A 56,964-nucleotide genomic window follows, 5' to 3' on the forward strand; every position below is an offset into this window, starting at 1 on the left:
GCGGTGTACGGGGTGGTGGGGGTCGGGCTGGTGTCGAAGCGGGCGTTGGGGAGGTACAGCCGGGACCCGAAGGCTGCCACGGTCGCCGGTACGTCGAACCGGCGATCACTCACCCGCCGCACGACGTGGCCGTCGGTCCCCGCCGCGTTCAGCCGCAGGACGGCCACGGCGTTGAGCCGGTTCTGCACCGCGTACAACGTCCGGCCGCGCAGCAACAGGCCGTCGCCTTCCCGCAACGACTCACCGTGCAGGTCCACCCGGCGGGTCGCACCGGACCAGTCGACGCGGAACAGCCCACCGGTGTTCGACTGCACGACCATCAGGCCCCGGCCGTCCGGAGTCGGCGTGATCCCGTTGGCGTTGAAGCCGTCGCCGTACACCAGGTCCCCGGTGAGAGGGATCCGCTGCGCGGCGGTGGGCAGCCGTCCGTCGCGCAGCGGCAGCTTGTAGAGCACCGGGTTGGTGGAGTCGGTGAACCACGCGGCGCCCTTGGTGAGGATGACGTCGTTGACGAACGCCGGGCCGGTGGCCAGCCGGTAGGTGGCCAGCACCCGGCCGGTGCGGGAGTCGACGACGCGCGCGTCGCCGCCCGTGCCGCCCGCCACGAACAGCCGTCCACGCTCGTCGATCTGCATTCCAAGGGATGGTGTGCCGGGGCCGCGACTGATGATCGCGCCGCGTCCGGTACGCAGGTCGGCGCGGTAGATGGAACCGTCGGCCATGGAGCCGATGAAGGCGAACGGGCCGGAGCCGATGGCGATGCCCTCGGGCTGGAAGCCGTCAGGCAATGAGATGGATGTCGGAGATGTCCCGGCCCGTCGGTCCGATGTCGCTCCGGCGGAACCGCCTATGGTGACGGCCAGTGCGAGGGCGGCGAGAAGCGCCCCGAGGCCCCTGATTGATCGCATCATCTGATGCCCTCCTAGCTTGTTCAGGCCCTATCGAGTGCCATGGCTTCTTGGTGGGGTCGCGGCCGACAGCGGCATGAGGAAGCTCGTTGACTCTGGCTCCTGGTCGGCCACCGCCGCACGGGCAGGTCAGTACGCGGCGGCGAATCCGCTCTGATGGTGTCGGGGCCGGTCGCCTCATCCGGCAGGGCCGCCGCGAGTTCCCCGACGGAGATCGCGGAGTGGTCCGCGGCGTCACAAGAACCCCGCGGCTGACCAGCGGGTCGCTTCAGCTGTCCTCGGCCGGGGTGAACGCTGCGGCGTGGTCGCGGACGAAGCCGGCGATGTCGCGCGGGGGGCGGCCGAGAAGGTCGGCGACCGTATCGGTGGTGAAATCTCCCCAGCCGGAGACGTACGCCTGCGCGTACTCCTCGAGCATGTCGACGATCCATGTCGGAACGCCGTAGCCGAGCAGTGTCTTGCGCTTGGCGTCGTCGCCGACCGGCAGGTACGTGATGGGCCTGCCGAGCGTGAGCCCCATTTCGGCGGCGACCTCGTCAACTGTCAGCGAGCGCGGGCCGGTGAGGGTGTAGGTCTGGCCGTGGTGGCGATCCGGGCCGTCGAGGAGCACGCGGGCGGCGCAGTCGGCGATGTCGCGCACGTCGATCATGCCGATCCGCGCCGAGGCCATGTTCAGCGAGAACGTGCCGGTGGCGGCGATGTCGCCCGCCTCGTTCAGCAGGTTCTGCATGAACCAGTGGGGACGCAGGATCGTCCAGCGCATGCCGCACCGTTCGGTCTCCCGGTCCGACAGCGCGTGCAGCCTGCCGCTGCGGTTCGGCGCGTCGTGTGCCGCACCGACGACGGACAGGCGCACGACGCGCTCCACGCCGGCCTGGCGTGCGGCCCACACGGCGTTCATGTTGTGCTCCGGAGCACGCGGGCCGTKTGGGGTGAGCAGCCACACGTCCTGCACACCCTCGAAGGCGGGCGGCAGCGACCGGGGGTCATCGAGGTCGCCGACGAAGACCTCGGCGCCCTGCCCGCGCGGGCCGTCCGCTCTGGACTCGTCGCGGACGAGAGCGCGAAGGTCCACATCGGCCCCTTCCAGCGCATTGATCAGCGCGGTGGACACGGTTCCGGTGGCTCCGGTGATCAGCACGGTACGCGACACGTTCATTCTCCTTTGGTGGGGACGGGGATACGGATCTGGTTGCGGACGACGCCGGCCGTCAACCGCGCACGGGCGAGTGCCTCGGGTGCCACGCGGCTCCCATGTCTCCCGCCGCTCCGAACACGGTGACGTGCATGGTTTCAGCTCCTTGGATCAGTTGGCCGAGGCGGCCGGTGTCGCGTCATGGCCTTGATGAACTGCGGTCTTCGCAGGCTTTCCTGCCGTCCGGCCGGCAGTGATGCGCTCCAGGACCCAGAGCACGACGGTCCCGGCCGAGAAGGTGGCGCCCAAGACGCACACGCCGGTCCAGCCGCCGTGCGCCCAGACCACCGCAGCCAGCGCGGACCCCACCGCGCCGCCGACGAAAAGGCAGGTCATGAAGGCGGAGTTGATCCGGTTGCGGGCCTCGGGCCGCAGCGCGTAGATGACGTTCTGGCTGCTGTTGAGCACCGCCTGATGCGCCAGGTCCAGCACGATCACGCCGACGAGCAGCCAGACCAGCGTGCTCGCCCCCGCCGCGATCGCCGCCCAGGACACCACCAGCAGGACCGTCCCGGCGCCGGTCACGACCTGCACATACCCACGGTCGGCCAGCCGCCCTGCTACCGTGGCGGTCAGCGCACCCACGGCGCCGACCAGCCCGAAGAGTCCGATGGCCGACTCCGACCAGCTGTAGGGCGAGCCCACCAGCAGCAAGGTCAGCGCCGTCCACAGCACGCTGAACGAGGCGAGGCTCAACGCGGCGATGCCCGCCCGCCACCGCAACAAGGGCTCGTACCGGAACATCGCCACCGTCGAACGCAGCAGACCCGGGTAGGACCGGCCTCCGCCGTCCCCGCCGAGCCGGGGCAGGAAGGTACGCAGCAGCACGGCCATCAGCGCCATCAAGATCGCGGCCGCCCAGTAGACCGTCCGCCACCCGCCCAGCTCCGACAACGCCCCGGACGCGGTGCGCGCCAGCAACAGGCCGAGCATCAGCCCGGTCATCACCGTGCCGACCACCCGGCCACGCTCGGCCGGGGCCGCCAGCGTCGCCGCGAACGGCACCACGACCTGGGCTCCCACCGAGGTCAGCGCGGTCAGGGCCGTGCTGACCAAGAGCACCGTACCGTTGGGGGCGGTCGCCGACACCAGCAGAAACACCGCGGACACCGCGTAGAGCGACACGGCAAGCCGCCGCCGCTCCAGCAGGTCGCCGAGCGGCACCAGCAGGATCAGCCCCAATGCGTACCCGGCCTGTGCGGCCGTCACCAACAGCGCCGCCGACGATGGTCCGATCCCCATCTCCCGGCCGATCAGGTCAAGCAACGGCTGCGCGAAGTAGTTGCCCGCGACCGCCAACCCGGTCGCCACCGACATGAGCAGAAGCAGCCCGCGCGACAGGCCGCCGTCCGAATGGGAAATCGTCGTCGTCATGCGCCCAGCTTCGGCGACAGGAGATCAATGAGTCCAACGCATGTTTGTCATCGGATCGATCGTGCATCACGATTAATCCATGGAACTGCAGCAGATGCGCTACGTCGTCGCCGTCGCGGAGACGAGCAACTTCACCCGGGCCGCCGAGCAGTGCCTGGTCGTCCAGTCCGCCCTGAGCCACCAGATCGCCAAGCTGGAACGTGAGCTGGGCGCCAAGTTGTTCAACCGCACCAGCCGCCGCGTCCGTCTGACCCCCGCCGGTGAGGCGTTCCTGCCCGCGGCCCGCCAGGCTCTCGACGCCGCCGAACGGGCCCGCGCCGAGGTGGCGGCCGCCGCCGGTGAGATCCGTGGCCGGCTGGCCGTCGGCGCCATCCCCACCGTCACGGCGGTCGACCTGCCGGCCACGCTGAAACAGTTCCACCTGCGGCATCGGCAGGTGCGGATCAGTCTCCGCTCCGGCGCGAGCGAGGAGCTGATCGAACGGGTGCGGCAGGGTACCCTGGACGCCGCCTTCCTGGGGCTTCCCCCGAACGCGCACCCTCAGGGCGTCCGCGGTCGCGAACTGGCGCGTGGTGACCTTGTCGCCGTGATGGCGCCCGACCATCCGCTGGCGGACCAGGAACGCGTGGATCTGCACCAGCTGTCGGACGAACCGTTCGTCGACTTCCCCCCGGACACCGCCGCCCGGGCCCAGTCGGACGAGGCGTTCGCAGCGGCCGGAGTCCGGCGCGAGGTCGCCTTCGAAGCGACGACCGTGGACTTCATAGCTCGCCTGATCCGGCAGGGCCTGGGCATCGGGATGATGCCCGCCGCCTTCGTGTCCGAACTCCCCGATCTGGCCGTTCTCCAGCTTCGCGACGCTCCTGCGCGCATGGAGTACCTCATCTGGAGCCGCTTCCCCCCGTCCCCCGTCGCCGCGGCGTTCCTGTCCGCCCTCGGCATCTCGGCAGCGGAGTCCTCGGAATCGCCGGGTTCGTGACTTCAGGCGTCCGTCGGCGAGGATGTCCCGGACCGTCAACGTGTTGATGATCCGGGACAGTTCTGCGGAATCTGCAGGCACGGCATCCCGAGCTCCTGCTCCTCGCGCTTGCTGGAGGCCGGCTCGCCGCGTTCGCCGAAGCGGATTCAGTCGTTGACGCCGTTGTAGTCCTCGACCACGTCCAGCCCGGACTCGGTCTCGTGCTGCGGGTCGCGATCACAAGGCGCCGGTAAGAAGCCCGTCAGGAGCCCCAAACGAGGTTGATCTTGCTGTGAGCCTGTGTAAGCGATGCTGAGCGGGCATGGCCCGCTCCCTGCTGCAAATCCTTGGCCCGTGCCGATGGCTCGCCGGTACACGCCTTGCGGCAACCCATAACCCGCCGGGCCGCGCCGGCCTTCAGACGCTGCTTCGGGGACGGTCGGCGACCTTCAGCTCGCAAACGCCGTCCGAGCACGAACGTTGTAGCCGCCCCCTCGAGATCGTCTGCACCAGCCCGATCGCCCAGCAGGTCGGACATCCACGGAAAGCGAACACCCCGACGGCGGCGAGCAGCAAGCTGACCGGCCCGACCACCGGGATGAGCGCGACCGAGCAGATCAGCGCCCCGAAACCGACCGCACCGCGCACCAGGTGCCGGGACAGCGACGAACTCGCGAAGCTCTGTTCATCAGTCATCGGCATCTCCAGGAACCCGGATCCGACAACAACGAGATCTCACGTGAGCGGTCAAACAGCGGCATCGAGATCCCCCGGAGCTGGATCGGACAACGTGCGCTGTACCGCCGTACGGGCGCGATGCAACCGCGACTTCATCGCCGCGGTACTGAGCCCCAGCCGGTCGGCGACCATCCGCCCGCTGAGTCCTTGTACGTCCCGCATGATCAGCACCTGCCGCTGATCGGCGGGCAACGCGGCGATCGCATCCGCCACGCGCGCGGCCTCCAGACGCTCGAACACCTCGTCCTCGGCCGACGGCACCACGGTGGCCTCGGTGAACGGCGGCAGAGGCCGCTTCATGAAATGCGCCCGCCGGATGCACTCATTGCGAATGATCCGGAACATCCACGAAACGAGCGCACCCGTGGCACGCAAGGTTCCGATCTTGCGATAGAGGACGATGAGCGCTTCCTGCGCAGCGTCCTCAGCGTCCTCAGGCGTGGCGCACAACGACCGCGCGAACCGCTGCACGTGCGGGTGAGCATCCGACACCAGCGCTGCGATCGATTGGACGTCGCCGCCGCGTGCGGCGGCGACCAGTCGCTCGTCCGACCATGTCGTCTCAGCCACGTCCACGCCTCCTTCGGCGGAGCACGACGACACTACACGTGCAGATGAGCACGGCACCGACGGCGACGGCGATACCTACGACCACGACAACCTCCATGTCCGTGTCGCCGGCGGGATTGCCGGGACACGTATATGAGGCACTGACATCGTCAAAGGATTCGCCTCACCGGCGAGAAAGCCGAACAGACCTGAGTGACGTCGATCACCGGCACGAGTCGATGTCGTCGCATGCCGCGTCCGAGACGGGCGCAGCGGACCATCCGTGGACGATGAGATCAGCTCGGTCTCGATCGCCCGTACGCTCAAGGACTCGTTCCCGGGACCGTGGACGCGGCGGGTGTAGGCGTGCTCCTCCTCACATGCCGTGTACGTCCGCATGGCGTACACGCTCAGCCCCTGAGCGTCCCGACACCCCGGCTGGGCAGGTCGGGGATCGTGCCGATCTCCGCCATACGGCCTCTACCTCGCCGGCGGCGGCCACTTCCGCGACGACGAAGGCCCGCACGACGAACCGCCTTGATGGCGCCGACCCAGGCACGACGATGGGCCCTGGCGATCGACACCGGGGTGCTGACGGCGGCGATCCCGCCCCTCTGAGATGGCCCGCAAGATCACCGGAGCCCTCGACCCAGCTGACCGGCCCGCGCGCTCGCCGCCGACCATGCGGTGTCGTGTCAGCGGCCGCGTCAGGACGGCAACAGCCCGGTATCAGAGCGGTCGGCGATCGTGGATGCCATGAACGGTTCAGCGATTGCGACCTCAAGGCTGGGTGAGATCCCCTCGGACGACCCGACCTGCGCAATCGAGATACCGGACACCACCAGGACCGCATTTCACCATCCGTCCGTTCAATCGGACTTCGGAACAGATTCAAAGGAGCACACCATCATGTCCGTCACCCTTACCGACCAGGACAAGCTCACCCTACGGACCGCCGCGTGGGGCGCCGTCTCGCTGATGTCCGCCGCCGGCGTCGCCGACTCGGCCCACAAGGTCGCCACCCACGGCTCCATCGCCCTGACCTCCGCGACCGGTCTGGTCGGGCACGTGCTCACCAAGGCGCCCAAGGGCGTGAAATGGGGCAGGTCCACAGCCGACCTGGCCGACCAGGTGCTGCCGGCCCTGACGGCGGCCATGATCCTGCTCAAGGAGCAGGCTCCGGCCGAGGCCGACAACTTCCGCGGCACCGTCGTCGTCGCCATCGAAGCAGCCGCCCGGACCCACCAGGGCGAGCCCAGCCCGACCCTGGCTGCGATGATCCGCAAGATCACCGAAGCCCTCGACGCCGCTTGAGGGCATGCCGACCCGCGCGGCGGCAGCTGGTCACCGGGGTCCTGTCCGGACCCCGTGGCACGGCGGTGTGCCGGGTCGGGGAAGGGGCCGAGCCCGGCCATGGCGGCCAAGCCGGCTCGCTCACCTGGCCCACACCCGCCGGCATGGACGCCCAGGTCCACCCGGGCCACACACTGCGGCTGGTCACCCGGCTCATCGCCGCCGATGAGGATGTCGGGCTACTCATCGTGCCCGGGGCCGAGCACCGATTCATCGACTGTCTGACGTCCGCGAGCGCGCCTGGGACTTCCCGGTGCGCGAGCTGATGGGCACGCGCACCGGGAAGCCCCGTCCCCTGTCAACCCCGAATCGCTCGGCGAGCTGTTCGCCTGAGCGCGACACCAGAGACGAAGGAGCCATGAAACCCCATCCTCACCCGTGATCACGGAGACCAGGGCGCGCACCTACGGCGTGCACCGGCACCCGGTCATCCTCGGCAAAGCCTTCCGGCGAGTGGCGGTCACGGGAATCCCCCGGATTCATCCGTGGGGAGCGCTTCAATCTCCGGCAGGGTCGTGACCGAGTTGTTCTTTGGTTGAACGACAAGCTGAGGGAGCCTCGATGCGGCAATGCACCGCGGCTGCCCGGCGAGTGGAGGGGTGGATCAGGCCGCCTCGTCCTTGGGCTTGGGAGCTGGAGCCAGCCGCACGCGGCCGGGGTGGGCCTCCTCGTCGGGGAAGACCCACTTCCGGAACGCCCAGAAACGGAAGACCATGGCGATCAGTGTGCCAATGACCTGCGCGCTCACGAAGTCGGCGATCTCCTGGGTGACCAGGCTCACGTCCGGGGTCTCCAGCAGGAACACGTACCGGGAGATCCATAGCGGCACGGAGCTGAGCACCAGACCGACGCCACTTACCAGGAAGAACAGCGCCGCCTCGTGATGGCGCTCGCGACCGCCCCTGGTCCGGAACGACCATTCACGGTTCAGCACATAGGACACGATCGTCGCCACGAGCACCGCGATGACCTTCGCAGTCACTGGCTTCGGTTCCAGAACAGTTAGCTTCAGCCCATAAAACACCGTGTTGTCCACCAGGAACGCTGCTCCACCCACCACCGCGAACTTCAGCAGCTCACGGTGCTTCAGGGCAAGGGCGGGCAGCGGTCCTGGCAATCTTGCGAGTACTGCTTTTGCTATGTCGAAGCATCCCGATCTTCTCACCAGCCGGACACCCTGGCCTCAAGACTCACTGACACGGCCTTTCCGGCTCGGGCGGCTGAAGCCGCACTTGTCGACATCTGGTATCAATCCTCACTCACACCACAGTCGGGTACTTCGCGGTGGAGCGCCCGTCAGGGGCCGGACCGTCTCGGTGACCGGATGAGCCATCCAGCAAACTCCAGCCAGGACACGACGTTGGGATATGACTCCCCGCCGAAAGCGGATGCTCAACATCGATCAGGCGGCCACCATACATTCGTTCCATTGCGCCCCACCACTGATGCCGTAGCGGACGCGCGGAGAAGGTCCGTCAGAAAACCCATGGTTCCTTCCCGCGTAACGAGTCCGCCGACCGGCAGCAGTTCAGACGCACAACGGATCGCCGCCTGTCGGTCTCGCCCTCCGCGGAGCCGGGACGCCCGTACTTCGCCAGAGAATATCTGGGCCGCTTCTCAGGACGGCTTCATCACGGCCTTCACTCGGCCGGCACACGCTGCCTCAATCCCCCAGCACCCCTGTACGGCCTCCGAGTGGCAGGCGCTTGGCGACATCCAGCCGTACCTCGCCACAGGGCTGGACGTGCTGCCAGAACAGCGGTGTCAGCCCCGGCGTCCGGCCGGGACGGCCGATCAGCACCGCGCAGCTGACGCGGCGGCTGGACCAGCTCGGGATTCGACACCGGCCAGACCCGCAGCACCGCGCTCTTCCAACTCGCCACCGAGATCCCCGCCGTGATCCTCGCCCGAACCCCGGGTATCCACACCGACGTCGCCCTCGCCCGGCAACGCCTGCCGGCGGGCGACTGGACCAACTACGCCGCCGAAACCAGCCGCCGCACCTCAACATAGGAGGACACCGGATGACCAGCCATGACTCCCTTGCGGACAGCGGAGTCCAGGATCCCTTCGGCACGTTGCACCGCGCATTGTGGATCGGCGGCGGCCAATGGGCCGGAAAGTCGACCGTGGCCCGGCTCTTGGCCGTCCAATACCGCATCACCGTCTATCACTACGACTACCACGACGCCCGCGGTCACAACGATCGCCGGATCGCCCGACGCGTCGACCTCGGCGAGCCCGCCACCGAACCCGACCCGGACAAGCTGTGGGTACACACCACCCCAGAAGAGATGGCCACCGCGACCCTGGCCGGTTTCCCGGACCGGTTCGAGTGGGCCCTGGACGACCTGCGCGCGCTTGTCTCAGGCCATCCGATCATCGCCGAAGGCTGGGGACTCCGCCCCGAACTCGTCGCTCCCATCATCGACTCACCGCGCCGGATGGTCGTCATGGTGCCCACGCCAGAGTTCCGCCGACACCAGCTCCAAGAACTACCGCGCGCCGCCTCGCTCGGGCACCGCGTCAGCGATCCGGCCCGCGCACAGGCCAACCGCCTCACCCGGGATCGCCTCGTCGCGGAGGACGCCGTCCGCACCGCCCACCGGCTCGGCATCCGCGTGATCGAAGTCGACGGTTCCCGCGACGCCGCTGCGATCGCGGGGATCGTCGCCGACCATTTCAGCCCCTACCTCCCAGGGCAAGATCACAAGTCTTGATCAACAGAGGCATTCGGAGGGTTCCGATGCCCGACGTCACCATTAGGCCGCCGCAAACTCGACTCCCACGCCGCCTACCGGATGGCCTTCATCCTCGGCGGCGGCGCCTGAAACTCACCTGCACCGACCCCGCCGGCGAGCAAACGGAGCTGCTCGGCGCGGCCGTACCCGAACCGGACGGAGCCTGACCCCGCTGCCGGCCACCGGCCCGTTTCCCGCGAGCGGGCCACTGCCCCGTTCGCAGGTCCAACCGAGATACGGAGGAAAGCGGCTATGAATCGATCATGACCGCGATCTCGGAAGTGGACCCGGCGGCCTACGCGGTGCCGCCCTGCAGAATCCCGGAACCGGACCCGATCCCAAACTGCAGGGCCGAAGAGCGGGTCCGAATGGGGACAACAGAGAGCACTTTGTGTGCTCGAACAGTTACAGTCGGTAGCGAACGGCCGTGGACACGGCCCACCAGGCACCGGAGAGATGCCCATGCGACGTATCACCCCCAAGATCGCCGCACTCGCAGCGGTCACGATGCTCGCCCTGGCCACACCCGCCCAGGCTCAGCCGACTGACGCCGCCCAGCACGCCGCCGACACGACGGCCTACTTCGAGTTCACCGACATCACCCAGGAGAGGGCCGTCCTCAAGCTCACCGACCCCGCCAAGATCCAGCACGCAAGAGATCTGATCAGCGGCGCCAGCACCGACAAGCCCCATGTCATCGGCAGGATCGTCAAGCGCGCCGCCCCCTACAACCCGCGCTGGAGCTACCACTACAACCCCGACACGATCGACTTCTTCGAGCAGGCCATCGAGGTGTGCGACGCCACGATTCCCTACGTCGAAGACCACCTGGACGAAGCGGGCGGCGCGTTCCTGCCCGGCCTGGTCTGGTGCCCCTGGACCTCACGCCTGGTGCGCGAGATCTCCGCACCGTAGGCTCCCACGCTTGCGGCCTGCCGGCGACCTCCCATCGCAGCGGCCGCAGCGCCGTGGTGAACGACGGAACCCGGGCTGCTGATGTGCAGCCCGGGTTCCTTCGCGCCATTGCCGCCGCATCGCCGACGCGCGGGCGCGTGGATTGTCTCCTCCGCAGTCACCCGCGCCGGATGGGTCTCAGCGCGACGGCAGGCTCGCCGGGGCCTGGGTGCCACACAATGCTGCGAAAGTGCTACATCCCAGAGGGCCGGCGACAACCGGCAGCGGGGTGTGGCCGGTATCGGCGGATCAGTACCCGACGCCCTCCAGCCGCTCCGGGGGACCTGCACTGGAACCGGATCGCGCGTCAAGCCGGCTCGGGGAGGTCAGGAGGGGGGCGGAACGGGTCATCCGAGGGCGTTGACGTGCCTTCCGGCGACAGCGCGGCGAAGCCGAACAACCCGATCAGCAGCGGCAACCGGAACTCCGCGCCGCCCAGGCCGATCATCCTGCCCAGCACGCCTACCACCGCACCGGCCGCGAAGGCCAGCGGCATCGAGCGCACCGCACGAATGCGAGGGTGCCGCAGAACTGGTGCGCCGGTCGGTAGATACGGCGGGCCGGGCCGAGGATTCCGCTGACCTCGTTCGGCTGCTCCACATCGACGCTGGTCAGCGATATCTGTTGGATTTTCCTCGGTTGCCACCGGGCCACGGGACGGTCGATTTCCTGCCCCGCGAGCGGCACCCGGCCAGGGGCGATCCCTGGTTGTCAGCGCCTCGGCCGCGGAGTACGGTGTGACTAATTGACCATATTTCAAACCCAGTCAATAAATCAGTGGGAGTGTACGGTGCCCGGACGACCACGGCAGGACCTCAATCGCGCGGACCGGATTCTCGACGCGGCGGCCGACCTGCTCATACGCCTCGGCTACCGCAAAATCACGATCGAGGACATCGCCCAGCAGGCCGGGATCGGCAAGGGCACCGTCTACCTGCACTGGCGCACCAAGCAGCAGCTCTTCGAAGCCCTGATCCTGCGTGAGGCCATCGCCTACGTCGGCGAACTCATGGACGGGCTGCGCGCGGACCCGTCCATGGTGCTGCCGCACCGCCTGATGGCCGCGTCGTTCCTGATCGTTCACGACCGGCCTGTGCTGCGGAGCATGTTCAGCGGTGACGCGAAACAACTGCAGGCCGGCATGGCCGACAGCGCCATACGCGGTCACGACCTGTTCGCCACGGCCAGGTTCTTCGACCTGCTGACCCGCCACGGGCTGGTCCGCGACGACGTACCGAACCAGGCGTACGCGTGGAGCGCGGTACACAGCGGCTTCCACCTTCTCGGCAACCTGGATCCGGCGACCGCCGAGCCGGACGTGCGGGCGCGGGCCGACTCTCTCGCCCACGTCGTCCGGGCCGCCTTCGAACCGGCCGGCCGGCCGGATCCGCAAGTCCTGGCGCTGGCTGCCTCGGAAATCATCGGCGTCTTCGAAGAGGTGATCCCGCCCTACCGCGAACGGATCTACGGCTACCGGCGCACGTCAGAGCCGACGTGACCTGCCGGTGTACGGCCCACCGCGAACGACACCGAGCTCCGGCGGCCGCCGGGCGTTTTCACCCGTACGGACCCGCCTGGTTCACCCGTACGGACCCGCCTGGCCACGCCTGCCGCCGACACCTGATCCACCGCGCTGTTCAGCCGCTCGCCCGCCGTTCGCCCCGGCATCGCCGCCAAGGAGACGTCGGGGCGGACCGGCTCCCCGTCGCCCGGGACGCGTAACCGGGAAACCTCACATCCACCTCAGAAAGGATCGGACCTATGACGATCACCCTCCCGGAGTTCACCCCGATGGAGGACAGCCTGTGGCTGACGCTGTGCGGCAAGGCACTCGACTACCGCAGGCCGGACCCCATCCTCGGCGACCAGATGGCCGACGAGATCGTCCGGAGACTCGGCTACGACTGCGGCAGGTTCAAGCTCAGCGAGAGTCCCGTCATCAACATCGCGCATCGGAGCAAGAAAATGGACGAGGTGGCGGCGGATTTCATCGCCCGCCACCCGAACGCGGTCGGGCTCGACCTGGGAGCCGGGCTTGACAGCCGGTTATTCCGCCTCAACCCGCCGTCCACCGTCGACTGGTACGACGTCGACTTCCCCGATGTCATCACCGCCCGGCGGAAAGTGATGCCGGAGCGCGCGAACGGCCACGGCATAGGCGCCGACCTGGTCGACCTGAACTGGCTGGAGGCGGTCCCCTCCGACCGGCCAGCCGTGATCATCGCCGACGGACTGCTGGCGTTCCTCACCCAGGAGGACATGATCGCCCTGCTGAAGCGTCTCACCGACCGCTTCCCCAGCGGGGAGATCGCCTTCAACGGCTACTCCAGGTTCGCCATCTGGGCCGCGAAAAAATACCGCGGCACCCAGTCCGTCTCGGACCTGCTCAAGTCTCCCGGCTTCGACGATCCCCGCGAACCCGAACGCTGGAACCCCCGGCTGAAGCTGGTCAGGGAGATCCTGCTCACGCGAGAGCCCGAGGTCGCCCGGTTCCCGACGGCCCTGCGCCTGTTCACCAGGCTGTCGGCACGCAGCGCAGCCTGGTCCCGCAAGGGGACCACCGTCCTGCACTACCGCTTCTAGCGGCCTGTACGGAGATGAGATCATAGGGACTCGCCTGCACATCGGCCCGCAATCCTGGTAGGCCATCGTCAGGGCGGGTGGAGACCTCGCCGACGAGGAACGATCCTTGATCGAGCCTCACCTGCCGCTGGGTGAGCGAGGCCCGATCCCGGACCTGCGGCGGCAGTTCAACGCCGTGATGTGGCGGTTCGTATCGGCAGTCCGTGGCGGGATCCGCCCGCCGAGTACGGCCCCTGGTCCACCGTCTACGACAGATTCCGGTCATGGGCCACGGCCGGCGTCTTCGAGGAGCTGACGCAGGCCATGATCGCCGAGGCCGCGAAGAAACGCGGCTCGCGCGGGGGACCTCCCGCCGGGCGACGAGAACCATCAGACCTGCACGGAACGTTTTTAGAATTTTCTTGCATTTCTGCAATTCTTGTCTAAGACTGTGAGTGAGCGGGACCACATGTGTGCCAGCCACACCGAGCGTCTCCTGGAGCGAAGCCTGCAGCCCACTGCTCCGTGACGGTCGTTCGGTCCCCGCCGCTCGCACCGGCTGGTGCGTCACACCGTCCGTCTGGAGTTGCTGCATGAATAATCTGATGAGCCGACTGATCGTCGGCGCCCTTGTCCTGGGGGTGGGAGCAGGACTGGTCTTGCACTACCAGTTCGCCTCGAGCCGCGAGGAGATCGTCGCGGTCCTGGAGACTGTGACGCACCTCTTCCTCAATCTGATCAAGATGGTGATCGCCCCGCTCATCTTCGCGACGATCGTCAGTGGCATCAGCGGCATGGCGAAGGCCACGGGCCTCGGATCGCTGTTCGCCCGCTCGATGGTGTGGTTCGTCTCTGCGTCGCTCCTCGTCGGCGCCTACGGATTTCTCGCGGCGCACGCCATGGGCGTGGGGAACGGGCTGGACCTGACCCCGGCGGCAGGCGGGTCCGGCATCGAGACCGAGCCGGTCACGCCGGCCACGTTCATCGAGGGACTTGTCCCGCAGAGTTTCATCGAGGCGTTGGCCTCCAACAAGCCGATCCAGATCCTTGTGTTCTCGATGTTCTTCGGGCTCGCGTTGCTCGCCCTCAAGTCCGCCACCGGCGACTCCCGGCTGGCCGACGCGATCGACGAGCTCACTACCGTAATGCTCAAGGTCACCGGGTACGTGATGACGCTCGCACCGATCGGCGTCTTCACCGCCGTCGCCGCAGCACTCACCGCGGAGGGTGTCGGCGCCTTCGCCACATTCGGGGCGCTGATCGTCAGTTTCTACACCGCACTGGCAGGCCTGTGGGCCGCCCTGATCGCCGTGGGGGCCCTGTTCCTCGGCCGCGGAGTGCTCCGGCTGATCGCCGCGGTGCGCGAGCCCATGTTCATCGCGTTCTCGACGTCGAGCACGGAGGCCGCATTCCCCAAGATGATCAGCTCGCTGACTTCCTACGGTATCGACCGGCGGACGACCGGTCTGATCCTTCCGCTGGGCTACGCGTTCAACATCGACGGCTCGATGATGTACATGACGTTCTCGTCAGTGTTCCTGGTCAACGCCTACAACATCGACATGCCCGTCGCCCAGCAGATCCTGATGTGCCTCGTCCTGCTGGTGAGCAGCAAGGGCATGGCCGGCGTGCCGCGCGGCGCGCTCGTGATCATCGCCGCGGTCGTTCCCGGCTTCGGTGTCCCAGCGGCCGGCGTCGCGCTGCTGCTGGTGATCGACCAACTGCTCGACATGGGCCGGACCGCGACGAACATCCTCGGCAATGCCGTGGCCGTCGCCGTCCTCGGCCGCGGCGCGACCCACGAAACAACACAAGCCGGCGATGTTCCCGCGGCGGCCACCGAACTGGTGCGCTGACCCAGCCGTCCATCCCACGCGCCTCGACCACTCATCTGACGTTCCCCTCGCGGGGGAGCCACCTGCCGAAGGGTTTCAACAGCTCCATGAACGACACCACCAGCACCATGACCGATACCCCGTTCCTCTACGACAGGTCCGGCCGGCGTTACGCGGTCACCGACCGGCGCTGGCGCGGTGAGGACGGGACGCCTCTCGCCCTCAGCCCGGTGCCAGGGCTCACGCCCGACCAGATCGACACCGGCGAACGCTCCCTCTGGCGCTACCAGGCCGCGATCCCGGTCTCCCCTCGACACCGGGTGAGTCTCGGAGAAGGCTGCACCCCCATGCTGCCGCTGGACTGGGACGGGCTGCGCGTCCACTTCAAGCTCGAGTGGTTCAACCCCACCTCCAGCTTCAAGGACCGCGGCATCACGGTGATGATCTCCCACCTGCGCGGACAGGGAGAGACGCACGTCCTTGAGGACAGCTCCGGCAACGGCGGCTCCTCGGTCGCGGCCTACGCGGCTGCCGCCGGGATTCACGCCAAGATCATTGTCCCCGCGGCGACGTCGGCCGCCAAGATCCTCCAGGCACGCGCGTACGGTGCCCAGATCGAACTCGTCGAAGGCACTCGGGAGCAGGTGTCCGACGAGGCGATCCGTCAGTCTGAGCGGATCCCCTACGCCAGCCACAATTGGCACCCGTTCTTTCTGCAGGGCACCAAGACGATCGCCTACGAGATGTGGGAGTCGCTCGGGTTCAGGGCGCCTGACAACATCGTGCTCGTAGCGGGTGCGGGCAGCAACATCCTCGGCTGTGACATCGCGTTCAGCGAGCTGCTCGAGGCGCGTCAGATCGGCAGACGCCCCAAACTCCTGGTCGGCCAACCGGAGCACTGGGCCACCATCGCGGACGCGGTGAACGGGATCGATCCGCAGAGCCGAGGACCGCGGGTCCCGACGATCGCGGAAGGAGCCTCCATCGCCAACCCGGTCCGGCTCCCGGAGACCGTCGAGGCGATCCGTCGCTCAGGTGGTGCGGCAGTGGCAGTCACCGAGGACCAGATCCGTACGGCCGTGCGCAAGCTGGCCTCGCGTGGTCTGTACGCCGAGCCGACCAGCAGCGTCGCCGCAGCGGCCCTCGATCATTTCCTGGCCGACGGCACCATCGGCCCTGACGAGACCACCGTCGTTATCCTCACCGGCGCCGGACTCAAGTCCGCAGAGAAGATGGCTACTGTCTTCGACACCGACAGCAATCCAGAAGAGGAGAGCCGAGCGTGAACTCTGACGACCCCGACGAGCACCTTCTACTCGAAGCCGAGAAGATCGCGATCGCGATCGGACGCATGTTCCCAGGCCTGTGTGAAGTGGTCCTCCATGACCTGCGCCAGCCAGAGCACGCGATCCGCGTTATCGAGAACAACCTGTCCGGCCGCAAAGTGGGTGACTCCGCCACCGAGCTGGGGCTCCGCCGGATCGCCGACCCGAACTACCCCAGCGTGATCCAGAACTACCCCAACCAGTTCCCGGACGGTCGTCCGGTCAAGAGCACGTCGATCGGGATCAAGAATGCTGATGGCCGCTACGTCGCTGCACTCTGCCTGAACCTCGACGTGTCGACCCTCTCCCCCATGACGCTCAGCCTGGCCAATCTGGTGGCGACCGAGGTCGAGCACCGAGGCGAGGCATTGGAGACCCTGCGAGACCGCACAGCGCGGGAGTTGCGTGACGTCATCGAGACGTTCGCCGCCGAACGGGCCGCCACCCCACGAGCACTCAGCCGTGCCGCCAAGAAAGACCTTGTCAGGCAGCTGCACCATGACGGCTACTTCGCCTCCAGGAGTTCCACCGAGACCATCGCAGACCTGCTCGGGATCTCCCGGAGCACCGTCTACAACTACGCCAAGCAGTCCTGACCACCGACTCCTGGCGCCGGCCATCACGACGAAGGAACACGATGCCCAACCCCGCAACCCCGAACACCGAGCGCAGCGACATCATGCACCTGCGCGACAGCCCGGACCTGGTCCAGCCGCTGGGCCACTACTCCCATGTCGCCATCCACGGAGGTCTCGTCTACGTGTCCGGCCAGCTTCCGGTGGACCAGCACGGCACTGCCCTGAGCGACCAGGCGTTCGACGTTCAGGCGCGCCAGGTCCTCCACAACCTCGACCAGTGCCTGATCACGGCAGGCACTGACCGGTCCCGCCTCGTCATGGTCACCGTCTACGTCACCGACATCGATCAATGGCCGGCGTTCGACGCCATCTACGCCGACTGGATCGGCCGGCACCGCCCCGCTCGCGCGGTCGCCGGCGCCAGCCGGCTCCACTACGGCGCCGCAGTCGAGGTCCAGGCCATCGCGGCCCTCTCCTGAGAAAGGCCACCCGGAACTGTACGTCACCGGCTCTGGCGCAAACGCGGTGGTGACGGAGTGTGCGGACCGGCAGGGCGATCTCGGTGTGCCTCGAAGATCTCGAAGACGATGCTCCCGCAGTCGGCCGACGTGGTCCTCGGGCAAGGTGATCGCGGAGCAGTAGGTCATGCGTGTGAGCTACCTCGCCGACCTTCACCTACGCGGAGCCATCTTGTGGATCCGGAGCCTGCAACCCATCTGAAGAGCGGTCGTCGACGTCGATCGGGTTACCCGACAGGTTGATCCAGGTGAGGTCGGGGAGGTCGCCGAGCGACTCGGGCAGGGCGGTGAGCCGGTTGTTCCACAGTTCGAGATCGGTGAGGTTGGTGAGGTTGCCCAGTGTCTCGGGCAAGGCGGTGAGCTGGTTGCCGTACAGGCTGAGCATCGTGAGGTCGGTGAGATTCCCCAGCGTCTCGGGCAGGGTGGTGAGCCGGTTACCGCTCAGACCCAGCAGGGTGAGATCGGTGAGGCCCCCCAACCACTCCGGCACCGTGGTGAGCAGGTTGTCGTGTGCGGTGAACGCGGTGAGGTCGGTGAGGTCCTTCAGTGTCTCGGGCAGGGCGGTGAGCCGGTTGCTGCTCAGGTCGAGTTCGGTGAGGTTGGTGAGGTTGCCCAGTGTCTCGGGCAGGGCGGTCAGTTGGTTCTTCCACAGGTGGAGTCCGGTGAGGTTGGTGAGGTTGCCCAGTGTCTCGGGCAAGGCGGTGAGCTGATTGCCGCCCAGGTCGAGTTCGGTGAGGTTGGTGAGATCGCCCAGTGTCTCGGGCAAGGCGGTGAGCTGATTGCCATACAGGCTGAGCTTCGTGAGGCCGGCAAGGCCGCCCAGCGCCTCGGGCAGGGCGGTGAGCCGGTTACCGCTCAGATTCAGCAGGGTGAGGTTGGTGAGGTTGCCCATTACCTCGGGCAGGGCGGTGAGCTGATTGCCGCCCAGGTCGAGTTCGGTGAGGTTGGTGAGGTCGCCCAGCCATTCGGGCAACGTCGTCAATCCGAGCGTGGGGAAGAACTCCGGCGCCAGCATCCCGAGCGAGGACAGGTTGAGTCTGGTGAGGGCAGTGAGGTTTTTCAGCGTGTCGGGCAGGGCACTCAGATAGTTCTCACTCAGGTTGAGCTCGGTGAGGGCGATGAGGTCTCCCAACGAGTCGGGCACCTGGCTCAGGCCGTTTTCACTCAGGTCGAGCACCTTGAGGGTGACGAGGTCTCCCAGCGTGTCGGATACGGTCTCCAGAAAGTTTGCACGCAGGTCGAGCTCGGTGAGAGCAGGGAGATCCCGCAGCGAGTCGGGTATGTCGCTCAGGTTGTTCTCGCTCAGATCGAGCCTGGCCAGGTGGGTGAGATTGCCAAGTGATTCGGGGGTCTCGCTCAGGCCGAGGGAGGACAGGTCGAGCGTGGTCGATCCGTCCCGCAGGCACCTGTCGATGCGCGCGTGGGCGGTCCTGCGGCCGTTCTCGGACTCCATTGAGATCCTTCTCCTCGTCGTCGGGCGTCCGGCTCCGGCCCTGTCGCGCCGTTTCAGGCGCGAGGGGCGATGGCAAGGGTAGAGACCCACGCTGCGGAACGGCTTGCGGATCACTGGGGTGCTCGGCCGCTGATGCCGTGACCGGCGGAACCGCTCCGCCGCAGCTGTCGTAGGGCTTTTGCGGGATTCACCGGCCCGTCGCCGGATCATAATCATGATCATTCTCAGCGCTGACGACTGCCCGCAGGTTCTTCACCCCCGAGATCGGACAGATCGAACACCAGGTGGTCCGGTGGGCGGTGCGGAGGCCCGGCGTCCTCGGGCCACTGCCACACCTCGGGCTCGCCGTGCAGTCCGAGCACGCCCGGCAGCGTCTCGGCGAACTCGCCAGAGCGGAGCGGCGTCTCAGGCAGAGATCACCTCGTGCAGACGCCGCGCCTCGTGGATCAGCAGGCTCGAGCCCTTGCGTGCGGCCAGCTCCGCCAGCCCCGGTATGTCGCCCCGCGCCCCAGCGCGCACCGCCGCCCGCACGGCGACCTTGAGGAGCTCACCCAGCCCCGCCCTGGCCTTCTCGCCGGGCCCGGGCAGCAGCAGCGGCACCGCCTGCGCCAGGGCCGTCCACACCTCGGCGTGCGCCCCGGCCTCCGTAACCTCGTCGAGGATGCCGGTGATCCGGTTGAGCTTGACCTGCTCGCCGCGGACCATGTGGCCCACGGCCCGGCCGAGGTCAGCCGCGGGCAGTTCCCCGTACGCGGCCAGCGTGATGATCGCATCGGCGGCCAAGGCCCGCTGGGCAGGGAGCTGATGCCCCATGCCGACGACGATCGTGCTCACGGTCGCGATGCCCACCGGGCCGTCGTTGTGCGCCAGGGCGGCCACGACCTCCACCTGGCCATCAGTGCTGTCCATGAACCATGGCAGGCACTCGAGTACGTGCGCGGCCACGGCCTCCCGATGGGACGGCATCATGGACGGCCACCACACCATGTTCCGGGAGAAGGCGGGATAGCCGGCCTTGGGGGCCAGCGTCCAGAGCTCGGCGAGCCGCCCGGAAACGCCCTCGGGCGGTGCGAGTCGGGCATGCGCCTCCTGCAGCGACTCGTGGTAGGTCGCCGGGCGGTCGAACACCTCGAGCTCCCAGGTCACGACGGGGTCGGGCAGCCCGCCGTCGCGCAGGCAGGCAGCCAGCCGCCGGCCCGCCTCCGACGGCAGTTTCTCCGCCCGCACGACCAGCTCCGGATCGATCTGGCGCGGCAACCGCAGCAACGCCTGTAGGAAGTCGGACTCGAGCGGCTCGACTCCGTCCAGCCGTTCCATGCGCGCGACCAGGGTGGCGGCGTCGACGTGCCCGGTGGGCGAGGTCGGTGTGGCCAGCAGAACGGGGATCGTCTCACCCCGTTCAAACAGGGACATGACCTCACGGAAACGCCGCTGGACGAATTGCTGCGGGGCGGGCTCGGAGCTCGGCCAGCGGCTGCTGTCGTCGTTCAGCATTGCGGTCAGCTCGCGGCCGTCCGCGGGCGACACGATGGCCAGCGCGCAACGGGACAGCAGGGAAGCGATGTCCTCGTCGAAGCCGGCGACGCCGTACACGAGGGTGCTCGCCTCGAACGGGTGCCGCCAGTTCGTCCGCCACCAGGACTGCAACCCCGCCGCGACGGCGTCGCGGTCCTGGTGGGCCAGCCCGACCATGGCGGCGAGGATGCGCTCGAACCGCGGGGGGTCCGTCGGCCAGAGCGGCATGTCCAGCTCGGCGGCCAGTTCCGTCACCGAGGTGATGGGCAGGGCCAGGGCCGGCAGCGGCGTCGCGCTCAGCGTGGGAGCGGCCACGGGCTCCGGCTGGACTCCGTCCACCGGGCCGAAGGCGGCGGCCAACCGCTCGCGCAGGCCGGTGGGCAACCGGGTGGCCGCCTCGCGGATCGCCTCCCTGGCGGGTTCGGCGGTGTGCGGGGCGAGCTTGACCGCGACCCGTACCGCACGTTCGCGCAGGCTGGGCGTGTCCACGTCGAACACGGCCGCAAGGGCGGCCAGCGCGACGCCGCCCTTGGACGGGGGCGCGTCGGCGATCCACTTGACCGCGGCCGCCATGTTCTTCTTCTCCGGCCGGTACGCCAGCGCCTGGACCGCCTCGGCGAACAGCTCATCGTCGAGCGCTCCCGCGGACTCCGCCCGATGCAGTTCCTCCAGCGCGAGCTGCACGACGGGCGAGGACGCTGACGGCAGCAGCCGTACGAAGTCGACCACCGGGATCTCGGCCGCCTCCGGCTTCAACTCCCGCCACAGCGCGACGAAAGGACCGGCCTCAGCCGCATCGCCTCCGGCCAGGAACCGGCTTGCGCAGCCGTCGAGCAGCGCCTGGCGCGGCACGCGGCCCGTCCCGGCCAGCGCGACCAGCTCGCCGATGATGGTGTGGCCGTCCGCCCAACGGTTCCAGTCCAGCCCGTCCGCCACGCCCTGTGCCTGGAACAGGCGCGGCAGCATGTGATCGAGCAGCCGATCGTCGGCGAGCACCGGGGCTCCTCCGTTCATCCGTTGCCGCTCGGCCGTCCGCAGCACCCACCCGGACACGAACGCGTCGTTCTCCGGCGGCTCGGCGTCCGTCTCGATCACCAGCGCGGCGGCCAGGTCCCAGTTTCCCAGCGCCCGCACGCGCCGCCACGTCGAACCGGTGGTCGGCCGCAGCCGCCGCACCAGGCGGACGGCCAGGTCGCGGCGCCACTCCACCGGCCGGTTCCCGAGCACGGACATGACGCGTGTGGCGTCGGCCTCCGGCTCCACCCAGCGCAGTTCCCGCCGGTTGAGCCAGGACGCCACCTGTTCCGCCCCGCTCAGGCAGGCGGCCCCGGCCAGGCGGTAGAGGGGCGCCAGTTCCCTGACCCGCTGCTCGGCCTCGAACCCGGCGCGCCCGCGCTTGCTCAGATGAGCGGGCAAGTGCCGAGCCACCGCACGCTTGTCATCGTCGCCGAGGCCGTCCAGCAGCGCCACGAGGCTCGCGACGGAGCCGGTCTCGATGCGGTCGAGCACATCCTGCACGGGGTTCATGCGGGTGCCCCGATACGGGCCGGATCTGACCTGTTCTCGATCATGGGCCGCAGCCTATTGATCCTCACCGACAATCGGTGCGGCTCGCCTCTGCACCTGATCCGAAGAAGATGGCATCGGATCGCTGCACTCCAGGCAGCAGCCGGCCGTCGCCCTGGCCCTCCGCGACCGCGCTGCAGGCCGTTCGCTCCGTGCTGGACGTCCCCTCGTGCAAGGACACGAGCTGTGCCGTTCCCCGCCGAAGGAGCCGTATCTGCCCCGTCGGCCCCGCGCCGAGGGCCACGACATCAAGGACGAGGACGTCGCCCGCCTCTCCCCGCTCAAGGACCGGCACATCGACGCTGGACGCCGGGCCGCTGCTCCAGCTGGCGGATCGCGCTTACTACCGGGACCCCGGCCAGTGGCGCCTGGTCCGAATGCTCGTCAAGACGCTGAGAGTGTTGCCGAACCGCCCTCTTATGTCCTCCTGTAGTGATCTTGTCGCGCTCCGATACTGACGCTTGGATCTAGGAGTGATCTTCTTTGGCGCGTCACGAGCGGCGGGTTCCGGACAGCTACCCCACCTCACCCACCTCGCCGCCTGTCCTGCCCGGCCCGCTCCCCTCGTAGGACGCAGGTCATCGGCCCGCGCCGCCCTCCAGGAGAAGGAGTCGTAACCATGACCATGCTGACCTACACCCTCCTCACCGACCCGGCGCCCCTGGAGGCGTCGGCGGCCGGGCGGCCCCCGTCCACCGGGACGGTGTACCTGGTCGTCACCAACACCGGGCAGCAGGCGGCGTTCTGGTCCACGATCACGGTGCGGGTGCCCGTCGGCAACGGCGCCGGCGACCTCACCTCGGACTTCGGCAAGATCAAGCCCAAGGGCGAGTACGGCACCTGGTCGGGCGCCCTGTCGTCGGTGAGCGTCCAGCCGGGGCCGCAGGGCTCCAACGCCTTCCAGGTCACCGCCCCCGGCGGCAGGGCCTCTTTCGCCCCCGGTGACCACATGGTGCTGACGCTGGAGGAGGTCACCGTCGCCCCCGCCGCCGGGCTGGCCGTGCTGAAGGTGACCGAGAACACCGGCAGAACCAGGACCGGACGCCTGAGCAGCAGCGTCGCGGCGGTGCCGCTGGTGAAGACCGCCGCCAAGGAGATTCCGCCGCCGTGCGATTTCCGCCCGGACAAGGTCATGCTGGACGGCACAGACACCCTCACGCTGAGCTGGGAGGGCTCCGACGACTTCAGCTACGAGATCCTGTTCCCGGGCGGGCAGAGGTCCATCACTTCGAACGCGCGCTCCTGGTCACCGGCCGCCGCCGACGCCCCGAAGCGGGCCACCACCTACATCCTTGTCGCCACCTCCCGCAGCACACCCCAGCGCAAGCACTACCTCACCACGACCGTTCAGGTGCGCAATCCCGTCCTGGAGGCCCTCACCGCCACCACCGGCATCGACACCCCCTGGGTCCAGGGAGCGACGGACGCGACCAAGGGGCGCGTCATCTTCACCGGCACGGGGGTGGAGATCTCCAACAACTCCGGTGGGCAAAGCACCGTGACGGCCGACAAGGCCGACCTCACCGGTGTGAACACCGGATGGGTGCAGGGAAGAAGCGCCGACGACGGGTGGATCAGCTTCCCCAAGGACGGACTGAATGTGTACCGGGACGGAACCAGGAGCTGGGGAAATGTGGCGGCGGAGAAGGCCGATCTCAACGGCGTGAGTACCAAGTGGGTGCAAGGCAAAGGCGACCGCGACGGGTGGATCGACTTCTCGTACTACGGGGTGAACGTGTTCCGGCACGACGAGGGCACAAAGAGGTGGGGAGTCCTGGGGGTCAACAGGATCGATCACCACTGACAACGTGTGGAATCACCAGGTCCGTTGCCTCTGGGTGCCGTACATGGGAAAGCCCGGCCCTCCTGCCCCGCCGCCGGGCGTCTTGCCGACACATCCGTCGATGGCCACGTCCTCCGGCAGGAGGCCGACGATCCGGTCGTAGGCTTCCAGGGCGATCCGCTTGAGCTGAGCGAAGATCCCCGGCTCGATCCACTCATCGACGGGTGCGCAGTCTGGCGACCGAGCAGGTCGTGCCGGCGATCGCGTCATACGAGCAGCCGAACCGCAGGACCTGCAGGAGCTTGTCGGACACGATCCGGTCCGGGACTCGGCGCCGGTGACAGCCCAGCGGATGGGCGGGGTCGTAAGTCGGGTGCTCGGGCAGCAGCCACGTCGAACTGGATCGACAGCGGTTCGGCAAGCCATGATGGCAGGACGGGCATGGATGATCCTCGTTGTCGATCACGGAGCGTGGACAACTACGTGATCTTGAGGCTCCGTGTCCGTGTCGCATCCCCGCCCGGCGGACGCCCCCCATCCGCGTGACCTCTTAGGCGTCCTTCGTGGATAGCCGACTGGCGGAATCAGCCCGCGTTGCCGGGTTCTCCGGTTCACGCCGGGTGAGCACCAAGGGGGCGTCCTCGGTGATGGCCACCGTGTGCTCGGAGTGGGCCGTGCGCGAGCCGTCCGCCGACCGAATGGTCCAGCCGTCGGCGTCGTAGACGATCCGGTCGGTCGTGCGGGCGAACCAGGGTTCAAGCGCGAGGGTCAGGCCCGGCCGGAGCGTGAGTCCGCGCCCTGCCCGGCCCCTGTTCGGAACGTGGGGTCCCTCGTGCATGGTGCGGCCGATGCCGTGGCCACCGAATTCGTTGTTGACCGGATAACCGTAGTCGTGGGCTACCGCCCAGATGGCCGCCGAGATGTCACCCAGGCGGTTGCCCGGACGTGCCACCTCGATCGCCGCCTCCAACGCTTCCTCGGTGGCGCGGATGATCCGCAGGTCCTCCTCGGCGGCGGTCCCGACGACAACAGTGCGCGCCGAGTCGGCCACCCAGCCGTCGACGCTGACCGCGAGGTCCGCGCTGAGTACATCGCCGTCACGCAGCGTGTAGTCGTGGGGGAGGCCGTGGAGGACGGCGTCGTTGACCGACAGGCAGATGACGTTGCGGAACGGGCCGCGTCCGAAGGACGGCGCGTAGTCCCAGTAGCACGACTCCGCCCCGCGCCGTTTGATCATGCCGCGCACGTGGTGCTCCAGGTCCAGGAGGTTGACGCCCACGTCGGCGAGCCGGCCGACCTCGGAGAGCACCTCGGCGACGAAACGCCCGGCCACGTGCATGCGTTGGATCTCCGCAGGCGTCTTCAGTTCAATCACGAGTACCTCGCGTCACAGGGGTCGGTATAGTTATACCGGCACCCTAACACTTACCGGTATAGTAATACCAATTCCGCCCTGGGGCATGGTCCGCCGACCGCTCGCACCTGAGCGGACCGGAGCCGGCGGGCGTCTCGGCGCCCCGCCGCGCCACGCGCGAGCGGGACGCGACCCCACGGAAGTCGCGCACGCGGTCGGCATCTCGCCCGAAGCCACGCACCCGATCGGCATCTCGCCGGAAACCCTGCGCAAGATCGGGACCGGACGACCGTCCTCCCCCGCCCTGACCTGCGAGCACTCCGGAGGCCGTCCCGCACGTCGAGAGTTTCCACAGGCCAGAGGCGGATTCGTTGGATTTTCCGCGATCGCTGCTGAGATCCCCGGAATTCGGGGTTTGCCGACCGGCGGCCCTGGGCTACTGTTCTAGAACAGTCGAGAGAGAGAAGACGATCATGGGCGAGATGTCCTGGTCCGGTCGGCAGTACGCCACGGTGCCCGCCGCCACCCGCGCGATGCGCGACCCCGGCGCCACCGGCCGGTTCGGAACCTACGGCGGGCGGTACGTGCCGGAGTCGCTGATCCCTGCCTGCCACGAGATCGAGGCGGCGTTCCGTGAGGCCTGGAGCGACCCCGAGTTCCGCAGCAGGCTCGACACCCTGCTCACGGTCTACGCCGGCCGCCCCACCCCGTTGACCCCCGCCTGGCGGCTCTCCCATGAGCTCGGCATCACCCTGTTCCTCAAACGCGAGGATCTCGCGCACACCGGCTCACACAAGATCAACAATGTGATCGGCCAGGCACTGCTCGCTCACCGGATGGGCAAGGAACGGCTGCTGGCCGAGACCGGCGCGGGCCAGCACGGCGTCGCCACGGCCACCGCCGCGGCGCTCCTGGGCCTCAAGGCGACCGTGTTCATGGGCGAGCGCGACATCGAACGGCAGGAGCTCAACGTTCTTCGGATGAACGTGCTGGGCGCGGAGGTCGTGCCGGTCACGACCGGGAGCCGCACCCTCAAGGACGCCTGCAACGAGGCGATGCGGCACTGGGTGTCGTCGGTGGACGACTCCTACTACTGCATCGGGTCGGTGATGGGCCCGCATCCCTATCCGTGGATGGTGCGCGAGTTCCAGCGGGTGATCGGTGAGGAGGCCCGCGCCCAGTGCGCCGCCGAACTCCCCGTCGGTGTGCCCGACTACGTGGTCGCCTGCGTCGGCGGCGGCTCCAACGCCGCGGGCACTTTCGCCGGCTTCGTCGACACCACTGCCCGGCTCATCGGGGTCGAGGCCGAGGGCGGCGCGGCGGCGACCTTCGGCAGGGCCGGGGTGCTGCACGGCTTCCGCTCGCTGGTCCTCCAGGACGAGGACGGCCAGGTGACGGAGGCCCATTCGGTCGCGGCCGGCCTCGACTACCCGGGGATCGGCCCCGAGCACGCCCATCTACGCGACGGGGGGCGCGCCCGCTACGAGACCGTGAACGACGGAGAGGTCCTCCAGGCGCTGCTGTGCCTGGCCCGCACCGAGGGGATCCTGGCCGCGCTGGAGTCCTCGCACGCCGTGGCCTGGGTGATCCGGGCCGCCAGGTCCGGCGAGATCGCGCCGGGATCGACCGTGATGCTGACTCTCTCCGGCAGGGGAGACAAGGACATCGCCTCCATCAAGGAGCTGCTGTGACCGAATCCCTGGAAGAATTCCTGATCGCACGCCGTGGCACGGGGCGTCCCCTGCTGGTGCCCTATGTCACCGCCGGTGTCACCCCCGGGTGGACGGACGTCGTCCACGCCTACGCCGACGCCGGAGCCGACGCCGTCGAGCTGGGCTTCCCCTTCTCCGATCCCATGCTGGACGGCGTCACGATCCAGGAGGCCTCCGACCGGGCGATCGCGGCCGGGACCACGGTCAGGAAGATCCTCGAGGAGGTCGCGACGCTCGACGTCGACGTGCCGCTCATCGCGATGACCTACAGCAATCTGGTGGTGCAGCAGAGCACCGCGGAGTTCTGTGCGGCGCTCACCGCGAGCGGGCTGCGCGGGCTGATCGTGCCCGACTCGCCCCTGGAGGAGGTCGGGGAGCTGGCGGACGCCGCGGCCGCCGAGGGCCTGGATCTCGTGCTGCTCGCCGCCCCGTCCTCCTCCCGGGCCAGACTGCGCGAGATCACCGAGCGCAGCCGGGGCTTCGTCTACGCCTTGACCCACATGGGCACCACCGGCGAGCGCGGCGAGATTCCTGAACAGGCCGCCCGGCTCGGCCGCGAGCTCAAGGGACTCACCGACCGGCCGGTCCTGTTCGGTTTCGGGGTCTCCCACCCGGCGCAGGCCGCCGAGCTGGCGGGTCATGCCGACGGCGTCGTGGTGGCTTCGGCGCTGATGCGCAAGCTCCTCGACGGCGCCCGGCCACGCGAGCTGGGAGAATATGTGGCGAGCATTCGACGCGCACTCGACCAGGGAGCCAGATGAGCAGTACGCCCCGCTACCGCGCCATCGCCGACGACCTGACCCAAAAGATCAAGTCGGGCCACTACCGCGCGGGCGAGGCGTTGCCCGCGCAGCGTGAGCTCAGCGCCTCCTACGGCGTGACGATGATGACGCTGCGGCAGGCGTTGCAGGTCCTCAGCGGTGAGGGTCTGATCGTCCAGCGGGCCGGCCGCGGCACTTATGTGACGCAGGCCAGTGCGGAGTACCCCCTCGACACGCTGCGCAGTCTCGGCGACGACCTACGCAGGCAGGGTTACCCCCTGCGGACCGAGGTGCTGTCGGCCGCGATCCGGCAGGCCCCGCGCTCGCTCACCCGGCTGCTGGACGACGCGCCCTCCGACCGCCGGGCCTTCAGGCTGGCACGCGTACGGCATCTGCTGGGCCGGCCCGCCGTCCACCAGATCTCCTGGATCGTCGAGCCGTACGCCTCGGCGATCAAGGGGATCGATTTCACCGAGACCCCGCTGTACACCGCGCTCGCCGACGTTGGCGCGCGAGTGCACCGGGCGACTGAACGGGTCAGGCCGGCCCTGCTCACCGCCCTGGTCGCGGTGCGGCTGCAGCACCCTGCGGGCAGCCCGGTCTTCGTCAGCGAACGGGCGACCTATGACGACCAGGGCGCCCTGGTCGTCATGGACCACGCCACGATCCTCGGCGAGTGGATGGAGATCAGGGCCGAACGCAAGGCCACGGACCTGTCTCTGCACTGGGTCTCCCAGCGCTGACCGTTCACGGTCTGAGGAGAAACTCCAGACGGCGACCGGCCAACCGTCCCCGCACCGGCAACACCCGTACATCGTCGGGGTCGGGCTCGACTCGGTACCCGGTGGGCGCACCGGGTCTTCGCCAAGCGCTCATCGCGCAAGACGGCCAGGGCCGGACACCGCGAAGAGCGGCTACGGCGACCGGTGATCAAGGCCAAGATCGCGTTTCAGGAGTTCCTCCCCGGGTGGCACGACCTGCCGTCCACCCGGCGCGGGCGTCGGCGCCTCCGAGCCCGCCGCCGGTCCGGCCAAGGGAGCGGGCTGCGGCGCGCCGGGGCTCGCGGCCGGCTGGGCCCATGGCGTGAGCTCCGGGCGCTTGGCCGTGCGGCCGTCGCCTGAGGAGCGGCCGCGGAGGCGGCGGCCGATCCATGGGCCCGCGAACGTGGCGAACCAGCGCAGCTCGGCCGCCGCCATCCGCCACGCCGCCGCCGGGGGCAACGGTGGGAAGGGCAGCATCCACGTGTCGTCGCTGCCGGGCAGGCCGAGAGAGTGGGCCATGGCGGCGGCGATACGGGCGTGGCCCGCCGGGCTCGCGTGCAGCCGGTCCGTGCCCCACATGCGCGCGTCGGTGACGAACTCCATCGCGAACGTGTCCACCACCGTGACCCCGTGGCGGGCCGCGGCGGCGCGGATGCGGGCGTTGAGGTCGAGCACCTTGGGCTGGAGCGGCCGGGCTATCGGGGCGATCTTCCCGATATCCGGAAAAGTCACGGTAACCACCTGTGCGCCCGACTCGGTCAGGGCGGCGTACATCTCCTCCAGCACCTCCGCCACAGCGGCGGGCTCGCATCCGGGACGGATGAGGTCGTTCATGCCCGCCATGACCGTGGCAAGGTCGGGGCGCAGCGCCAGCGCGGGGGCCAGTTGCTCGGAGCGGATCTGGCCCGCCAGCCGGCCACGGACCGCAAGGTTGGCGTACAGGAGGTCGGGGTTGGCACGGGCCAGGTGCTCGGCGAGGCGGTCGGCCCAGCCGCGGTGGCCGGTGATGTCGTCGCCGTCGCCGAGGCCCTCGGTCTGGCTGTCGCCGAGCGCGACGTAACGCGTGTAGACGGTCATGAGATCTCCCTTCCGGCGCGGGCCATGCGCTCGCCGAGCGTCCGCGCCGTCTCCAGGCACCAGGCGCGGGTCTCGCGCTCCAGCCTGCATCCCGCCAGGCAGGACAGGTAGGGGCCGACGCGCTCGCCCTGGCGCAGGAACGTCTCCTCGTCCAGCTCGCCGCGCAGGCGCAGCAGGAGCTGCTCGAAGACCTCCAGCTTGGCGGCGGCCTCCAGGGCCCGGTCGTGCAGCTGCTCGATCACCGGCGCGTGGTCGAGCAGATCGACGGCGTGCACCTTGACGGCCAGGTCGTCGCGGATGAGCAGCGGCTTGGCCGGAGTGGCGGCGAAGGCGGCCAGCTCGCCGAGCCCGGCCTCGGTCACCTTGAACATGCGCTTGTCGGGGCGGCCCCGCTGGACCACCTCCCGGCCCGTGATCAGGCCGTCGCCCTCCAACTTGGTCAGCTCGGCGTAGAGCTGCTGTGGGGCGGCGTACCAGAAGTTGGAGATGCCGATGTCGAAGATCTTGGTGAGCTGGTATCCGCTGTATTCGCCGTCGAGCAGTGCAGCCAGCACTGCGTGCCTGAGGGCCATCGGCTCAGTACTCATGAATATGAATAGTCATGAAGATGACTATAAGCCGATGGACACCTCGGCGCCAGTGAGGTGTCGAAGACGTACTCGGCCTGACCAGATCCACTGCCGGAGCGGCCCGGCTGACCGCGCTGGGCGTGCAGCCGGTGCCGGCCGACATCACAAACGCCGAGGAGTTGCCGACCGCCCTGGACGGCCGGCAGGCCGACGCGGTGATCCACCAGGCGACCGCCATCACCGGCGTGCCGTTCCTGCACCGTCATCTGTACGCCAACGAGGACCAGGTCCTCGGCACCTCGGGCATCGACGGTATCGCCCTGCGCTATGGCATGTTCTACGGTCCCGAGCCCGCCACCCGACGACTGATCGACCTCGCGCGGCGGCGACGACTGCTCTCCCCGCGTCCCAGTGGCACCGTCTCGCTCATCCACATCCACGGCGCTGCCTCGACCACCGTCGCCGCACTCTACCGAGGGCGGCCCGGCCAGCCGTACAACATCGTGGACGATCAACCGGTCACCTTTGAGGACTACTTCCACGCCATCGCACAAGCGGCAGGGGTGCCTGTTCCCCGGCCGGTGCCCAGCCGCCTCCTGACTGCCCTGCCGCACCTGCGTGCGCTGATGGTCACCACTCACATCCGCCTGTCCAACCGGCGGGCCGTCGACGAGCTGGGCCGGACGCCCCGCTACCACTGCTGCCGCGACGGTCTGGCCGCTCTGGTCGCCAAGCAGCCGGGGTCGAGCTCCCTTCCCGATCCAGCGTGAGCGGCTGGAGGCTCGAAGCCGTCCGACCGGCCGCCATGATCATGAACGGCAGCCGAAAGCGATACCGGGGAGCCGCCGGTGATCAGGCAACCAGGCCGACCTCTGCGAAATCGATCTCCTTCGAAAGGGAATCCAACGAATCGGGTAGACGGCGACAGGATGTCGGCGTCTTGCGCGCCGGTCCCACCCGCGAAATCGGCGATCTCGGACGGCGCGATGCCTTCCAGCCACACGTCGGTGTCGCCCGGGGCGTCCGCCTGATCCGACCAGTTCACCTGACCCCTGAACCGCGACCAGGTAGCCCGCCGGCGGGCTTCTTGCGCCGGTTGAACGTCGATTCCCCGTCGATCAGGCGGTGGTTGACGACCTTGTCGCCCGGTCCGGGGTACGCCATGATCAGCAGCCGCTGGATGCCGTCCTCCTCGCCCTTCCAGGGAAACCAGGCCAGGTGCAGGCGGATGCGGTAGTGCCCCTTGCGGCCGTTGAGCGACAGGTCCGGCAGTTCGGTGCCGCTCAGGCCGTCCATGAAGCTCATCTCACCGCTCTGGTTGGCGTAGCCGACCTCGATGACGTTGTCCCACCCTTTGGTCTCGACCGGCGGGCGGCGCGTGTAGGTCTCCAGAGTGACGCAGACGTGGAAGTCGGAATTCGTGCTCACCATCACGTGGCCGGGCCCGGCGGTGACCGGACCGGAGGTCGTGCTCTTGCCCTCCTCGGGGGATTCGTCGTACAGCTCCAGTCCCGCCTCGGGCCACTGCGGTTCCTTGAGGCGGATCGCCTTGGCGGGCTTGACAAGGGGGCGGTGACGCGGGGTGGCGTCGCATTTTCGCTGTTCCTCGGCCATGAACTCGTTGAATTCACGATCCCTGGCGGCCGCCGCCGCCGCGATCTCCGCTTTCGCAGCCGGGCAGATCCCGGCGAGCACCTCGCTCAGGTTGCGGACACTCAGCCCTTCCACCTCCCGCAGGCGGGCCAGCTCGCGCGGATCGTTGCGGGTGTAGACGGCGCACAGGCGACGACCGTGGTCGAGCAGTACCTGGTCGGGGGCGGTGGCGGCGAAAGGGAGCGTGAGCTGCTGGCGTACGGCGCAGATGAAGGCGCGCGTGCCGGTCGGTGGCGGGGGTTCCACGGGCTCGCCGTCCATCTCCCAAGCCTCGGGAGGCGAGCAGTCCTCGGCCGTGGTGACCTGACCGCGTGGCTGGTCGGCCACCGGCAGGAAGCACAGGGTCACGGAGGTGGCCAGCGCCGCCGCGAGTACGTGGTGGCGCGATCGGGCGGCAGATGGGAAACGGTAGAGCAGGAGCAGGGCGAGGGCGGAGGCGGCGAGCGCGGTGCTGTACCACAGCGGGGAGAGTCCGAAGAGGACTTCGCCCTTGTCGTTCCGGTCGAACAGCCCGTCCGGGTACAGGGCCAGCCGCTGCTCGATCATCTCGGGGATGAGCTGCCGGTCCGCTTCGGACTCCGTCGTGAGGGCGGTGACGATTCCTGCCGCCGCGGCGAGGGTCAGGGTCAGCATCGTGACGCGCAGCAGCCGCCTGGTTCTGCGCATGACCGCGATCAGGATCAGTACGGCCGGGGCGCCGACCCCGACGAGCATGTCCAGGGCGACCCAGAGCACCGTCGCCGGGTAGCTCACGTACCCGTGGAAGAGGTCGTCGACCGCGCCGCGGGGGCCGATCCACGCGGGTATGCCGTCCGCGAGGTTGACGGCCGCCGGGATCAGCGGGAGCACCACGGCCACGGCGGCGAGGGGCCACGCTCGCGCGGGTGCGACCTGGACCGCAGGCGCCGCAGACGGTACGGGCGTCAGGACGCCCAGGTCGTGGGCGGAGCGGGCCTGCCACACCGTCCCGAGTACGCCCAGGATGCCCAGGACCATGACGAGCAGAAGGTCGTAGTCAACGCCCCAACCGCCGAACGAGATGACCGAATGACTTCCCGACGACAGCAGCGACAGCGCCGCCGAGGCCACGCCCATCCGCACGGTGCCCCGGGTCCAGCGCGCGTCCCTGTCCTGGCCGGCCAGGACAGGGACCAGCCACAGCAGGTAGACGGCGTTGCCGAGCTGGTACGGGGAGACGAACTGCATGACGGGGTACTGGCCGAGGCCGTAGGCGAAGGTGACGGCCATGCCCATGGCGGCGTTCGCCAGCCCCGCCACGAGCCCGAGCAGCCGCAGCCATCGAGGCAGAACGTCGGCCAGGACCACGAAGAACAACCCGACGACGGCGATCTGGAGCAGGCCGGAGGGCAGGCCGAACCACCACTGGTACGGGAGGGGAAGCCGGTACAGCAGCGTGCAGGCGACGCTGAGGTACAGGGCCGCTCGTAGTAGCCGGACCGGCCTGTCGTTGACCGCCGCCGCGCCGGTCGGCCGCCCGCGCAGTATCTGCCAGTAGGCCCAGCCCTGCAGGACGCCGCCCGCGACCATGAGGAGCTCCACCCACCAGGCGTAGGGCATGAAGTCGGCGTCCCATTCCCCGGTGACGATCTCGCGCAGCAGCGCGGGGTCGCCGGTGGCCAGCGCGCGGACGCCGGAGACAATGACCACGGCCACATAAATGGCGGCGAACAGCGTGGCGATTCTACCGAAGCGGTAACGGCGCATGGGAACACCCTCGGGCACGAGCGGACAGGATCTGAAAATCCAAACAAAGGCGCCCAACCTTAGCGAGCCCCCACTTAAATGATCAAATCACGCTGAAGTCGGCGTGGCTGGGGCCGCTCCCCTATGGGGCTTTTCTTAAGGAGCGGACTGCGAGGACACCGCCGGTCCACTGCCGTGGCAGGCTGTACGTTGTGACAACGAGGCACTGTTGAAGCGGTCGCATCAACATGGTGGGCCGCAATGGCGCAAAACCCGATCGCCGCTCCCCCTGATAATCAGTTTTCTGCCTGGTGCAGGACTTGGCATTCCTTTTCCTGCTGCCGGTTCTCTGTCCTGTCCCGTGGAACTTGGCCCCCGTCTCACCGAATTGGCCCCACGCGTGTCGTCAAAACGGTCCTGGTTCTCGTTCCCGGTCCACAGATGTTGTGATCCCCAGTCTGCAAAGTGCCACGGTCCGCATGGTCGGGGCCGGACGCTGCGCCGGCTCCGCCACTCCGCCCGCACCCACCTGGCCACCGCCGGCCGCTCCGCCGCCGGACTTCAGGCCAGGAGCCGCCACCGCCGCCTGGCCACCCTTGGTCAGTACGTACCACGCCGGGCAGGCGCGGCCGGCGTCAGTCAGCCTGCAGGAGGGTGTGCAACTCGGCGGTTTCGAGGATGTGGGCCCGTGAGGGAAAGATCTGATGGAGCAGGACGTCGTGCGTTTCGGGGTCAGGGTCGGCGACGCCGTCGGCCAGGACGTAGAGCCGGTAGTCGCGGTCGGCCGCATCGAGGACGGTGGACAGGACGACGCCGCTGGTACTGATGCCTGTGATGATCAGAGTGGTGATGCCGTGTTCGCGCAGCCGCTGATCGAGGTCCGTGGTGGACAGGCCTCCGTAACGGATCTTGCGCACGACGATGTCTCCGTCCTGGGGAGCGAGACGTTCGTGGACAGCGGTGTCAAGGTCCGCGTGGTGCATGAGACGGTGCTGGGCGATCGGTGCGAAAGACCTGTTGGTGAGCGGGATCGCAGCCCAGTCGGCCTCGGTGAAGCCGACCCGGACATAGGCGACGGTGCCGCCCCTGGCGCGAACGTCGGCGATTACCTTTTCCATGCGTCCCAGCAGGGCTTCACTGTCGCTTTCGGGGAGCAGCGCGAGGATCGCGGGTTGATAGTCCATGACGAGCAGGGCGGTGTGTGCGGGGTCGAGCGCGGGGGTGGTGCTCATGCGAGTGTCTGCCTTTCCGATGGCGCCTGGTCGGCGTTCTTGAGTCGGGGTGTGCGGTCGTGTCGAGGCAGGAGGAGCGAGGTCGCCAGGAGCAGGAGGCCGGCGATCGCGATCGCGGTGCGGGGACTGGTGAGGCCGGCCAGCAGGCCCCACACGCCGGTCATGGCCGCGATGGTGGCTTTACTGGTGATCGACCAGGCAGACAGCGTGCGGACGACCCGGTCCGACGGGAGCTGTTCGAGCCGGTAGGTAGCGAATACCGGGTTGAACACGCCCATGCAGGTGATCAGGCCGAGTTCGACGGCGATGACGAGGAAGAGCCCGCTGGGGCCGGGGCCGATGAAGGCCAATCCGAGTCCCCAGCACGCGCGCAGCGTCCCGGCGGTGAGCATGACCTTGTGCTGTCCGAACCGTGCGAGGAGCGGGCGGGCCAGCCGCGAGCCGATGAGGCCGCCGATGCAGGGGACGCCGAAGGCGAGGCCGTACTGCCAGGGTGCGAACCCGACGTCGCGGAGCATGAGGACGGCGAGCAACGGCGAGGCTGCCATGATCAGGCCGCCGACCAGGACAGTGTTGAAGAACAACGGGCGCAGCGCCGGGCTGGCGAGGATGTACCGCCATCCCTCCAGCAGGTCGCCGGCTCCAGGCCGGGGCGGTGTGGCGGTTCGCGCGGGACGTGGCTCCCGCCCGCCGATGGCGCGGATCCCCGCGGCCGAGAGGAGGAAGCTGACCGCGTTGGCCGCCATGCTCGCCACCGGGCCCACCAGCCCGATCGCGGCGGTACCGAGCGGCGGCCCGAGCGCGGTGGCGGTCCAGGTCGTGGCCTCGAACCTCCCGTTCGCGACGAGCAGGTCCCCGGGCCGGACGAGCGCCTTCAGACATGCTCCGCTCGCAGCGGTGAAGGTGATGTCGGCCGCGCCGACGACGACCGCCACGACCAGGAGCTGAGCGACGCTCAGCCAGCCGAGCGCATAGGCTGCGGGAACGCTCATCAGCGCCGCGAACCGGATCAGGTCCATCGCGATCATCACCCGCCGTTTGCGCCGGAACTCCACCCATGGCCCGAGCGGCACCGCGACCACCGCCCCGACCGCGAGCCCCGCGGCGGCCAGGACCGACACCTCGGTAGGCCCTGCGCCCAGAGCGAGAATCGCGATCAGGGCGAACGCGTCGAACGCGAGCCATGTGCCGAACGCGCTGACCGCGTATGCGGCCCAGAACCACCTGAACTGCCGCCCCAGCGACCTTCCCAATGCGCACCTCGCCATCCCCGGGAAACAACCACTCGTTGATTTGAGAGATCAAAACGCGCAGCCGATAGGCCCGTCAAACAACCGGTTGGCTGAAGGCGCACAACTGTTAGTTGTGCACTAAGGTCGGTTGGTGTGGATCTCGATGCTGTGCGCACGTTCGTCGCCGTCGTGGAAACCGGCCAGTTCCAGGACGCCGCCGCAGATCTGTCGATCACCCAGCAGGCCGTCTCCAAGCGCATCGCCGGGCTGGAGAAGGACCTCGCCGTGCGGCTGTTCACCCGCACCGCGCGCGGGGCCCGGCTCACCATCGACGGGCAGGCGTTCCTGCCCCACGCGCGCGAGCTGCTGCGCGTCGCCGAGCGCGCGGTCGCGTCCGTGCTCCCCGGCAGCCGTCCGCTGCGCGTCGACGTGATCGCCTCGCGCAGCGCGGCGTCGGGCCTGATGCGCGGCTTCCATCGCGCGCATCCCGAGATCGAGCTCGACGTGGTGATGCTGTTCGATATCGAGACGGCCGTCGCCGCCATCCGGTCCGGTGCGATCGACGCGTCCTTCCGCGCCGTCGCCGCGCCCGGCCGGCCCCTTCCCGAGGACGTCGAGTCCGTCTGGGTGCTCGACGAGGCGCTCCAGCTCCTCACCGGACCCGCCCACGCGCTGGCGGGCGCCCGGTCGGTGACCGTCGCTCAGCTCGTCGGGCACCGGATCTGGATGCCCGGCATCGTCCCCGGTACCGAGTGGGCCGCCTACTACGACGATCTCGTCGCCGAGTTCGGCCTCACCATCGAGGCGACGGGCCCCAACTTCGGCTCCGACGCGCTCCTCGACACCATCGCCGACACCCCGGCCCTGGCCACCTTCATGGGTGAGCAGACCCGCCTGGTCTGGCCCGCCGACCACGGCCTGCGCCGCATCCCGGTGACCGACCCGGCGCCCGTCTACCCGCACTCGCTCCTGTGGCGCCGCGACAACCCCCACCCGGGGCTGGCCGCCCTCCGCGCCCACCTCGCCGCCGCGGCGGCCGGCCACGACGCCGCCGGGACCTGGGCGCCGGGCTGGGTGATTCGGAGCTGAACGCCGCCGCGTCTGCGATCATCGTGGCCGGTTGCCCCTGGTCCCCGTCGCGGTGGCCTGCCCCGTCGTCACCTGCGAGAGGCCAGCCGCGCGGCCACCGCCTGCGCGTCGTGCACCGCGCTGCGGGCGCCCAGCAGCACCTGTACGGGGACGGACAGCTCACGCACCCGCTCGTCGGTGTAGACGGGTGGGACGGGCAGCCGCCGGCGGAAAGAGCGGCCGGCCAGCATCAGCTTCATCAGCACGTCCTCGCGCAGCGCGCCGTTGCCCACTGCGCCGGCGACACGGTGCCGCAGCGCACGGGGAAGCAGGGCGGCCAGGCCGCCGACGATGACCCACCGGTAGAACCGGCCGGTCAACGGCGCGAAGCCGACCGGATCCACGAGCGTCAGCGCGCCGGCTACCACCGCCTCTACGCCCGTCGTCCAGCCGGTCCTGGACCGTGCGGCACGCGCACCGTACTTCAGGGGCACCCGGCCCGGCATGCCGGTGGCGTTCGCCCGGGACCGGCTCGGCGGCCCCCAGCAGGCTCGTCAACGACAGGCCGATTGGCTGGTGGCGATCGCGTCGAAGTGGAGCGTGTCGGTGGGGTGTCCCCAGCGGCGGCACTCCCAGGCCAGGCGCCGGGCACGGAGCCATAGCGTGGTCGCGGCGCGTTCAGCGGGGTACGGGTGGCTTACCGATCCGGATCCTCTCCCGAGCGGGGCGTTCCCGAGCGGGGCGTCGGCGCGCAGGACCTTCTCGGCGGCTGAGGGGTTGCCGGTCAGCAGCCGCAGGAGAGCGCGGCGTACATAGCCGAAGTCGTCGTCGGGGCAGTGCGCGATGTGCTCCTCGGTCGCCGCACGCGCGTCGTCCAGCCGGCTCTGCATCAGGAGCAGCTCGACTCGCAGGCGATGCAGCCGCGCCTTCTCGAATGGCCGGCCGCACCGCGGGATCGTGTGTTCCACAGCGGTCAGGGCGTCGGCGATCCTGCCTTCCTCACGCAGGAGCACGGCGTCCGCAAGCGCGATGCCCACCTCGTAGTCCGCCGGAGCGCCGACGGCGCAGGCTTGGGCGAGGAGGTCGCGGGCGTCGCTGTGTCGGCGTTCGTAGAGGGCGGGGTAGACCCGCATGAGCAGCCGCAGGACCCTTACCTCCGGCTCTGCGTCGCCACCGGCGGGCGGCGGTGGGAGGAGGCTGAGCAGCCGTCGGTCAACGCTCCAGCCGGTCTCGTCGTGCACGGTGGCCTTGATCCGCTCCCCCAGCACCTCTCGCAGCGAGCTCTCCAGCCAGTCGTGGTACCACGTGCCGAACGACTCGGCCTCGGGGGCCAGCACCTCACCGACGCACGTCCAGTCACCCCAGACCTGGCCGGCGGCGGGGCCCTCGACGACGAGGTGGGAGCGGTAGCCGCAGCCATGCTCGGCGACCGGCAGCAGCCCCTCGAACGCGGCTTCCATGACGTCGTCGTAGCCCTCGTCGTCCTGGTCGGGCGGCTCCCACGCCTCCGTGAACGGGAACGGGTGGAACCGCGACCAGGCTCCGTCCGGCCGCAAGCCGTGAACCCCGTAGTACGGGCCGGCGCCGCCGTTGCCGAGCCGTGTCAGGAACGTGCGGTAATCGGCCGGAAAGCGCACTCCGATCCGCGCCTCGACGGCCTCCAACGCGGCCTCGTCGAGCCGCGGCATGAACCGGTAGCGGTGCTCGCGGGCACCGAAGCAGCAGAGGTCCGTGTCGTACTCACGGAGCGTGTCGATGCCGCGCCGGATGACGTCAAGATCCACAACCGCACTCTACTCGGGGCGGCACTGGTGCATCGGCGACGTGGGCAGCAAGCGCTACTTCCGGAAGCGGCGCCTGGGTCGGGGACAGGCGAGGAGCCTGACCGGCGTCGAAGGGTCAACCGAAGGTGATGGCCACTTTGACGTCGTCCGGCTGGGTGGTGAAGGCCTCGGTATACCGCTCGAGCGGTATGCGCCGGGAGATAAGCCGGCCGAGCCAGTCCCGGTCGGCTCTGGCCAGGGCATCCGCCGCCGCGCTGTAATGGCTGAGGTTGGCGTTGACGGATCCGAGCACCACGTCGTTCTCCAGGACGATCTCTCGATTCAGGCCGCCCGCGTCGATGGTGAGCCGGCGTCCGGCGGGAGAGACGCCGGTCAGGCAGATGATGCCGTAGGGGGCCGTGGCGGTGATCGCGTCGAACACCAGCTGTCCCACACCGGTTGCTTCGATCACGATGTCGGGCTCGGTGGCGGCGACCGCGTCGGCGATGCCGCCGTAATGGTAGGTGGCGCCGAGGTCGGTGACGAGTTTCGGCTTGGGGCCGCCGGTGACGCGGTCCAGGACGTGGATGTCCAGGCCGTGTTGCATGCCGAGTAGCGCGGCCAGCAGCCCGATCGGGCCGGCGCCGGTGACCAGGGCCGTGCGTGGCTGAAACCATGCCCGTGCGCCGACTTTCTCGACCTGTTCCCACGCCTTGGCCACCACGCTGGCGGGCTCCATCAGCATGCCGATCTCGGCGAGGGCCGGGTCGATCCTGACCGCGTAGTCGGCCTCGACGCGCCAGGATCGGCTGGCATAGCCGTCGAGTTCCTTGATACCGCGTTCGGTGTAACGGCCGTTGCGGCACATGTCGAACTGTCCGTGCGCGCACGCACCGCAGGGCACGGGGTCCGGGCGCCGTACCACGCCGACGACGAGATCACCCGGGGAGAAGCCGCTGCCGTCCGGTGCCTGCCGTACGCGGCCCAGCGACTCGTGCCCGATGACGAGCCTGTCACGGCCGGGCGGCGCCCAGCCGTAGTCACCGGCGGCGATCTCCTTGTCGGTTCCGCACACGCCGACGGCGAGCGCGTCGACGAGGAGGTCGTTCTCGCCGGGTTCCGGATCGGGGACGTCGGTCACCGCCAGGGAGTTCCTGCGCTGTGGGACGACGGTCAGTGCGCGCATGGCCGGTGCTTCCTTCCGATGGGCGATGTGTATGAGCGACGCGGAGGGGAGTCAGGTCACGGCCGGCCCGGTGTCGCCGCGGCTGTTTCCGGCCTGCGCGGCGGCGGTGAACTCCAGCAGGGTGCGGGCGAGCGTCTGCCGGGTGGCGGGCGGCAGGCGGGTCAGCGCGGCGGCGATGTGACGGCGGCGGGCGGCACGTAGGCGTTCGATGGCCTCGTGGCCGAGGGGGGTGACGTCGATGCTGACCTCGCGGCGGCTGTGTGATGCGAGAAGGCGGGTGAGCAGTCCCGCGGAGTCGAGCCGGGTGACCAGACGACCGGTCGCGGAGATCGACATGGTGAGGTGGGCGGCGAGGGCGCTGAGGTTGAGGGGGCCGTGCCGGTCGACTGCCAGCAGTACGCGCAACTGTACGACGGACAGGCCGCTGTATTCGGCGGCCGCGTTGAGCGTCATCTCGACCAGGGCGAGCGAGGCCGCCTCCACTCGCCAGGCCGCGTCGGCCAGGTCGTCCAGCGGGCCGGCCGCGGCGTCGTGGGCCTCGTCGGTGTTCATCCGCGCTCCTGTCGGGTCGGTCAGCGGCGGTTGCGGTGGTGAGTTCATGCGGGGAAGGCGATTGTGGACAGCAGGGCCAGAGCGGGCCGGCGTGAGTCCAGTCCGGTGTGCTGGACGACGACGGGCACGTCGGAGGTGATCACCTGTCGGCCGGGGAATGCGTGCTGTATCTCGCGGTACTTGTCCAGGTGCGTCCAGGACGTCGGCGACGGCCAGGACCTCTTCCCGTGCGTGCGACGCGCCGGCCCCGGCCAGGACCGCCGCCCTCTCACCGGCGTTGAGCACCTCGGCGGCGGCCTGCAGATCCTCCCGGCGCGGCACCCCCGGCGCAGGCAGGTAGATCGGCGCAGTCGCCGGGGCGACGTGCTGGTAGGGGTCGGCATCGGCGGGTGCCACCTGAACGTCGTTCGGGACGCACAGACAAGCCACGCCGCGCCGGGCGTAAGCGGTGCGGATCGCGATGTCCACCACGCCGGGCAGCTGCGCCGGGTTGTCGACGACGAGGTTGTAGTCGGCGACGTCGGCATACAACCGATCGAGGTGGACCTCCTGCTGGTCGCCGGTGCCCAGCACGCTGGTCTCCTGCATGCCGGTGATGGCCAGCACAGGCTGATGGTCAAGCTTGGCGTCGTAGAGGCCGTTGAGCAGATGGATGCCTCCGGGCCCCGAGGTCGCCAGACAGACCCCGATGCGGCCGGTCGCCTTGGCGTGGGCGGTCGCCATGAACGCGGCCGCCTCCTCGTGGTGGACCAGGACGAATCTGACCCGGTCGGCGTGGCGGCGCAGCCCCTCCATGATCCCGTTGATGCCGTCACCGGGCAGCCCGAAGACCGTGTCGACACCCCAGGCGGCCAGCCGTTCGATGAGCACTTCGGAGGCGATGTCAGTCATACCTGCTGGCGTGCCCCGCTTTACAACACTAAATATTCAACAAGTGGAAACTTTCAACCTTTAATGACTTTAACCATTAGGTGATGATTTGCCGGGTATGGGTGGGTTTACTCACGTCAGGAGGTCCGACGTCAGGAGGGCGCGATGACGGCGATCCGCGCGGTGCGCGCCGCGGCCTACTGTGTGCCGACCGACCAGCCGGAGGCCGACGGCACCTTGGTCTGGGACGCGACGACCTTGGTGGTGGCCGAGGTCGACGCCGAGGAGATCGTCGGCACCGGATGGGCCTACGCGCCCGCCGCCGCGGTGTCGTTCATCACCGAGACCCTCGCCGCGGTGGCGACCGGCGCCGACGCGCTGGACATCCCCGCGACCTGGACGGCGATGGTCCGCCAGGTGCGCAACGCCGGGCGGACGGGAATCGCCGGGTACGCGATCTCCGCGCTGGACGTCGCCATGGGGGACCTCAAGGCGCGGCTGCTGGGAATGCCGCTGGTGCGCCTGTTCGGCGCCACCCGCCCGGACGTGCCCGGCCACGGCCTGACCCTGCGCTCCGGCGCCGCCGCCGGTTACCGCGTCGCCTGAAGCGGGCAACCACCGAACCCGACAGGAGCCATCACATGCGGATCGAGGACTACGCGCTGATCGGCGACATGCACACCGCCGCCCTGGTGGGGCGCGACGGCTCGGTGGACTGGCTGTGCCTGCCCCGCTTCGACTCCGGGGCCTGCTTCGCCGCGCTGCTGGACGGTCCGCGCGCCGGGCGCTGGCTGCTGGCCCCAGCCGGCCGGCAGGTCTGCACCGGCCGCCGCTACCACGACGACACCCTGATCTTGGAGACGACGTGGGACTCCGCCGGCGGATGCGTGCGCGTCATGGACTTCATGCCGCCCCGAGGTCAGGCACCCGCCGTGATCCGGGTCGTCGAGGGCGTCCGTGGCCGGGTCGAAATGCGTACTGAGCTGATGCTGCGCTTCGACTACGGCCACGTCGTACCGTGGGTTCACCACGACGGCGGCCAACTGGCCGTTGTGGCGGGTCCGGACGCCGCCTGGTTGCAGGGCCCCGCCGAGTTGTGTCCGGATGAGGAGGCTCACCGCACTACCGCCACCTTCACCGTCCGCGCAGGAGACCGTGTGCCGTCCGTGCTGACCTGGCAGTCCTCCTGGCTGCCGCGCCCCGATCCAGTCGACGCCGTCGAATCCCTGACCAGCACGGAACTGCTGTGGAAACAGTGGTTGGAGCGCTGCCGCTACGCCGGAGGATACGGCGAAGCCGTACGGCGCAGCCTCCTCACCCTCAAAGCGCTGACCTACGCGCCCACCGGAGGCATCGTCGCCGCCCCCACCGCCTCCCTGCCCGAACAGCTCGGCGGCCCCCGCAACTGGGATTACCGCTACAGCTGGTTACGGGATGCGGCCTTCACCCTGCAAGCTCTGATGCGCGCCGGCTACGACGCCGAGGCCACCGCCTGGCGTGACTGGCTGCTGCGAGCCGTCGCCGGCAGCCCGGCCGATCTCCAGATCATGTACACCCTCGACGGCTGCCGCCGGATCCCCGAATGGACCGTTGACTGGCTGTCGGGCTACGAGCGCTCACAGCCGGTGCGGATCGGCAACGCCGCTTGCGAGCAGTTCCAGCTCGACGTCTACGGCGAGGTCCTCGACTGCCTGGAACTGGCGAGGGAGGCGGGTCTGGCCCCCGACGAGGACGCATGGGATCTGCAGCGCGTGCTCATGGACTACCTGGAGGGGGCGTGGAAGAAACCCGACAACGGGCTGTGGGAGATGCGCGGGCCACGGCGCGACTTCGTCCACTCCAAGATCCTCGCGTGGGTCGCGGCGGACCGTATGATCTCCGCTGTCGAGAACCACGGCCGCGACGGGCCCGTGCATCGCTGGCGGGCGCTACGCGCCGAGATCCACCGGGACGTCTGTACCCGCGGCTACGATCCCGGCCGTAACACCTTCACCCAGTACTACGGGTCGAAGGGCCTGGACGCCGCGCTGCTGCTCATCCCCCGGCTCGGATTCCTTCCGCCCGACGATCCCCGCGTCGCCGGGACCGTCGAGGCCGTGCAGCGTGAACTGGTCGAGGGCGGCTTCGTCCTGCGCTACCGCCCCGGTGCCGAGGACGTGGACGCACTGCCGGGAACGGAGGGCACCTTCCTCGCCTGCTCCTTCTGGCTGGCCGACGCGCTGGCCCTGCTCGGCCGCCGCCAGGAGGCCCGACGGCTGTTTGAACGGCTGCTCGCCCTCCGGAACGACGTCGGCCTTCTGTCCGAGGAGTACGACGTCACCCGCCACCGGCAGGTCGGCAACTTCCCCCAGGCCTACAGCCACGTCTCGGTCATCAACACCGCGGCCGTGCTCGCCGGCGATGGCGACAACCGCACCAGGCGCGCCCGCCATCACCCGGGACAGTCGGTTGCGGGGCTCGAAGAGACGGGGAACGCAATCCGGCGTCAGCGAATGCTCCCGTAGCTCCGAGGATCGAGTGGCCAGGCTCAAGGAGTCGTGCCGAACCGTCTCTGTCTAGAGCGTGGCTTTCAGCAGGACGTTCAGCAGCTCGTCAGGAGCGTCCCGCATCACGTTGTGTCCGGAGGCCAGCGGGTGGGTACGCCAGGCAGGATCGCTGAGCAGCCGTTCGTAGAGCGCGGTGAAGGGAGACTGTCCGTCCCACCCGGTGGCGTAGTCGAGATACCAGCCGCGTTCCCGGTCGGTGACGAGCGACCAGCATGAGTCTCCGTTCTCGGGCACCATGGCGTCGACGTAGACCAGTCCGGTCACGCGCTCCGGCACGCGGTCGGCGGCACCTGTGATCACCATGTCGCCGAGCTCGTGGGCCGTGGCCGCTTGGTCGAGCGGGAGCACTGTGGCGATCTCGGGGCGAAGCCGACCCGATTCCACCAGCGCGGCGACCTGTTGCATGCCTGCCTGGTCGGCTTCTACGATCATGAAGGCGGCGCGCAGGCCGAGGGGGGCGGCTTCGTCGGCCAGGTATGCCTCGGCCGGGGAGGCGAGTGAGACCAGGACGCCACCCGGGCGCAGGGCGCGCAGCGAGCGTGGCCCGTAGGCGCCGCCGATGGTGCCGACGACGACGTCGACCGGTTCGACGGCCGTCTCGAAGTCGGTCTCGGTGTAGTCGACCAGTTCGTCCGCGCCGAGACCGCGCAGGAACTCGTGCTTGACCGACCGGGCGGTTCCGATCACGTGAGCGCCGCGCGCCTTGGCGATCTGCACGGCTTCGTACGTCCTCGCCGCCGCAGGCCTGCTCGACGGCCGGCCCGCCACTACTCACTGGAACGAGGCCGACCACTTCCAGCGGTCCTTCCCGCAGATCCAGGTGGACGCGAACGTCTTGTTCGTCGACGAGGGGCGGATCCTCACGGCGGCGGGAGTCGCCGCCGGCATCGATCTCTGCCTGCACCTGGTGCGCCGCGACCACGGCAGTGAGATCGCCAACCGTGTGGCCAGGCTCTCTGTGGTGCCCCCGGGGCGGGAGGGTGGCCAGGCGCAGTACATCGACCGCCCGGTGCCGGAGCAGTCGGCCGCCACCACAGCCTCCACCCGCGGCTGGGCCCTGCGAGAACTGCATCGGCCGCTGCCCCTGGCCGAGCCGGCGGAGAACGCCGGCATGAGCGTCCGGACGTTCTGCCGGCGTTTTCGCGACGAGACGGGCATGCCGCCCGGTCAGTGGCTCACCCGGCAGCGGGTCGAGCACGCGCGGCGCCTTCTGGAAACCACCGACCTGCCGATCGACCAGGTCGCCGCCCTCGCAGGCTTCGGAACCGCCGCTTCACTCCGCCAGCGTCTCGCCGCCGCCATCGGAGTCCCCCCTCGGCTTACCGCCAAGCCTTCCGGGCCAGTTGAACAACCGGTCAGCGGAAGCGGTCCTCGACAGGTGCCCGGCGTGCGGACAGGACAGCCGGCCGCGCCCGACGGTCGGGCAGACGTCGGCCCGGCCTTCACCTGCCCAGCCACGCAGTCCACTGCGGCCTTGGGCGGTTCCCCGGCATGCCGACGGAAGCGCACCTCCAGCTCGAAGGACTCCGGCACCAGGCTGAAGCCCAGCCGAGTCGCACCGGGCTTGTACGACGGCAAGGAATATCGCCGGCTCGCACGTCAATGCCACCCGTACCCGGGGAACCGCCGGGATACCGGCGAAAGAGGCAGTGAGCTCCCGAAGCTGCTGGTCGGGGTGGCTGTACGGCGAGGCCCTCGGACGCCGGGGTGATCAGCTGGCATCAACCCCTGAGATCTCCACCGAAGCCGGAGCGCCTCACGCCGCGTTTAATCGTCGGCGTAGCGCGCAGGGGCCCTCTCGGCGAAACGCAGGAATGATCATGAGGAGAGGTGGTCGATGTGGTCGACCGGGAAAGCGTGCCCAAGCTGTGTCAGGTGGTGCTCGACTGCACCGACGCCAGGTCTCTGGCGGAGTTCTACCGATCTCTGCTGGGCCTGGTCTATCGGCCTGGTGATGAGCCGCCGGCAGGGAGGCGCGAGGACGAGCGTGGCTGCGATTGGCTTGTGCTCAGGACCCCGGACGGCGCCCCCCAGATGGCCTTCCAGCAAGTCGACCAGCTGCCGGAAGCGACTTGGCCGGAGGGTCGGGTGCCGCAGCAGCTGCACTTGGACTTGACTGTGGACTCGGTCGAGGACTTGCAGGTTCAGCATGAACGCGTCCTTCGCCTCGGCGGGCGGCTGCTGCTGGACCGCAGCGATGATCCCGAGGAGCCCCTCCGCGTGTACGCCGACTTGGCCGGCCATCCGTTCTGCGTTTTCGTTACCAGGCGAAGAGTTCCGAAGTAGGTCGGTGACCGTGGGCGGTCAGTGACCGGGTGATCGCCGTCGGGTCCACCGCAGGGTGGTCATCGGAGCGAGTCCGCGAGGCGGCCGGCCATGCCGACAGGCCCAGTTGGGGGCGGTGTTCTCCGCGGTTCTCCTGCTGGGGTCGTTCGTGTTGTCCGGCATGGTTCGATCTTCGCGGAGGAGGGCGGGCCCGGCGTCTCATCCGCCGCCGCGTCGTACCGGGCAGCCGGGCGGGCCGCAGGAGCGCGGCAGGGTGTGGTCGCATCCACCGATGTCGCGAGGTACGGAGCACCGACCCGCCCCTGAATCTTCAAGGAGAACTTCGTCTCCGTTGTTGACGATATTTCAATGTCCACCCTAATGTTGTCTCTGCCAGAGACGATGTTCGACCCATCCTGTGGGCGCGGGACTCCGTCTCGGGCGTGGTAGTAATGAGACCCACGAGGAGGCCGGACAGACAAGTTGGTGCGCCATGACCGAGCACTTCCTCGGCGTTCTCGGCATCGGCGACGCGCTGGGGGTGAGCCGGCACGCGGTGCACAAGTGGCGCTCCCGCTATCCGGGCGATTCCAATCACCCGTTTCCCGAGCCCGACGTCGAGGTCGACGGGGCTCCCGGCTGGCGGGCTGATCGGCTGGAGGAGATCGTGCAGTGGCGCAACGGCCTACCGGGCCGCGGCGCAGGCGGAGGCCGTCCTTCCGCCGCACGCCAGGAGTACCTCCAGGCAGCGGCGCTGCGCGGCCTGGACCGGGACGAGGCGATGCGCGCGCTCGTCACGTTCACCGAAGAGTTTCCCGAGATGACCGAGCCGGAGATCTGCGCCTGGCTCATCGAGCACTGGCGCAGGTAGCACTCTCCGGCAGCACACCCCGAACGGAAGGCGATGACGCATGCCCGAAATCGGCGGGGACACCGCGCCAGGGTTCGAAGGAGTGCGTGAGGCCTTCGCGGCCAATCTGGCCGGCGAGCAGGAAGTGGGCGCCGCGGTCGGCGTCTACCTGCACGGCCGGAAAGTCGTCGACCTGTGGGGCGGAACCGCCGATCCCGAGACCGGCCGCCTCTGGGAGCGCGACACCCTGCAGGTCGTGTTCTCCACCACCAAGGGCGTCACCGCCGCCTGCGCGCACCTGCTGTCCCAGCGGGGCGAACTGGACCTCGACGCGCCCGTCGCCGCGTACTGGCCGGAGTTCGCGGCGAACGGAAAGGACCGCGTCCCGGTCCGCTGGCTGCTCACCCACCAGGCCGGACTGCCCACGATCGACCACCCGATCACCCCGGCGGAGGCGATCGCCTGGCATCCGATGGTGACCGCGCTGGCCGCCCAGCGTCCCTTCTGGGAGCCGGGCACCGAGCATGGCTACCACGCGCATACTTACGGCTGGCTGGTCGGAGAGGTCGTCCGCCGGGTGACCGGCCGCAGCCTCGGCACGTTCCTCGCCGAGGAGATCGCCGCACCGCTCGGCCTGGACCTGTGGATCGGACTGCCGGAAACCGAGCGGCACCGGGTCAGCCGGATCGTCGCCGCGCCGCTCGACCTGGACGCACTTGCCCGGATCGACCTGGACGCCCTTCCCGAGCCCGCGCGCGAGGTGATGGGAGCCTATGCCGATCCCACGTCGCTGACCAGGCGGTCGATGAGCGTCGTCACGCCGCCGCTGAACCACGACGACCCCGACGAGCAGGCCGCCGAGATGCCCTCGACCAACGGCATCTGCACGGCCCGCGCACTGGCCCGCTTCTACGCCGCGCTCATCGGCGAGGTCGACGGGCACCGCGTTCTCACACCCGACACCTTGGCCGCGGCGACCGCGGAACAGGTCAGCGGTACCGACCGCGTGCTGCGGGTACCCGTCCGGCTCGGCACCGGCTTCGGCCTGCCGACACCCGACGCCTTCTGGTACAGCCCGACCGCCTTCGGATTTCCCGGCTACGGCGGATCGCTCGGCTTCGCCGACCCGGCGAACGGCCTGGCGTTCGGTTATGTCATGAACCACATTCAAGAAGGCGTGCCGGACCGCAGAGCCGCCACGCTCCTTGACGCGGTCCACAGCGCGATCAAGGCCCAGGCCCGATAAGACCCCGTCCCCAATGGCTTCGGCATGTCGGCAACCGACAGGCGCGGAGGCCGGACCACGCTCCCGGCGTGGTTGAAGATCTTGCCCCGGATTCGCCGTGGGAGCGGGTCGTACCACTGCCGCCGGCCCGTCGCCCGCGACGTCACCGCTATCTGAGTCGGCACCGGAGGTCGCTGGAGTGGGCGGAGAACGAGCGGCTCTCCGCGCTCGGGACGGAGAACCGCAGGTGGAGGCGGGGCGGCCACGCATCGTGGCCGCCCCGCCGACGGAGCGCTAGGCCGCGTCACGGCCGCCGAAGGGGCGGCGCGTCAGCGTCCGGTACACCATCTCCGTGAGCGTCACGATGTCGAAGACCGGCACGCCGATCCGTGCCTGAATCGCGTGCGCGAAAGGCACTAGATCGGTGCATTCAATGACAAGCGCCCCCATGTCTGGGTTGTCGCGTGCCAGCTGCTCGGCCTGGCTCAGCACCTCACTCTCCAGGCGACCGGCGTCCAGCTCGGCGCGCCGCCCCTCCAGCATGACCTCGCGGAACTCCGGCTGCTCCTCCATGCCGGCGACGCAGACGGGGACGTGCTCGCCGCCGATCGCCTCCAGATGACGCCGGGTGAGGGAGCGTTTCTTGGCGACCAGCAGCCCGACCTTCTGGTCCGAGCGGAGCATGCGGTGGACCGCCGGCAGCTGGATCAGGCTCGACGAGTAGAGAGGGACGCCGACCGCGTCGGCCAGCTGCTTCTGGAAGATGACGAGGAAGCCGCAGGCTCCGGTGATCGCCGCCACCCCTTGCGCTTCGAGCTCCCGGGCGGCGCGGACGAACGGTTCGAGCAGGCGCGGGTCGGCCTGGCTCACCACGCGCTCCGCCGTCGCGCCCTCCACCACCTTGTAGGCGACCGGGAAATCGAAGGTGGTCCGGTTCCGGATGTGTCCCGGGATCTTGGTGAACGAGGTGTCGAGGCACAGGACGCCGATCACGACGTCGCGCTCCACCTCCGCTCCGCTTACCATGGTCATTCTCTCCCGCCGGAAGTCCCTGTCGTCTCATGGCCGCGACCGCGGCCCTTTTCACGACCGCGGCCCGTCTCACGGCCTCGGCCCGTCTCATAGCCTCGGCCCGTCTCGTGACCGCGAGGCGCGCCTGCCGGCGCCGTGCCTCATCGCCGGAGCCGGAGCCGGCGTGTCGCCCGCCCGCCGTAGCGGCCGACGCGGAACGGTGCGGGATCCATGTCGGGTCGCTCACCGGCGATGATCTGGGCGAGCAACCTGCCGCCGGCCGGAGCGAGACCCATGCCGATGTGGCCGTGGCCGCACGCGACGGAAAGGTTGCGGTAGGACTCGGCGCGGCCCACGAAAGGGAGACTGTCCGGCGTGCACGGGCGGAAGCCGCTCCAGGTTTCGAGGGTCTCGGTGATCTCCAGTTCCGGGAGGTAGGACCGGACGGTCCGCAGGATGCCGTCCACGCGCCGGCGGGAGATCGTGCCGTCCATGCCCGCCAACTCCAGGGTCCCGCCGAAGCGGAGACGCTCGCCGAGCGGCATGAGCGCGACCTTTCCCTCGCTCAGCAGGGCCGGCCGCCGCGGCGCGTTGCGCGGCGCCTTGACCGTGACGGAGTAGCCCTTGGCCGGCTGGAGCGTGAGCCCGACATCCAGCTTGCGGGCGCATTCCGCCGACCACGTGCCGGCGGCGATGACCGTCTCATGGGGCCTGAGATCCCCGCGTGTCGTCCGCACCCGCTCGACCGTGCGGCCCGCGACCTCGAAGCCGACGACCTCGGTCCGCTCGCGGATCTCGACCCCCATGCCCCGCAGCATCCGGGCGAACTCGACGACGAAGCCGGGAACCTGGAGGTAGGCGCCCTCCTCGTTGTACAGGGCACCGCAGACGTCGAACTCGGCGTCCGGTTCGAGCGCGCGCAGCTCCCCCGGGCCGAGGACGCGCAGCGGCACGCCGTTCTCGACCGCCTGGGGCACGGACCGGCAGCCCTTCTCGAACCCCTCCGGCGTCCGGAACGCGAGCACCATGCCCTGCGCCGTGAAGGCGGAGGCGAGGTCGCCCGCCGCGCAGAGCTCGCGCAGGATCTCCAGGCTCCGCTTCTTCATGTCGACCAGCACGCGGAAGGCGGCGTTCGCGTCCTCGTCGTTGCAGGCGCGGCGGAAGTGCCAGAGCCAGCGCAGCAGCTCGCCGTCCCAGCGCGGCCTGATGGAGAAAGGGCTCTCCGGGTTCAGCAGCCAGCGCAACCCCTGGGCCGGCACACCGGGCTCGGCGAGGGGAGCCGCGCCCTGCGTGCCGACGAAGCCGGTGTTCCCGTAGGAGCAGGACTGGGGACCGCCGACCGGCCCGCGCTCCACCACGGTGACGCTGCTGCCGCCGAGGCGCAGGTGGTAGGCGCAGAACAGGCCGACGATGCCGCCGCCGATGACGAGGACGTCAGGATCGTGCAGCAGGGGTTCCGCAGGTGGAGGGGGCATCGCCGACATATCTCTCCGTTACAGGCTCACGATGAAGAAGTTGGTCGGAAGGTTGATGACGAGCCGTTCGTAGATCTCGGCCATGAGTGCGATGCCGGGCTCGGCGAAGGTCCCCGGGGGCGGCTCGGCGAAGCGGATCACCGAGCGTCCGGCGTCGAACAGCAGGGCGCCGTGCCCGAAGTCACCGACGATGGCGGTCCCCGGGTCGACCAGGCGCGTCCGCACGATGAACACGCCGTTCTGCTCCAGGTCGTCCATCAGGCGGCCGTTCCCCATGAACGTGTAGTAGTCGACGGGGTTGATGATGAGGCCGTCGGCCGTGCCCCCCATCTGCTCCGCCTCGTTGCACGCCGCGAGGATCGTCGAGCCGAACGGTCCCTTCGACGTCATGCGTGCGATCCCCGGCATGTTCAGCAGCCCGCCGCTGCCGCGGATGATCGTGTCGTTCTCGGCCGTGCCGAGGCGGACGATCAGCCGGTAGTTGATGAAGGACTCGAAGGTCTCGGCGTCCTCCCACAGGTCCGGCGGGACCTGGACCCACGCGGTGGTGGCGTGGAGCTCCGGAACCGGCGACTTGTGGAACCGGCTCGCCGCCTCGCGCCTCAGCCCGGCGTCGTTGACCTCCGGATCGCCCGGCCGCGGCGGGCTCTCGTGCCAGTAGTACCGCCGCGGGTCCCTGGAGAGATCGACGACCTTGAGCATGTTGCGTGCCGGATAGCGCGGCTTCCGCCGCGAGCTCGTCAACGAGTCGGTGATCGTCACGTCGTACTCGACGGAGGCCTCGAGTCCCTTGGCGGCACAGGCCTCCACGAACATCCGGCCCGGCGACATCTCCGTCTTCCGCTGGGCGACGACTTCGGCCATCGTCTGCTTCATACCATCTGTCCGCTGCATGGCTGCTTCCTCGCTAGTGAGTTCGACGCTAGGGCGCGGCACTGCCCCGCTTGCGGGTGACGAAGAGTCCCCAGCCGAACTCCCCGTCGTCGATGGCGAGCTGGATCTCCTCGCAGGACACGGAGAAGGCCAGCATCCACTCCCGGGCCGCGGCGTCCGGCGTCGCCTCGGCGCGCTCCCGCGCCGTCTTCCCCAGCACGCGGTAGGTCTGCCTGATGTGGCTTTCGAGGTTGCGGGCGAGGATGATCTCGAACCCGGCCTCCTCCAGGGCCGACTGGTATCCGACGAGCGAGTAGCCGCCGTTCCACTTCACCCGGTCGTAGACGTGCTTGCGGGCGCGCTCGCCGATCTCCTTCTTGGGCTGGAGGAAGTCGGAGAAGGCGAAGACGCCTCCGGGCCTGAGAACGCGGTGGATCTCCGTGTGGCTGCGCGGCTTGTCGGGCACGAGGCAGAGCGCGTCCTGGCTGACGACGTGACTGAAGCTGCCGGGTTCGTAGGGCATCTGCGTCGCCGAGCCGTGGCGGAACTCGATGTCGAGCCGCTTCTCCCCGGCGAGCTTCTCCTGCGCGAACTTGATGCGCTCCCTGCTCAGGTCGAGCCCTTCGCCGCGGCAGCCGAAGCGCTCGGCAAGATGGATCATGAAGTTGCCGCAGCCGCAGCCCACGTCGAGCACGCGGGAGGAGCCGTCGATCTTCGCTTCCGCCGCCAGGACCTCGGAGGTGCGCTCGGCGGCCGCGAGGTAGTCGTCGTCCGCGTCGTCCGCGAAGTAGCCCGTGTGCAGGACGCCGTCGCCATCCCAGAAGCTCAGATAGGTCTGCAGGGTCTGGTCGAAGAAGTCTCCGACGTCCCTCTCGGTGTAGGTGTGGCTGGTCGTCGACATCACAGGTTCCTTCCTTGTCTCCGGGAGGATCCTCCGGTGAGGATCGCCGCGGTCGTCATGTGTAGGTGTCCTTGCGCGCGGCCGTGAGGTGGGGCAGTTCAGGTCCCGTCACGCTGGCGCCGCCGTCGATCAGGTGGATCCCGCCGGTGACGAAGGAGGCCCGCTCACCGGCGAGGAAGGTCGCGACGGCGGCGAACTCGTCCGGCCGGGCGAGACGGCCCAGGGCGTTGTGATGGCCCATGGCGCGCAGCCGGGCTTCGACGTCGCCGCCCTCGGCCAGCTTCGCGGCCGCCCGCTCCACCGGCGGGGTACGGGTTGTGCCGGGCGCCAGCACGTTGACGGTGATGCCGTCGCTGCCGAGTTCCGAGGCTAGGGACTGGGCGAACCGCACGATGGCGGCGCGCGCCACACCGGAGAGCGCCAGCCGGGCGACGGGAACGCTCGCCGTCTCCGAGGCCACGAAGAGCAGCCGGCCCCATCCCGCGGCCCTGAGGTGCGGCAGCGCCGCGAGGGCCAGGCTCACCGCCGGGAGGAGCACCCCGTCGACGGCCGCCTGGTACTCCGCCGGCTCGAACTGCGAGGCTGTGCCGATCTGCGGGCTGCCGCCGCTGACGAGGACGATGTGGAGCGCGCCGAAGTCGGCGGCGACCTCGTCGACCCAGCGGCGCGCCGCGGCCCGGTCGGTGACGTCGACGCTCGTGGCGTGGACGCGGCCGCGCGCCACCTCCTTGATACCGCGTTCGGCCTCGGCGAGCCGGTCGCGGTCGCGCGCGCCGATCGCGACGTGCGCGCCCTCCCTGGCCAGTTCCTTGGCGGTGGCCAGGCCGAGGCCGCTCGAACCGCCGGCGACGAGCGCGACCTTGTTCCCAAGCCCCAGATCCAATCGTCCTCCTCCTTGTCTCCCGAGCTTGCCGCCCGAGCCCTACCGCTTCTCGGTCGCCCGCGGCGCCGCGGCGCCGGCCCGCCGCGGACCGGCGAGGAGCGTGCCGCCGTACCTGTAGCCGTAACGCCGGAAGAGCGGCCATGAGAGCGCCGCCGCCGTCAGCCTGGCGGGCAGTGGAAGGCCGGTCCTCCACGAGTCGTCCCGATCCCGGATGACGGTGACGCCGGTGCTGAAGCGATCCGGATTGCCGGTGACCGTGTGGTTGGTGTGAAGCTCGATCGTCCGGCCCCGCATCGGATTGGCGGCGGGGTCGGCGCCGCAGAGCCGGAGCAGCGCGTCGATCGTCCCGGCCGGGTCGGCGGCGAACTCCTCGTAGCGCAGGAAGAGCGACCGCTCCGGATGGCGCCGGGTGATCGCCTGCGAGGCCACGTTGAAGCCGTGCCAGTAGGCCGTGCTCGTCCTGGACGGCATGACGTAGCAGTACTGCTTCGGCCGGCTCCACGACTGGGCGACCGCCCGGGGGTCGCGTACGAGGTGGACGTAGTAGGGCGTCACCCCCTCGAGGTGCGCCAGCAGGGCCGCCTCGCCCGGGATCTTCGTCGTGTCCACGATCACGCCCGCACCCGTCCGCTCGGCGATGGCACGGTAGGTCAGCGCCATCAGGGCGGCGTGCTCGCGGATCTCGTCGCAGTGCAGCCCGCGGTCGAGCACCCGCCAGGTGTGCCGCGTCCGGACGTAGGCCAGCTGGCGGCGGACGACGGTCTCGGCGTGGTCCTCCACCGAGACCCCGGCCGGCCGGCCGAGCGGCAGGATCTCCGACCAGAGGTGGCACTCGGTCAGCTCCCTGCCGCAGCCGCACGAGCTGTTGGCGCCCCTGCCCGCGGCGTTCTTCCACAGGAAGTGCAGCTCCCCTGCGTGGAAGAACCCAGGGATCTCGTTGAGGACGTTGCCGATGATGGTGCTGCCGTTGCGGCACCAGCCGGTGATGCAGAGGATCTTGAGTGGTGATGCGTCCATGGCGTGCTCCTGACTCAGCTCACGACCGCCGGCTGCGTGTCCGGCCGGCGGACACACAGCGCCACGGCCACGGCCGCCACCGCGCAAACGGCGCCGGCCACGAACACGGCGGGGTACCCGAAGCCGGTCGCGACCGCTCCGATCACCGGCCCCCAGACGCTCAGGCCCAGGTCCCAGAAGGAGGTGTAGGCGCCGATCGCGGCTCCCTGCTTCGACGCCTCGGTGAGGTTCATCACCATCAGGGCGAGGGACGGGTGCAGCAGCGAGAATCCGGCTCCCATGACCAGGCTGCCGATCACGGCGACCGGCAGGTTCGGGGCCAAGGCGATGATCAGGAGGCCGGCGGCCTCGCCGACGCCGGACCAGGCCGCGACGCGGCGCGGCCCGAGCCGGTCCGGCAGGTGGCCGATGAACAGCCGCGTGCCGGCGTAGACGGCGCTGAAGCAGCTGAGCACGACGACGCCCGAATCGATGCCGCGGGCCTGGAGGTGGAGGACGACGAAGGCGGCGAGGCCGGCGTACCCGGCGGCGGCCAGCGCGAGCGCCGCCCCCGGCAGCAGCGCCGGGCGCACCAGCAGGGCGTGTCCCCCGCTCGGCTGCTCGGTGCGCGGGGGGACGGGAGCCGAGCTGATCAGCGCGAGCCCGATGAGCGCGGCGGCGACGCTGAAGCCCCACACCGCGCCGTAGCCGAGGGGCAGCAGCGTCGCGCCGAGGAAGGTCCCCACCGAGATCCCGCCCCACATGCTGACGCCGTAGAGTCCGATCAGCTGCCCGCGGCGGTGGTGCGGCGCGAGCGACACGACCCAGACGGCGCCCGCCGTGAAGAGCGACGCCTCGCCGACGCCGAGCAGCAGGCGGACCGCGATGAGGCCGGTCAGACCGAGTGGCAGGAAGTAGAGCGCGCCGCCCACGGCGACGATCAGCGCGCCCAGCCGCATGACGAGACGATGGCCGTACCGGTCCGCCAGGTGGCCGGAGACGGGCCGTACGAGCAGTGCCGTGAGCGCCGTCGCCATCACCACCATGCCGACGGCGACGTCGGTGGCGCCGAAGCTGTCCCGGACGAAGCCCGGCAGCACCGGGATCGCCGCGGTGAGGCCCAGGTAACCGCAGAAGAGCCCGCCGAAGATCCCGGCGAGGGCGAGGCGCGGGATCGTGCCCTTCTCCGCGGGGGCCGTCATCGCCCCTGCCCGGCCCGGACGGTATCGGCCGCCGCGGTGACCGGGGCCGCCGCGGTCGCCGGGACCGGGGCCGGGGCCGAGGCCGCCACGGTCGCCGGGACCGGGGCTGGAGCCGAGGCCGCGGCGGTCGCCGGGGCCGGGGCCGCCGCGGTCGCCGGAGCGGGTTCTCCCTGCCGGCCCGCGCCCTGGCCGTCGGGCGCGTGATCGCGGCCGTTGCGACGGCCGTCCCGCGCCGCGTCCGGCCGGCGCCGGTCCGGTCCGACGGCGCCCGCCACCTTGCGGACCGCCTTGACCAGGTGATCGCAGTCCTCCGCCGAGAGGCTGGAGGACAGGGGGATGTCGACGGCCTCCTCCAGGTACCGCTTGGTGTCCGGCAGCAGCGCCTTGATCGTCGCGACGTCCTTGGTGTCGAACATGAACCGCCAGTTCCAGAAGACCCGCACGTTGGTGTCCTCGTCGGAGCCGAGGTTGCGCGCGTCGATGCCCTCGCAGCAGAGCGCGTGGGCGAACCATTTCGCGTCCCCGCCCGGAACGCGGAAGATGAACGCCTCGCCGAGGTAGGCGCCGGGGGCCACCGGCTGCCGGATCGCGATCTCGGTGAGGTCCGAGAGCGCCGCGGACACGTAGGCGTAGTTGCTGCGGAAGCGTTGCAGGCGGATCGGCAGCCGCTCCATTTCGGCACGCAGCAGGGCGGCGCGGATCTCGTCCATGCGGAAGCTGAGCAGCGGCAGGTCGAGATCGGTGCTGATCGGCGGCTCACCGTCCGGGAAATGCCGCCGGAGGCGCCCTTCGTAGGCGCCCGAGAGCACGACGGCGCGGGCGAAGAGCGTGCTGTCGTCGGTGACCAGGAAACCGCCCTCGCCGCAGTTGAGCGACTTGTCCGACTGGGTGCTGAAGGCGCCCGCGATGCCGAAGGTGCCGAGCTTGCGGCCCTTCAATTCGGCGCCGAGGGCCGGCACGGCGTCCTCGAACACCGGCACGCCCATCTCGGCGGCGAAGCGCGTCAGCGCCTCCATGTCGGCGGCGAAGCCGCGCATGTGGACCACCAGGATCCCCTTGATCTCGGGTGTCCAGCGGCGGCGGAGGTCAGCGAGGTCCATGTGGAGGTTCTCGTCCACCTCCACCAGGAGGGGCGTGCATCCGGCGAGGACGATGGCGCTGGGGGTGGCGACGAAGGTGAAGCCGGGGCAGGCGATCAGGGAGCCCTGCGGGATCCCCGCCGCCATGATGGCGAGTGCGAGCGCGGTGGTGCCGCTCGACACGGCCAGCGCGTGCTTGCTTCCGAAGTAGCGGCACAGTTCCTCCTCGAACTTGCCGCACTCGGTCTCCTGCTGGGCT

General features: G+C 69.5%; 52 protein-coding genes and 2 pseudogenes (1 of these 54 only partly in view). 23 read left to right on the forward strand and 31 right to left on the reverse strand.

Annotated elements, in window-relative coordinates:
* The 3 genes from CA984_RS05675 to CA984_RS05685 form a co-directional block, all read right to left on the reverse strand.
* The coding region (locus tag CA984_RS05675; protein ID WP_207620748.1) for an SMP-30/gluconolactonase/LRE family protein at positions 1-788 on the reverse strand (788 nt) is incomplete at its 3' end.
* A 388-nt stretch (positions 789-1,176) separates the two neighbouring features.
* Positions 1,177-2,061, reverse strand: coding sequence for an SDR family oxidoreductase (locus tag CA984_RS05680; protein ID WP_086569036.1), 885 nt, complete (start codon positions 2,059-2,061; stop codon positions 1,177-1,179).
* Between the two features lie 153 nt (positions 2,062-2,214).
* Positions 2,215-3,477, reverse strand: a complete 1,263-nt coding sequence (locus tag CA984_RS05685; protein ID WP_207620749.1) for an MFS transporter — start codon at positions 3,475-3,477, stop codon at positions 2,215-2,217.
* 79 nt (positions 3,478-3,556) lie between these two features.
* Between CA984_RS05685 and CA984_RS05690 the strand changes: the two genes are divergently transcribed.
* Complete coding sequence (locus tag CA984_RS05690; RefSeq protein WP_086568925.1) at positions 3,557-4,456, forward strand: LysR family transcriptional regulator; 900 nt, start codon at positions 3,557-3,559, stop codon at positions 4,454-4,456.
* 396 nt (positions 4,457-4,852) lie between these two features.
* Here the strand turns inward: CA984_RS05690 and CA984_RS05695 are convergent, their stop codons facing one another.
* Together CA984_RS05695 and CA984_RS05700 are read right to left on the reverse strand one after the other, a co-directional pair.
* Positions 4,853-5,131, reverse strand: coding sequence for a hypothetical protein (locus CA984_RS05695; RefSeq protein WP_086568927.1), 279 nt, complete (start codon positions 5,129-5,131; stop codon positions 4,853-4,855).
* A 51-nt stretch (positions 5,132-5,182) separates the two neighbouring features.
* Complete coding sequence (locus CA984_RS05700; protein WP_086569041.1) at positions 5,183-5,743, reverse strand: RNA polymerase sigma factor; 561 nt, start codon at positions 5,741-5,743, stop codon at positions 5,183-5,185.
* Positions 5,744-6,631: 888 nt separating this feature from the next.
* On the opposite strand from CA984_RS05700, the gene CA984_RS05705 reads away from it, so the two are divergent.
* Complete coding sequence (locus tag CA984_RS05705; RefSeq protein WP_086568930.1) at positions 6,632-7,036, forward strand: hypothetical protein; 405 nt, start codon at positions 6,632-6,634, stop codon at positions 7,034-7,036.
* Positions 7,037-7,679: 643 nt separating this feature from the next.
* Here the strand turns inward: CA984_RS05705 and CA984_RS05715 are convergent.
* Entirely contained in the window at positions 7,680-8,240 is a 561-nt protein-coding gene (locus CA984_RS05715) for a GtrA family protein (protein WP_086568932.1), read from the reverse strand.
* Between the two features lie 859 nt (positions 8,241-9,099).
* Between CA984_RS05715 and CA984_RS05725 the strand changes: the two genes are divergently transcribed.
* Positions 9,100-9,795, forward strand: coding sequence for a hypothetical protein (locus CA984_RS05725; RefSeq protein ID WP_165781116.1), 696 nt, complete (start codon positions 9,100-9,102; stop codon positions 9,793-9,795).
* A 483-nt stretch (positions 9,796-10,278) separates the two neighbouring features.
* Positions 10,279-10,731 (forward strand): BP74-related protein, encoded by a 453-nt coding sequence (locus tag CA984_RS05730; protein WP_086568934.1) that lies wholly within the window; start codon positions 10,279-10,281, stop codon positions 10,729-10,731.
* A gap of 346 nt (positions 10,732-11,077) precedes the next feature.
* Here CA984_RS05730 and CA984_RS47030 read toward each other — a convergent pair whose 3' ends face one another.
* Entirely contained in the window at positions 11,078-11,266 is a 189-nt protein-coding gene (locus CA984_RS47030; RefSeq protein ID WP_086568936.1) for a hypothetical protein, read from the reverse strand.
* Positions 11,267-11,560: 294 nt separating this feature from the next.
* On the opposite strand from CA984_RS47030, the gene CA984_RS05740 reads away from it, so the two are divergent.
* From CA984_RS05740 to CA984_RS05770, 7 genes are all read left to right on the forward strand, one after another.
* A complete protein-coding gene (locus CA984_RS05740; RefSeq protein ID WP_086568939.1) occupies positions 11,561-12,268 on the forward strand; it encodes a TetR/AcrR family transcriptional regulator in 708 nt (235 codons plus the stop codon).
* Positions 12,269-12,531: 263 nt separating this feature from the next.
* Positions 12,532-13,353: a class I SAM-dependent methyltransferase gene (locus tag CA984_RS05745; RefSeq protein WP_086568942.1), complete on the forward strand. Its 822-nt coding sequence runs from the start codon at positions 12,532-12,534 to the stop codon at positions 13,351-13,353.
* A 180-nt stretch (positions 13,354-13,533) separates the two neighbouring features.
* Positions 13,534-13,779, forward strand: a complete 246-nt coding sequence (locus CA984_RS49195) for a transposase (RefSeq protein ID WP_086568944.1) — start codon at positions 13,534-13,536, stop codon at positions 13,777-13,779.
* A 146-nt stretch (positions 13,780-13,925) separates the two neighbouring features.
* Positions 13,926-15,188 carry a dicarboxylate/amino acid:cation symporter gene (locus CA984_RS05755; RefSeq protein WP_086568946.1) on the forward strand — a complete coding sequence of 421 codons (1,263 nt, stop codon included), beginning with the start codon at positions 13,926-13,928 and terminating at the stop codon, positions 15,186-15,188.
* A gap of 86 nt (positions 15,189-15,274) precedes the next feature.
* A complete protein-coding gene (locus CA984_RS05760) occupies positions 15,275-16,453 on the forward strand; it encodes a threonine synthase (protein WP_086568948.1) in 1,179 nt (392 codons plus the stop codon).
* Complete coding sequence (locus CA984_RS05765; protein WP_086568950.1) at positions 16,450-17,088, forward strand: helix-turn-helix transcriptional regulator; 639 nt, start codon at positions 16,450-16,452, stop codon at positions 17,086-17,088. Before CA984_RS05760 ends, CA984_RS05765 begins: the two co-directional genes overlap by 4 nt.
* A gap of 41 nt (positions 17,089-17,129) precedes the next feature.
* Positions 17,130-17,549, forward strand: a complete 420-nt coding sequence (locus CA984_RS05770; RefSeq protein ID WP_086568952.1) for a RidA family protein — start codon at positions 17,130-17,132, stop codon at positions 17,547-17,549.
* 196 nt (positions 17,550-17,745) lie between these two features.
* Here the strand turns inward: CA984_RS05770 and CA984_RS05775 are convergent, their stop codons facing one another.
* Complete coding sequence (locus CA984_RS05775; RefSeq protein ID WP_165781117.1) at positions 17,746-19,041, reverse strand: leucine-rich repeat domain-containing protein; 1,296 nt, start codon at positions 19,039-19,041, stop codon at positions 17,746-17,748.
* 405 nt (positions 19,042-19,446) lie between these two features.
* Complete coding sequence (locus CA984_RS05780; protein WP_133061557.1) at positions 19,447-22,083, reverse strand: DUF7825 domain-containing protein; 2,637 nt, start codon at positions 22,081-22,083, stop codon at positions 19,447-19,449.
* A gap of 658 nt (positions 22,084-22,741) precedes the next feature.
* On the opposite strand from CA984_RS05780, the gene CA984_RS05790 reads away from it, so the two are divergent.
* Positions 22,742-23,926, forward strand: a complete 1,185-nt coding sequence (locus CA984_RS05790) for a hypothetical protein (protein WP_086568961.1) — start codon at positions 22,742-22,744, stop codon at positions 23,924-23,926.
* 42 nt (positions 23,927-23,968) lie between these two features.
* Here the strand turns inward: CA984_RS05790 and CA984_RS47725 are convergent.
* A pseudogene (locus CA984_RS47725) lies at positions 23,969-24,348 on the reverse strand (IS5/IS1182 family transposase); the annotation flags it as partial.
* Positions 24,349-24,455: 107 nt separating this feature from the next.
* A complete protein-coding gene (gene map / locus CA984_RS05795; protein WP_086568963.1) occupies positions 24,456-25,280 on the reverse strand; it encodes a type I methionyl aminopeptidase in 825 nt (274 codons plus the stop codon).
* 452 nt (positions 25,281-25,732) lie between these two features.
* Here map and trpB point away from each other — a divergent pair, with 452 nt between their 5' ends.
* Genes trpB through CA984_RS05815 form a run of 3 tightly spaced genes read left to right on the forward strand, consistent with a single transcriptional unit; the run spans position 25,733 to position 28,475 of the window.
* Positions 25,733-26,950 carry a tryptophan synthase subunit beta gene (gene trpB / locus CA984_RS05805; protein ID WP_086568965.1) on the forward strand — a complete coding sequence of 406 codons (1,218 nt, stop codon included), beginning with the start codon at positions 25,733-25,735 and terminating at the stop codon, positions 26,948-26,950.
* The gene (gene trpA, locus CA984_RS05810; RefSeq protein ID WP_086568967.1) at positions 26,947-27,732 is read left to right on the forward strand and encodes a tryptophan synthase subunit alpha; all 786 of its coding nucleotides are present in this window, start codon (positions 26,947-26,949) and stop codon (positions 27,730-27,732) included. The genes trpB and trpA overlap by 4 nt, the downstream gene beginning before the upstream one ends.
* Positions 27,729-28,475, forward strand: a complete 747-nt coding sequence (locus tag CA984_RS05815; RefSeq protein ID WP_086568969.1) for a GntR family transcriptional regulator — start codon at positions 27,729-27,731, stop codon at positions 28,473-28,475. The genes trpA and CA984_RS05815 overlap by 4 nt, the downstream gene beginning before the upstream one ends.
* 171 nt (positions 28,476-28,646) lie before the next feature.
* Here the strand turns inward: CA984_RS05815 and CA984_RS05820 are convergent, their stop codons facing one another.
* On the reverse strand, positions 28,647-29,570 hold the full coding sequence (locus CA984_RS05820) for an SGNH/GDSL hydrolase family protein (protein ID WP_086568971.1): 924 nt from the start codon (positions 29,568-29,570) through the stop codon (positions 28,647-28,649).
* Complete coding sequence (locus CA984_RS05825) at positions 29,567-30,157, reverse strand: PadR family transcriptional regulator (RefSeq protein ID WP_242675759.1); 591 nt, start codon at positions 30,155-30,157, stop codon at positions 29,567-29,569. The genes CA984_RS05820 and CA984_RS05825 overlap by 4 nt, the downstream gene beginning before the upstream one ends.
* Before the next feature lie 122 nt (positions 30,158-30,279).
* Between CA984_RS05825 and CA984_RS05830 the strand changes: the two genes are divergently transcribed.
* Entirely contained in the window at positions 30,280-30,909 is a 630-nt protein-coding gene (locus CA984_RS05830; RefSeq protein WP_086568976.1) for an NAD-dependent epimerase/dehydratase family protein, read from the forward strand.
* A gap of 271 nt (positions 30,910-31,180) precedes the next feature.
* Here the strand turns inward: CA984_RS05830 and CA984_RS05835 are convergent, their stop codons facing one another.
* From CA984_RS05835 to CA984_RS05845, 3 genes are all read right to left on the reverse strand, one after another.
* Positions 31,181-33,517 carry a hypothetical protein gene (locus tag CA984_RS05835; protein ID WP_086568978.1) on the reverse strand — a complete coding sequence of 779 codons (2,337 nt, stop codon included), beginning with the start codon at positions 33,515-33,517 and terminating at the stop codon, positions 31,181-31,183.
* Between the two features lie 614 nt (positions 33,518-34,131).
* Positions 34,132-34,728, reverse strand: a complete 597-nt coding sequence (locus CA984_RS05840) for a cysteine hydrolase family protein (RefSeq protein ID WP_086568981.1) — start codon at positions 34,726-34,728, stop codon at positions 34,132-34,134.
* Positions 34,725-35,981 (reverse strand): MFS transporter, encoded by a 1,257-nt coding sequence (locus CA984_RS05845; RefSeq protein ID WP_242675760.1) that lies wholly within the window; start codon positions 35,979-35,981, stop codon positions 34,725-34,727. The genes CA984_RS05840 and CA984_RS05845 overlap by 4 nt, the downstream gene beginning before the upstream one ends.
* Before the next feature lie 132 nt (positions 35,982-36,113).
* Here CA984_RS05845 and CA984_RS05850 point away from each other — a divergent pair, with 132 nt between their 5' ends.
* Positions 36,114-37,049, forward strand: coding sequence for a LysR family transcriptional regulator (locus CA984_RS05850; RefSeq protein ID WP_086568985.1), 936 nt, complete (start codon positions 36,114-36,116; stop codon positions 37,047-37,049).
* Positions 37,050-37,117: 68 nt separating this feature from the next.
* Here the strand turns inward: CA984_RS05850 and CA984_RS05855 are convergent, their stop codons facing one another.
* From CA984_RS05855 to CA984_RS49210, 6 genes and pseudogenes are all read right to left on the reverse strand, one after another.
* Positions 37,118-37,522: a hypothetical protein gene (locus CA984_RS05855; protein ID WP_207620750.1), complete on the reverse strand. Its 405-nt coding sequence runs from the start codon at positions 37,520-37,522 to the stop codon at positions 37,118-37,120.
* A 60-nt stretch (positions 37,523-37,582) separates the two neighbouring features.
* Positions 37,583-38,812 carry an SMI1/KNR4 family protein gene (locus CA984_RS05860; protein ID WP_086568988.1) on the reverse strand — a complete coding sequence of 410 codons (1,230 nt, stop codon included), beginning with the start codon at positions 38,810-38,812 and terminating at the stop codon, positions 37,583-37,585.
* Between the two features lie 115 nt (positions 38,813-38,927).
* On the reverse strand, positions 38,928-39,977 hold the full coding sequence (locus CA984_RS05865; protein ID WP_086568990.1) for a glucose 1-dehydrogenase: 1,050 nt from the start codon (positions 39,975-39,977) through the stop codon (positions 38,928-38,930).
* 51 nt (positions 39,978-40,028) lie between these two features.
* Entirely contained in the window at positions 40,029-40,577 is a 549-nt protein-coding gene (locus CA984_RS49200; RefSeq protein WP_086569045.1) for a MarR family winged helix-turn-helix transcriptional regulator, read from the reverse strand.
* Positions 40,574-41,056, reverse strand: coding sequence for a sensory rhodopsin transducer (locus tag CA984_RS49205; RefSeq protein ID WP_423229284.1), 483 nt, complete (start codon positions 41,054-41,056; stop codon positions 40,574-40,576). The genes CA984_RS49200 and CA984_RS49205 overlap by 4 nt, the downstream gene beginning before the upstream one ends.
* Positions 41,057-41,132: 76 nt before the next feature.
* Positions 41,133-41,420: pseudogene (locus CA984_RS49210) on the reverse strand (thiamine pyrophosphate-binding protein); the annotation flags it as partial.
* Positions 41,421-41,564: 144 nt separating this feature from the next.
* On the opposite strand from CA984_RS49210, the gene CA984_RS05885 reads away from it, so the two are divergent.
* Both CA984_RS05885 and CA984_RS05890 read left to right on the forward strand, forming a co-directional pair.
* A complete protein-coding gene (locus tag CA984_RS05885; RefSeq protein WP_086568993.1) occupies positions 41,565-42,005 on the forward strand; it encodes an enolase-like domain-containing protein in 441 nt (146 codons plus the stop codon).
* Positions 42,006-42,040: 35 nt separating this feature from the next.
* The gene (locus CA984_RS05890; RefSeq protein ID WP_086568996.1) at positions 42,041-43,903 is read left to right on the forward strand and encodes a glycoside hydrolase family 15 protein; all 1,863 of its coding nucleotides are present in this window, start codon (positions 42,041-42,043) and stop codon (positions 43,901-43,903) included.
* Between the two features lie 51 nt (positions 43,904-43,954).
* On the opposite strand, the gene CA984_RS05895 is transcribed toward CA984_RS05890, so the two are convergent.
* Positions 43,955-44,662 (reverse strand): zinc-binding dehydrogenase, encoded by a 708-nt coding sequence (locus CA984_RS05895; protein WP_242675761.1) that lies wholly within the window; start codon positions 44,660-44,662, stop codon positions 43,955-43,957.
* Between CA984_RS05895 and CA984_RS49005 the strand changes: the two genes are divergently transcribed.
* The 4 genes from CA984_RS49005 (at position 44,649) to CA984_RS05915 (ending at position 48,306) form a co-directional block, all read left to right on the forward strand.
* Positions 44,649-45,656 carry a GlxA family transcriptional regulator gene (locus CA984_RS49005; protein WP_108724536.1) on the forward strand — a complete coding sequence of 336 codons (1,008 nt, stop codon included), beginning with the start codon at positions 44,649-44,651 and terminating at the stop codon, positions 45,654-45,656. The genes CA984_RS05895 and CA984_RS49005 overlap by 14 nt on opposite strands.
* A gap of 119 nt (positions 45,657-45,775) precedes the next feature.
* Complete coding sequence (locus CA984_RS05905) at positions 45,776-46,231, forward strand: VOC family protein (RefSeq protein WP_242675762.1); 456 nt, start codon at positions 45,776-45,778, stop codon at positions 46,229-46,231.
* A gap of 472 nt (positions 46,232-46,703) precedes the next feature.
* On the forward strand, positions 46,704-47,081 hold the full coding sequence (locus CA984_RS05910) for a hypothetical protein (protein ID WP_086569001.1): 378 nt from the start codon (positions 46,704-46,706) through the stop codon (positions 47,079-47,081).
* Positions 47,082-47,121: 40 nt separating this feature from the next.
* Complete coding sequence (locus CA984_RS05915) at positions 47,122-48,306, forward strand: serine hydrolase domain-containing protein (RefSeq protein WP_086569003.1); 1,185 nt, start codon at positions 47,122-47,124, stop codon at positions 48,304-48,306.
* A 273-nt stretch (positions 48,307-48,579) separates the two neighbouring features.
* Here CA984_RS05915 and CA984_RS05920 read toward each other — a convergent pair whose 3' ends face one another.
* From CA984_RS05920 to CA984_RS05955, 8 genes are all read right to left on the reverse strand, one after another.
* A complete protein-coding gene (locus CA984_RS05920; RefSeq protein ID WP_242675763.1) occupies positions 48,580-49,317 on the reverse strand; it encodes an aspartate/glutamate racemase family protein in 738 nt (245 codons plus the stop codon).
* 140 nt (positions 49,318-49,457) lie between these two features.
* On the reverse strand, positions 49,458-50,771 hold the full coding sequence (locus CA984_RS05925) for an NAD(P)/FAD-dependent oxidoreductase (protein WP_242675764.1): 1,314 nt from the start codon (positions 50,769-50,771) through the stop codon (positions 49,458-49,460).
* Positions 50,772-50,789: 18 nt separating this feature from the next.
* On the reverse strand, positions 50,790-51,665 hold the full coding sequence (locus CA984_RS05930; protein WP_086569008.1) for a family 3 encapsulin nanocompartment shell protein: 876 nt from the start codon (positions 51,663-51,665) through the stop codon (positions 50,790-50,792).
* 28 nt (positions 51,666-51,693) lie between these two features.
* The gene (locus CA984_RS05935) at positions 51,694-52,545 is read right to left on the reverse strand and encodes a class I SAM-dependent methyltransferase (RefSeq protein ID WP_086569010.1); all 852 of its coding nucleotides are present in this window, start codon (positions 52,543-52,545) and stop codon (positions 51,694-51,696) included.
* 55 nt (positions 52,546-52,600) lie between these two features.
* Positions 52,601-53,428 carry an SDR family NAD(P)-dependent oxidoreductase gene (locus CA984_RS05940; RefSeq protein ID WP_086569012.1) on the reverse strand — a complete coding sequence of 276 codons (828 nt, stop codon included), beginning with the start codon at positions 53,426-53,428 and terminating at the stop codon, positions 52,601-52,603.
* Between the two features lie 39 nt (positions 53,429-53,467).
* Entirely contained in the window at positions 53,468-54,445 is a 978-nt protein-coding gene (locus CA984_RS05945; protein WP_086569014.1) for a sulfotransferase, read from the reverse strand.
* A 14-nt stretch (positions 54,446-54,459) separates the two neighbouring features.
* Positions 54,460-55,626: an MFS transporter gene (locus tag CA984_RS05950; RefSeq protein ID WP_086569016.1), complete on the reverse strand. Its 1,167-nt coding sequence runs from the start codon at positions 55,624-55,626 to the stop codon at positions 54,460-54,462.
* A protein-coding gene (locus tag CA984_RS05955; protein ID WP_086569018.1) for a DegT/DnrJ/EryC1/StrS family aminotransferase crosses the window boundary here: on the reverse strand, positions 55,623-56,964 show its 3' portion. It continues 212 nt past the right edge of the window; only the last 1,342 of its 1,554 coding nucleotides appear in the window; its start codon lies beyond the right edge, outside the window; it ends in the stop codon at positions 55,623-55,625. The genes CA984_RS05950 and CA984_RS05955 overlap by 4 nt, the downstream gene beginning before the upstream one ends.

The organism is Streptosporangium minutum (genome assembly GCF_002149035.1).
GTDB classification, from domain to species: Bacteria; Actinomycetota; Actinomycetes; order Streptosporangiales; family Streptosporangiaceae; genus Streptosporangium; species Streptosporangium minutum.

Coding starts and splice junctions, on each gene's coding strand:
- CA984_RS05920 (WP_242675763.1), bottom strand. CDS start 49,317: ATGACCATGGTAAGCGGAGCGGAGGTGGAGCGCGACGTCGTGATCGGC.
- CA984_RS47030 (WP_086568936.1), bottom strand. CDS start 11,266: ATGCCGCTGGCCTTCGCGGCCGGTGCGGTGGTAGGCGTGCTGGGCAGG.
- CA984_RS05950 (WP_086569016.1), bottom strand. CDS start 55,626: ATGACGGCCCCCGCGGAGAAGGGCACGATCCCGCGCCTCGCCCTCGCC.
- CA984_RS05840 (WP_086568981.1), bottom strand. CDS start 34,728: ATGAGCACCACCCCCGCGCTCGACCCCGCACACACCGCCCTGCTCGTC.
- CA984_RS05705 (WP_086568930.1), top strand. CDS start 6,632: ATGTCCGTCACCCTTACCGACCAGGACAAGCTCACCCTACGGACCGCC.
- CA984_RS49200 (WP_086569045.1), bottom strand. CDS start 40,577: ATGAACTCACCACCGCAACCGCCGCTGACCGACCCGACAGGAGCGCGG.
- CA984_RS05935 (WP_086569010.1), bottom strand. CDS start 52,545: ATGTCGACGACCAGCCACACCTACACCGAGAGGGACGTCGGAGACTTC.
- CA984_RS49205 (WP_423229284.1), bottom strand. CDS start 41,056: ATGCCGACGTCGCCGACTACAACCTCGTCGTCGACAACCCGGCGCAGC.
- CA984_RS05825 (WP_242675759.1), bottom strand. CDS start 30,157: ATGAGTACTGAGCCGATGGCCCTCAGGCACGCAGTGCTGGCTGCACTG.
- CA984_RS05725 (WP_165781116.1), top strand. CDS start 9,100: ATGACCAGCCATGACTCCCTTGCGGACAGCGGAGTCCAGGATCCCTTC.
- CA984_RS05755 (WP_086568946.1), top strand. CDS start 13,926: ATGAATAATCTGATGAGCCGACTGATCGTCGGCGCCCTTGTCCTGGGG.
- CA984_RS05690 (WP_086568925.1), top strand. CDS start 3,557: ATGGAACTGCAGCAGATGCGCTACGTCGTCGCCGTCGCGGAGACGAGC.
- CA984_RS05815 (WP_086568969.1), top strand. CDS start 27,729: ATGAGCAGTACGCCCCGCTACCGCGCCATCGCCGACGACCTGACCCAA.
- CA984_RS05915 (WP_086569003.1), top strand. CDS start 47,122: ATGCCCGAAATCGGCGGGGACACCGCGCCAGGGTTCGAAGGAGTGCGT.
- CA984_RS05760 (WP_086568948.1), top strand. CDS start 15,275: ATGAACGACACCACCAGCACCATGACCGATACCCCGTTCCTCTACGAC.
- CA984_RS05865 (WP_086568990.1), bottom strand. CDS start 39,977: ATGCGCGCACTGACCGTCGTCCCACAGCGCAGGAACTCCCTGGCGGTG.
- CA984_RS05890 (WP_086568996.1), top strand. CDS start 42,041: ATGCGGATCGAGGACTACGCGCTGATCGGCGACATGCACACCGCCGCC.
- CA984_RS05820 (WP_086568971.1), bottom strand. CDS start 29,570: ATGACCGTCTACACGCGTTACGTCGCGCTCGGCGACAGCCAGACCGAG.
- CA984_RS05780 (WP_133061557.1), bottom strand. CDS start 22,083: ATGAACCCCGTGCAGGATGTGCTCGACCGCATCGAGACCGGCTCCGTC.
- CA984_RS05885 (WP_086568993.1), top strand. CDS start 41,565: ATGACGGCGATCCGCGCGGTGCGCGCCGCGGCCTACTGTGTGCCGACC.
- CA984_RS05790 (WP_086568961.1), top strand. CDS start 22,742: ATGACCATGCTGACCTACACCCTCCTCACCGACCCGGCGCCCCTGGAG.
- trpB (WP_086568965.1), top strand. CDS start 25,733: ATGGGCGAGATGTCCTGGTCCGGTCGGCAGTACGCCACGGTGCCCGCC.
- CA984_RS05745 (WP_086568942.1), top strand. CDS start 12,532: ATGACGATCACCCTCCCGGAGTTCACCCCGATGGAGGACAGCCTGTGG.
- CA984_RS05945 (WP_086569014.1), bottom strand. CDS start 54,445: ATGGACGCATCACCACTCAAGATCCTCTGCATCACCGGCTGGTGCCGC.
- CA984_RS05775 (WP_165781117.1), bottom strand. CDS start 19,041: ATGGAGTCCGAGAACGGCCGCAGGACCGCCCACGCGCGCATCGACAGG.
- CA984_RS05910 (WP_086569001.1), top strand. CDS start 46,704: ATGACCGAGCACTTCCTCGGCGTTCTCGGCATCGGCGACGCGCTGGGG.
- CA984_RS05770 (WP_086568952.1), top strand. CDS start 17,130: ATGCCCAACCCCGCAACCCCGAACACCGAGCGCAGCGACATCATGCAC.
- CA984_RS05695 (WP_086568927.1), bottom strand. CDS start 5,131: ATGACTGATGAACAGAGCTTCGCGAGTTCGTCGCTGTCCCGGCACCTG.
- CA984_RS05835 (WP_086568978.1), bottom strand. CDS start 33,517: ATGCGCCGTTACCGCTTCGGTAGAATCGCCACGCTGTTCGCCGCCATT.
- CA984_RS05730 (WP_086568934.1), top strand. CDS start 10,279: ATGCGACGTATCACCCCCAAGATCGCCGCACTCGCAGCGGTCACGATG.
- CA984_RS05685 (WP_207620749.1), bottom strand. CDS start 3,477: ATGACGACGACGATTTCCCATTCGGACGGCGGCCTGTCGCGCGGGCTG.
- CA984_RS05925 (WP_242675764.1), bottom strand. CDS start 50,771: ATGCCCCCTCCACCTGCGGAACCCCTGCTGCACGATCCTGACGTCCTC.
- CA984_RS05930 (WP_086569008.1), bottom strand. CDS start 51,665: ATGCAGCGGACAGATGGTATGAAGCAGACGATGGCCGAAGTCGTCGCC.